This is a genomic window from Gottfriedia endophytica, assembly GCF_017814275.1.
In the GTDB taxonomy this organism is placed as follows: Bacteria; Bacillota; Bacilli; order Bacillales; family Bacillaceae_G; genus Gottfriedia; species Gottfriedia endophytica.
The window spans coordinates 1-57671 of sequence record NZ_JAGIYQ010000014.1; the positions used below are offsets into that span (position 1 = coordinate 1).

Here is a 57671-nt window from a genome sequence, read left to right on the forward strand (position 1 = left end):
GTAACAATTACATTTGTACGATTTCCAAACCCATCATATCGGTATTCTTTCTTTGTACCATCAAGTTGGGTTTCCGATTCTAGTTGGTTTAACGAATCATAAGTATAAGTTATGTTTTGTTTGTTTGGATAATCAATTTCTGTTCGATTTCCATTTTTATCATACTGATATGTTTCGTCAAGTAAACTTGTACCATCATTTGATAGAACTTTTAATGAATTAATGAAATTTTGGTTGTTATACGTATACGTTGTACTTGTGTTATTTCCAGATAAATAGGTTTGTATATTACCAAGTTCATCGTAATGAAATAAGTAATTTTTGTTGTTATTTGTGACAATTGTATTTTGATCTAACCCATTATACGTATAGCTTGTTGAATCTGTTTGATTACCATGGGTGAAATTTGTTTCTGATAGTTTATCAGAATCAGCGGGGTAATTCCAATTTATAGTCGATTTACCCTCTTTTTGTGTTCTTAATCGATTTTTTTTATCAGGATATTCTTTCGTTTTAGTTGTACCTGCTTTAATATTTTGAACAGAAGTGATATTTCCATTTTTATCATATTCATATTCAAAATAAACTTCATTATTATAAGAAATTGTTTTTGTTCGTCCAGTCCCATCATATGTGTATGAGACCACTGTACCTGATGGTAGTGTCGTTTCTTGCAACTTACCATTTGCATCATATTTATTACTTGTTACGTCTTTTAATGGACCAGTAGTTTTAATCTGGTTACCATTATCATCATATTCATAATCATATGATTGAGTTTTTTTATCATTAGTAATAATTGATTTATTTTTCATTAGACCAGATAGGTCATATTGGTAATTAATTGTTGTACCATTGTCTAATATAACTTTATTTAGTAGATTACCATTATCATATTCATATGATTTAGTAATCCCCTTAGCATCAGTTTCCGATTTTTTATTTCCAAAGTTATCATTAATAAACGTTTGTTTTGAACCAGCAAGATCTTGAACATCTTTTGTATAACCATTCGCATCATAAGATGTGCTTGTTATGATATTTCCCTCTAATAAACGAATACCATCAAACCATGCTGTACCAGTATAGTTCCCACCAAAAACTGTAGAAATATCGATTTTACTTATTGGCTTAGTAGCTTTAAAGTACTTATAACCTCGATTCCAATCATTTGTACCACTTAAAAATGTTACATACTCAGGTTGAGTTGTACCATCAGTATAATAAACTACAGCCTTTAATCCATATTTAGTCGAGTCTTCTATTCCGTTTGCCTTTATACTATCAGACTTGGACATACCAGTTAATGTAAAATCAAATGCGTTATCAGACGAATTTTGACCAATATTAATAGTTTGTTTATATTCACTCGTTGCTTGAGTTGAACTTGTACGGTTAATTTTTAAAGAACTATTCCCATCAAATGAATCAGTATCGTTTTGACCATTTGTTCCTGTCCAAGAAGAAAGTCCATTTTCAAATCCCCCGTTTTCTATAGGGTTATATTGGGACTTCACTTCAGATTTTTCTAATTGTACATTATCAAACCAAGCGTCACCACTTGCTGTTGAAGTATAATGATCTACTTCTAAGAACACTCCAATTCTAGTAGTACCAGCCGGTGTTTTAAAAGTAAATTGTCTATTAGTCCACCCTTGATTTCTTTTTAATTGAACTGAACGACCATCACTTGAACCAATTTTTGTTCCACTAGCGTTATAAAAATAAAAATTATAAAATGCCTGAGCTTCATTTAAATTGGTCTTTATATTACTACTAATAGTATAATTGGTATCTCCCATCACATTATCAACATTTTGATAAGCATAGACATAACCCAGCTGATTTGGATTTGTAGATGTTGATATAGTTGATAACTTAATTGATTTATCTCCTGCTAAATTTCCTGCACCAGTTGAATCAATATTCATTGCCCCTGAATCATTTGATTTTACAACTGACCAACCATTTGTCCCATTTTCAAAACTACTATTTACAAGTAAATTTGATGCTGCACTTAAATCCGTACTTGATTCAATAGTATTTCCATACTGATCAAATTTGGAAAATCCTGCAGTTGCATTACTTTTATCGATATCTGAAACCGGGTCTTGATTGTCATAAGTTGTCTTAGATGTTTTACCTTCCGTATCTTTATAAGAAGTTACATCATTATTACTATTATATTCATAAGACTCAGTTCCATAATGAGAAGTTGAGTTTTTAAGGTTCCCATTAGCATAATAATCGTTATACTCAGTTGGAGTTGGTGAAGGACCATCTAAATCATTAGGATCATAGGATGTTTTTAAATTATTCCCCTGATATTCGGTAATGCTTGTTATATTTAATCCACCAACGTCTTGAATAACTTTAGATGGATTTGCATCTTGGTTATACCAATATTGATCTTTTTTACTGTCTGGATAAGTAACCGTAAGATTTTGATTAGCAGTATCATAATCCAGCTTATAAGCCTGTCCTAATGCATCTTTTACACTATTTACTTTGCCATTATTATAGATAATTTCATTTGAAATTTGATGATTGTCTGTTTCATTTGGTGAATGAATTTTTGTTAATAGTCCATCGTCATTATAATCGTACTTAGTTATCTCACCTTTTGTTCCTGTAACTTTTACTAATTTATCATTATCATACTCATATTGAATTTGACGGTCGGATGGCTGGATAATAGATTGAATTAATCCATCACCATTATAATTGATATCTACATTTCGTCCAGACGAATCAGTTATTGAAAGTAAAATCCCCTTGGTTTTATCATAGTTAAATGTTGTAGCGTTATTATGACCATCTTCTATTTTAAGAACTTTGCCATTTGTCATACCACTTGACTTGTCGAACGTAATAATATTTTGGCTTTTATCTTCTATAGTGAAATTTGTACCATTATCTTTTAAGGTTAAATATACCCCTGTTGGTGCCTCGTATTCCATTCCATTTTTAGTAAATGTCAATAAAGTTCCGTCTTCATCTACATATTGGGCGTTATTTCCATTTAATTTCACAGACATATCTAAGTTACTATGCCAGCCAAAACCAAAAACTCCTGTATCTTTAGATTGACTGTTATACGTTCTTGTTATTGATATTCCTGGTCCATTTCCATTTATTGAAACATCATTTTCTGAAGCAACAAAGTTACCGGTCGCAACGTTAACACTTCCTCCAGGCACATCTAAAAACGACCAATAATCTTCTTTTCCTAAAAATGGAACTGGTTGTTCCAATGTTGTTTTAAATGGCAGCGAAGAATAAACATCTGTTTCTCCTTGCTTATCATATGCACTTATTCGGAAATAGTAATTTGGATTAGCTGCGTATTTTGTTCCGTTATTTGCGTAAAATTTTGATGGATCCAAAGGGAGTTCTGTTCCACCGTAATTAGTACTTGTTTTATCTTGTGGATGATAAAGAGTATTTCTTCCTGAAGCTATAGCTTCTGGTTTTGGCCAAATACCTTTATCTTGGGTTGTCCAGTTATCTACATCACCAACATCATATGACTCATAGTCTACTCCGTTAAAAATATTAACTTTATAACCCGTTGCTCCAGTTATCTTATCCCATTGCAGATTAACATAACCAGAATTACTTTCTTCCATATTTGTATATGCACGTCCATTTGGTTCTGATGGAGCTGGTAATGTAGAAATAGTTGGAACGAAATAATCTGAATAAACCGTTTCTCCATTATTATTAATAGCACTTACTCTTATATAATAATTCTTTTTACTAGCATATGTAGTTCCTGCATTTGCGTATGTAGAAGAAGGGTCTACTGGTAATTCTGCTCCTTTATTATCAGCTAAATGTAAGTTATATTTACCCGCTTTAATCTCTTGATCCGTAGGCCAATATTTCTTCCCTTTTGTAGTCCAAGAAGTCGCAGGCCCTACATCTAAAGATTCGTATTCATGTCCATTAAATAACCAAATTTTATAACTCGTTGCTCCTGTTACTGCTTTCCAATTAAAGTTAATATAACCTGTCCCGTTTCCATAAGTATAACTTGTACCTGTAGGTGCAGCTGGCTTATTCAAATTTGGAATAGTTGGTGTAAATGGCCCAGAAGTTGTACTGTCACCTAATGGATAAGTTGCCGAAATTCTAAACCAGAAGTTTTTATTATTTGGATAATTATTACCATTATTTTTATACAAGGATGATGGGTCAATAGGAAGTTCTGTCCCACCATCAGTACTCACATGATGTAAAGCATACTTTCCGCTTGCTATATCATTAGCAGATGGCCATATGTTTTTACCTTTAGTAGAAAAGCTAGTTGCTGATCCAACTGGAAAAGCTTCATAACTACTTCCATTATATATCCATACTTTATATGAAGTTGCTCCTGGAATAGCATTCCATTTTAAATCCACATAACCTGTACCTGTTCCATCACCATAGGAATATGCTTGGCCTGTAGGTGTAGGTGGAGTAGGAATTGTGTAATTGATTGCTAGATATGGATTATTATCTGAATTAGAAGTAGATACAATTTTCTTCCAATACGTTTGCCCATTTCCGTTCTCATGTAATTTAAAACCATAATTAGGTAACGTTCCTGATTGCCATCCCTGAACAGTACTTTTCACATCAAAACTTGCCCACTGATTTTTTGTTACAGTAGCATTTGCAATGTTAGTCGAGTTTGGTTTTGTGTTCCATGTTACCGAAGAGTTTGTCCAAGGTCCTGTAATGCGGTCTAACCAAATTCCTGTTGAACTTGAATCGTATGTATGTGTTACATAAGCATTAAAAGTTGCACTTGTAACTGTTAAACCTTCAATATTAGGTAATGGCTGATTTAATAATGCATAACAAGTACCAGTTGTACTATCATAGTTTCCTATCTTTAATATGTATTGTCCTAGTCCAGCATCCCATTTTGATGAAGTACTAGAATAGTTCGTTGTAGGATATGCACTCATAACAAAGGTATCGCTTGAATCAGTTACCGATGTAGTAGGATCAATATAGATTGGAAATACACGATCTGGACTCGAAAGCCATTTTGGATCTGCGTTTAATGTTAAATTATAACCATCATCTGTTTTTTCAATATCATATGTAACATCATTCGAAGTTACCGCATCACCAGAATGCTCATCAATATTTGAATCTGACATAAATGGTTTTGGTAATTCAAATATTTTTTTTCCATCTGAATCAAGTAATTGAATATTACCTTCTTTATCAGTTGTAGCTTCTAACTCTGTTTTAATTTTAAATTTAAAAATATGATAACCATTGTATTGATGAAGAACTAAGTCTTCTTTTGTATTTTGATTAAATGTGTAGTTTTGTAAATCTATTTGAGGAAAAACGTCTTTGTGGACAATTTTATTTGTATTCTCAATATAATTAGCTTCTACATCACTTGCGTCAATTGCTGGTTTATCTTCTCCTGATGCTTGCAAGATTGATAATGAAATAGAATGACCTTTATATGAGAAATTAGCATATTCGCCATTTGACATAGTTTTGAGGAAATTCGTATCAATCGCAGTGTTTTCGGTAGTCACAATATTTGAATTGCTATCATCCTGTGTTAGATCAGGAGATATTTCTTCAAACTGTTTATCACCAGGTTTTTTAATATTAACTGGTTCAAAATATATTTTCTTCGTATATTTACCATTACCATTGTAAAATACTTTTGTGTTTTCAGTACGCTGGTCTACTAATTCACCAGCCTTAAGTGGCTCAGGTTGAACTGGGTTTACCTTCAAATCTTTTGCATCAGCATCATTTGTTTTAATTTCCTCTGCTGCAAAGCCGTTTAAAGGTAGTGAACTGAAAAGAAAAACTAATAATAAAAGCCTAAGAAAAAAATACTTAAATAATTTCTTCTTCATTTTTGTGTCATCCCCTTGGTGTTTGAAAAATCTTACCTTAATAGATAATGTATAAGTCTTATTCTCCCCTTATTCTCAAAGAATCTCCTTTCATAAAAATTAGAACATTCTTATCAATTTTAAAATTTATATTAATTTTTTTCAATAAAATATTTAAAATTTTATTATTTTTAAATAAAGTTTTTTATTAACATAACATTAATACTTGTTATTATTATTGTCCTTACAAGTTAGAACCTTAAAATTCATAATAATAAGTTTGCGGGTTTAATATAAGATAAGATTGATCGAGAATTAGACAATAGATTAACGAAAAATAGCCCTACCAATTGGAGGGGCTATCAGCTTTACCATTCAACTTTATTTCCAGTTAATTGTCTAGTACATATCGTGTTGCTATTGAGTTGGTAAATTTTCCATTTACACCTAGGACTCCTCTTTTAAAAATGAAGCAAACTAAGAAATTTCGTTTTTTGATATTATAATAACCAGTCAATATACATAAAATTATTCACAGCACATTATAAACTCCAACTAACCTAGTTTAAATTTAATTCAAACCGTCGTTTCGAATTCTATTTAAATTTAATTGTAGGGAATATTGATATTAAATTTAATAAAAAATATATAATTAATGGTTTAGTTATAATAAGAAGTATTATTAATTGTAATATTCCCCCCCACCTTTTATTAGTCTTTTCTTTTTGAATAAATGAAATAAACAACCAATAAAAGAAAATCAATGTTATGAAAAATAGTAAGATGAAAAAATATTCTATTGCTCTATAAAAATTTACTACTATGTTTTCATTTTGATTACCAAATAAATTTCCAATATTTATTAATAGATAATTAATTACTAATAGCGTAATTAATTTAAATAATATTTTTACTCTTAACTCTTTAAAATGGGTAGATAAAAACTTACTAATCACTCTGTTACTTTCCTTAAACATTAATATCTTACTGTTTATATTTTTCAATATATTTAATATGCTAATTTTAAAATTTAATAACTTACCTTTTAAAGAGAAATTTATAGTAGGTTCTTCTAATTCATTTATAAATTTTGAAAACTTCTCGTTTGACCTGAATATTATTTCAAACTGACTACCTCCATAAAAAATTGCATCGAGAATTTTTTCTTTCAAAATGTTTTCTTTAAAGTCATTTTCCATTATTTCTTTTAAAATTTGATTAGCCTTTTTTATATTCTTCTCTTCTTTAGATTGAATTACTAACAGTCCTATAAAGGTTCCTATAATATATGGAAGAAGTGTAAAGTTAATTAATTTTTCAAATAGAACTTCAAAATTATTTTTGTCAATATGCGTCTCCCTAAGTAAATCTAATAGCCTTGTTTCATTAAACGTGTACAAAAAATTATAAATATATTCAGATAGATCGGATTTCACAAAAATTAACACTAATATTAATCCGTTAAAAAAATAATTTATAACCGTAAATGAATTTTTATTTTTTTGAAATTTATAAATAGGAACACAAAATATAACTAACACTTGAAGGAGTATTGTAGAAAACAAACTTGTAAAAAATATATTTTTAAATTTAGATATATATAACAAAATAATTATATAATCTGATACAATATTCCCCCAATTTTTCATTACTACATCATAATTGAATGTGTAACTTCCATCTATAAATGAATGTAAAAAGGTTAAAATATATATAAAAACAAATGATAAACCAAAAGTAAATATTAACAATGCATAGATAGTTGTTAAAAAAAGTATAAGAGAGATACTTAAATCTGTATTGATTAAATATAAAATTAACCATACATATAAACAAATCATAAAAATCATTGATATAAAATTTAGTTGATTTGTAATAGTTTCTTTTTGAAAATAAAAATATATTAATAAGGTATATATAGCTATAATAAATATACTAATACCTAATAAAAGTAATTTTTTTAAATTTTTACGGTTTAATCTCAATTTATTTTTATAGGAATTTATATAAAGCTCATTTTTATTTTGCTTTTTAAAGTCCCTATAAATTAAATATCCATGTCTACTTAAAAAAACTAAAAACAAGACTAATAGAATAATTAATACACTACTAGCAATTATATTTTTAAAAGAATAAATAAAACTTAGAATAACAATAAACAGACACAAATAACTAAAAGTAAACATTTTATCTAATTTTTCTATCAATAAATATTCTCCTTCCAAACTCATTACGTTTTTTTCTAGAAATGCCTTATACGCATATCTCCCATTTCTACATCGTCAAATCTAAAAATTATTTAACAATATTAAATAATTTTTTAACCATATATTATTAAAAAAATTAGATATCACAAACTTTCTCAAGATAGTCCTCATAAATATATAATCTGAACCGTGGTTCTTTTTTAGAGAATAAAAATAAAACTACACTCCTACTGTTAGGCAAGTCTAACAATAAGAGTGCAGTCCCATGATCTAATCACTTAGAAAAATTTTAAATTCATCCCATAAATATGGATATAGTTGGAGAAGTATCCCCTTGTTTGTATTTTACTAATATATAATCACCAAAAGTAGGCATTCTTGCAAAACCATAGTTTCTTAATGATTGATAAATAATCCATTCTGACCTTGGCAATACTCCACTAGTACCTGTAGGAATTTTATTTAAATTCTTTGGAAAGGCAGTCCTTGCGAATTACATTGGCTTAAAACTTTTTATCTCCTATTCCTGTTTCATTTTCGTTAGTTCTTTGAATAAAAATCTACATTTTCATAAGAGTTTGTAATAGGATTGAATACCTCTCCTTTATTGTTGATTTTTCTATATCCAAATGCATCTGCTATCACAAAATAATTATTTGGAGCAGGATTGCGAGATAAGAAAACCATGACTTCCGAGTTTTTATCTTTATCTTTATTAGCTTGTTGTTCAGGTATAGAAACAACCTTTTCAGATTCACGCTCTTGTTTAGAATATTGTTTTGGTTTATGAACAACACCATTGCTTTCAACTTTCTCAGGTTCTTGAGTTGTGTTATTAAGATAAGTATCCAGAGTCACTTCGCCTCCATAAGAAACTATATCTATCCCATTCTTCATTTCTGAATCTGCCAGAGTTCCCTTTAATACTTTAGTTATTTTCATGTGTGACTCGGTTTCAATAAAACCATTGTCTACAAAAGATTTATTTTCTTTCTCAAATTTCCCTACTAAAACAACTTGCGCTTTTTGGTACATTGTGTAAACGGAGGCCGCATCTTTGGTATAGTCCGCATGGGAAACAATTGTAAATGCTGTTTTCATACCTTTTGTTGTTCCGCTTTTCGTTTCATTTTTAATATCTTTTTTCAAACTTTTAGCCTTAACAGAAATAACAGTTTCTTTAGAAACAGTATTATTGAAATTCCAAACAAAGACAAATGTCAATAGAATGGCGAAAATAGCACCGCCATATTTCCAAGTATTTTTTTTCATTTTGTCATCCTCCTTTTCATGGATGTTTAAGATTAAAGGCATCGTTATCAACTTTTTGAACAGTATTAACTGCCCTTCCAGCCCACGCTGAACACATGATGCTGTTTGGGTTTGTATCATTATGGTCTAAACCAAAAACATGTCCCATTTCGTGGGCTACAACCCCTTGAATATAAGATGAATCATTACCTATTTCGTAATCATTTATCATAATCCTCCCCCAATCCCAATCGTTATCATTAGCGATTTGTGGTGTTGTCGACCCAAAAATACGCAACTCAGTTTTTGCGTTATTTCCATCTGCTTTAGAATAAGTGTGGAAGTCAATTGCAGCATTACTTTGATTGGTAGTTCTAGTCGCCGGATAAAGGGAATTACCGTAGCCAGTATAGCACCAATTGTGAGAGGCATTACTAATTGGAGTACCATAGTTGCTTTGGGCAGCACTATCAGTGTAATAATATATATTCCGAATATCCCAAGTTAAATTGTAACGAAATGTTGGCGTTGGTGTCGCGGCGGCACTAGCGATCTGAAGATTGACACATAATACTAAAATTGAAATAAAAAAAAGACCAAAAAATTTTTTCATAGATAATTTTCTCCTTCGATTTTTTTAGCATTCCATGAATGCCGCTAAGAACTGTATCCATCCCAAGAAATCCTTGTTCTAGTAGTTGAAAGTTATTCTTTACCAGATAGAGCATTTGGAATTTAATCTTCGTTTTCTGATTCCCAAAATTCTTCCCTAAAACTATTTCCCACTATGTTTTTAAAAAATAAATTTAGGAAAACTACTTAAAGTACAAAATCCGTCTTTAAAATTCCAAAAATTGTCTTAGCGTGTGTTTTACTTCAAAATGTTGTTGGTAGCCCATATAACGCACCAGCCATTGAATCTCTTCCATTCCTCCCTCCTTCCACTTAATTTATCTGAAAAAATAGATTATTAAGATAAATTAACTTTACCATTTTATGTATATAATACAAAGACTTATATTATGAGTTATTTTGAAATTTCGTGGGATTGGAAGGCGTTGCCGTATCATTTGATTCTTCGATAAAACCTTTCAGTTCCGATAGGAACTGTCAATCTTTTACTAGAAAGATATGATGTAAAATGGTAAAAATTTATTGTAAATATTCTAAGATCACTTTAAAAGGTAAAATCCATTTTGATCAAACTTTATTTTAAAACTACTCCTTTAACTTTTTTGAGCAAATAATAATTAATTTCACTTCTGAATATCTAAACATGGTTAAGAAATCCAAAAGAACCAGCTCATGAATTGAACTGGCTCTTTTATACAAGGCTCTATTTATATAGATTAAAATACCAATTCTTACAAAAACAGATTGTTAAATGTTTTTAAAAAAAGTCCCAAATGACATTTTTCACTATTCCATTTTAATTAAAATGAGTTTACTTTTATGATTTGTATTATTTTCTTCCCTCATTTTCTACTGCTTGATATAAATTAAACTTTTTATCACAAAATGGGTTAACCATGTTCGGCCTTTTTGAGACCTTCATAGAAATGAATGCCTCATATAAGTTTCCTTCATCTATATAATCTTGTCCATTTTTCAAAGCATGAACCGTTGATAATTCCAAAATAGTTTTAATATATGAAGGTACTCCATTCGTTACATAATAAAGTTTTTCAGCTAATTTCGGATCTGCTAAATTTGATTGTTTAGAAAATGGCAATTGCTTATCCAAAATATATAAAAATGTTCTAAAATCCTTTTTATCTTCTCTTGTATCATAATTAAAAGAAGTAAGTTCTTCTCTTACTGAAAATCGTCTTCCTAATTGTTCATTATGTAAAAATATCTTTTCAGATTCTGGCATACCGCAAAGTATTATAGGAACTTTTGCTTTTTCTGTCAGTACTTTTACCCAATCAGAAGCACGATTTAATACATGTTTTGTGTCGCGATCAATTAAATGTTGAAATTCGTCAATTATAACCAACTGCACTCCACATCTTTCAATAAATTGAAAAACTCTTGAATCCAAGCTAGTTTGACTTCCCTTCTCATAATTAGGATCACCTAAAGATAATAAAAATTCTGAAGCTACTGATTTAGGAGTTGCCCCTACTGGCACCGAAACAAATAAAACCGGTACATTTGTAACTCCATCTAATACAAAACGTGGAAAATTCTGTGTATATTCTTTAAGTAGAGTTGATTTACCTACTCCTGTACCACCATATAAAAAAAGTGTTCCTGGTTCCACTGAGCCAACAGACAATAAATGACACTCACTTATTAGATTATAAATCCTCTTATATCTAGGATGTTCTATTATGATTTTTTTTAGATGCTCTTTTCTTAGTTTAAGTTCATCGAAAGCAACTGATATTCCATTAAGATTTTTAAATTTTTGTTGCATAACATTCCTTCACCTATTTAATATATTTAACTTCCCAATCTTCGAATTCATCTATCTCAATTTCATGTTCAATTATTTCAGTCTCAACTTCTTCAATCTTATTTTTTTCTAACTTAACTACTCTTTCATCTACTGATTCTAGAATAGTAATGTCATCATTATTAGGTGGTATGTTTACATCAGCTTCTAAATTTGCATCTAAGATGAAATTGACAAAATCCTTTACTGGCTCTTCTTTATTCTTAATATTATCTGACTTTAATTTTTTAACTTTCTTCATTTCTAATTTTTCTATTCTTTTAATATTACGTTTTGCTCTTCCCCTTAATTTTGGATCAACCTTTTTAGATTCATTTAGCTTCTTACTTGAATCTAAACATAAAAGTTCATATGGAACTGGGTAAGTAGTGTCTATTTTTTTTCTTACAAAACCTGTTGGTTCTGCCTTAATATAAGTATTTTTGTTGGAATCATATATATATATTTCTCTCATATCACTAAGATCATATCTTACTCGGACTTCTAAACTAGCCTTATCCTTTTCCAGCTGTGATTTCAATAACATTAATTCGTATGATTGAAAATATTCATTCTTTATTGCAATTCCTTTGTTAGTAATCTTTCTAATTGATGTTCCACCCATTAAAAGGATTTTTAGTTCTAATATATTTCTTGGTAGCTTAACTAATTGATGATTTGTGTTTTTCAAAGCAGTATTCCACTTCTCGCTTGGTGTAAAACCCAATCTTGAATTATATTGATTAGCAATTAAATCAACCATAGCAATATGTGTCATATATATAAAACCTTGTAATGTTATACATGCTTTACCTTGAGAATCATATAAACCCTTTTCAACAAAATTAGAAAAAGTAGTTCCCCTCAGAGTATGTATAAACTTAGTATTTAAACTTTTAAATTGCCTTTCTACAGAACCTTTTTGATGTCCAGCCCCTACAGTACAGAATTGCACGTCTTGAATTCCTAATTGAAGACAAGCGTCTTCTATATCTCGAGATTCATTTACACTTGCGTTATCAAGAATGATTGAAGAAGGTATTCCGTATGCGTCCCAAGTATTCTCAACTTCAGGATAAAGTTCCTTTAAATACGTTTTAGGCATAATAGAATGCAGCAAACATTGTTTTAATGCATTTGAATCTACTCCACCAAAAGTCACATAAAAACCCAAAGGATATCCTGAATACTTGTCCAACGCATAAACTAGATTAGGTCTCTTTGGCTTTAAATCGGTAGGGTCAATCAACATCACATCTACTATTGTCCAGTCAATTTCTACCCTTTGTAGAGGCCTACTTACATTTACTTCTTCTTTCGATCCATCTCTAATTAACTTTGCTTGTACAGGACCAAATTTAATAATATTTCTTTTGTATTCATCAAATATTGCTTGTTTTCTTCTATTTATAGTAGACTTTGAAACTGGTTTTAATTTATTATTACTTCGAAATTCATTTATTTCATCAATTCTTATTAGGTGTTCGGAATATACATCATCAACTGTAAATTTCTCTCCTTCTCCAAATAATTCATTGATAATCTCATCTATAATTTTAATCACTTCATCACTTGTTCTTTTATTTTGCGGTCCTCTTCTATTAGAGATTAAACTTCTTATATCATTTGATTTTTCCCAACGTTTTTTCCAATCGTAGAATTGAGTCAAACCCACTTCTCCATTTAATTTTTTAAGATATCCTTTAATTTCGCTTGCTAGAATCTCACCTTCTATAACTGGTTTTAAAATTTCATATCTTCTTTTTGCTGTATTGACCTGTTTTTCACTAAAATCTTCTAGTACCTTAACATTCAATTGATTATTATTTTTAATGTTAAGGAATAAATTTCCTTCTTCCCAACATTTAAGTAGATCTTTTCTATTCCAAACCTCTATATTTTTATATACTAAATTTTGAATCTCATAATCGTCAGAATTTAATGGTTTACGTATTAGATATTCAGTATTATTTAGTAGTATTTTAGAACCACTAACAAAAGATACCCCACTCATTTAAGCCCCTCCAACAAAAAGTATATTTCTAAGTAAGTTTTAAGATACTTTCACTGCTTAATTTATTTCTATACAAATCTGTTTTTATACGCTTTTCATATATTAATTGATATACAGCCTCGAAGATACTTTGGTGTTCGGCATTAATTCTAGATATAAGCTCTTCTATAGATAGTGTTTTATATTCCTCTAACGAATCAATAATCTTTTTATGCAAAAGGATATCTTTAAAATTTCCCCTAACCTCTATCAGTAAATCTAAATTATCAATAAAAAAACCGTCTCTAATTTCCTTTTCAGTTATAACTTTATAAAGCATATTATTTTCTTCACAGTACTTCTTACCAACTTGAAATTTTATGATGTTTTCTTCATCAGTTAATTTATTGCTGTATTTAATTTCGTATATTATATTAATTCCTTCTTTGGTCTTTATAAGAAAATCCGGATAATATTTTCGCTGTTTTCCTCTATATAAAAAGTTGATTACTATAGGTTGTTCTTCAATATATACAAAGTCATCTATGTAATCAAACAGCTTTATAAAATCTCTTTCAATTGTACTTTCCCAATGAATCATTCTTTTCATTTTTATACTTTTTGTCTTGCCTCTTATACTGATTTTCTTACTAGCTTTAATTTTTCTTTTCATATAAACACACCCATGTTTAAATTTCTTAAATTATCCAATACTTAAATATATGAAAAAATCATTATTATTCTATACAAACCCGTTTCTAAAAGAAAGTTTACCAAGTTTTCTTTATAGAACTGCAGCTATTAACTTAATGGAAAATTTAGATTGGATATTTGAAAACTATGAATCGGTTTACCATACAAAATTAAACAGAAATGAGGTTAATTGGTTAGACATAGAGGAATTAAACAAAGTTGCAGAGTTTTTGAATATTAGCGTTAATAACATTCATACGATGTCTTTCAAAATGCTACTATCTCAATTGAATCTATCTTTCAAGAATCCTTCTACAAACCACTGGTTTCAATATATTAACTCAAGGTTTTGTCCTAGTTGTATCAAAGAAAATCCTCATCAAAAAATAGACTGGATGAGTAGTTACTCAATAGTTTGTTTAAATCATTATTGTTTTTTACTTGATCAATGTCAACAATGTAAAAAGAAAATAACGTCTAAACAAATAGTATTAAATAAATGTACGTGTGGAATGAAGTTAAGTAATAATAAAACTCCTAAGGTAAGTGCAAATAGAAAATTTATTCACTTTCAAACAATACTAGAAGCGGTTATATACCAGAATCAAATAATAATACAAAATAATTTAATTAGAGATTGTAGACTCTTTATGGATGCATTATTATTCTTCTGTACTTGGAGTAGTCAATTGATACTACCAGGATTACTTTCTGTTTTTGAATACAACATGGTCTTCACTAACAACGTAATTTCTGGAACGAGATTAAAAAATTCTTTATCTATAGATCAAACAGTTTGTTTAATCAATATTGCTTACGATATTCTTATGAATTGGCCAAATGGATATTTTAACTTTATAGATAAAATAAGTGAAAATAAGTCAACGAAATTTAGCTCATTTATCCAAAACATTATCCCTAGTTTAAAAACCACTGCTCTTAAAGAAATATCTGATTCATTAACTATCTATTATAAAGAAAAGCTCAATCTTCCTAGAGACGATATGTATTTAAGATCGGATGAGGTATACCCTCTTTTTAGTCAATTACATAAAACATTGGTACACTCAGAATTCATTAACAATAGAGTGTACAATCATAACGGAATTATTATTAAATTGAGTTCTCTAAAGGAATTAGAATACAAAAATGATTTAGCTAATAAATGTATGTCAAAAGAAGAGCTTCGTTCCAGATGGGGAACTAGCCCAAAAGCTACCTTTGATATATTAAGTAAAGGGTGTATAAAAGATGCTGTTCATTCTAAGATGGGATCTGTCAATCATTGGATTATTCCAACTAGCAGTGTAACTGAAATAGAAAAAAAGTTATTTGAAAGACCGATTAACCATATTGAATCACATGACCGTATTTCTCTTAATGAAGCTTTTCAATGGGTTGGTGTTAATCACGCAAATGAGATACTACATGGTTTAATGAATAAAAGTATTGATATTTTATCATTAAGTCAAAAATTAGGTAATATAATAATTTCTAAAAAGAGTTGTTATTTTTATATTGAAGATTTGATAAATAGAAGGGCAGGATTGGAAAATTGCATTTCAATAAGAGATCTGACATTTATATTAGGTGTGAAAAAGTCGGATATTTATTTTTGGATCCAAACTGGACGATTTGGTGAAAGTTTAATAAATTTAGATACTAGTAATAATATCCCACTTGAAAATTTTAATATTTTTTATAATAAATATGTAACTACTTTCCAATTTTCCTTAAAGTATAACCTCAAGATTCAAACTATTTTAAAAAAGGTTAAGTTTGGTAGTATTACTACTATATCTGGCCCTCTACATAATGATGGAAAAAGATTACTATTTAAAAAAACATCTAATTATTTGGAAGGAGTCTAAAAGTTATTTTTCTTTTAATACATTTTTAGGATTGTACAAATTAGAATAGTTATATATGAATGCACTCATAATGTCATCAATTACATACACAGAAGGTGGAGGCCTTTTTATCAACACTTTTTGTATTGGAAAATTAACAATTGGATTTATTTTATTTTCTAAAACAATTTTTTTAATTTTAGTTGCACTAATATTAAACTTACGTGCTAGTTCTAGAGAAGTTATGTATTTCCGAGAATATTCTTTTATACTTTCTTCTGTAATCATTTTCCTATTATTAATCATCAACGATTCGATATAATTATTTTCAACAAGAAATTTAATATAATAAGATGGAATATTAAGTTTTTCTGAAACAGCGTATATTGAAAAATAGCTAGTTTTACTGGATTCTTGTTTGTGAACATTTAATATATCACTTTTATAAAATCCATATTTATTAAACCCTACTGCATTCTTTTTTATTAATATAGGCGTTAATTTATTCTGCAAGACATATGTTATTATGTTTATTAATCCTGGTTTATTATCTAAACCAACTTTACATGCACCACTGAATTTTGTAAGATCTTTTCCTGAACTTTTTTTCTTTTTAGAAGTATTTTCAAATGTATCTAGCAACATTTCTATTTTTCTTAAATCAAAATAAGACTTTTCTCCTTCTCTTATTTTGTTTAAAATTCCAGCTTTAACCAAACTTAATAACAATTTTTTACTAATTCCTAATAGTTTTGCAGCTGAATAAGCTGGAATCATATTTGATTTAGCTTCTATTAATTTTATTAGTCTCTGGAAATTTATTTGTACTACATCCTTTCTTCCGTTAGATGTTATTCTTGTCTCTATATTTTTTTCCTCCACTAATAGATTTACTGTTTTCATTGTTACTCCTAAATACTTGGACGCGGAGTATTTGCTTAACCATTTTAAATTTTTGTTTATTAATTTTGGATTTGTTTTACGTAATAAAACTCCTTCATTCATTTCATATAAAAGAAACTCCTCAAAGGAAGTTAAAATAAAATTTAGCTCATCTTCATACTTGAATTTTTTATAAATATCCATATATACAGAACTAAAGGCTGAAGGTCCTCCAAAGTTTAATTTTTTTGATTTTCTGTAAGTTTTTAAAAAATCATAGAACCCATATGGCCATGTTTCAAATATCTTAAATGCTTTATTAATAGTATTATATGAAAGCTTCGAATGAAATTTAGTACTATCAATTTTTAAAGAGAAATATAAAATTAAAAATATAAAAACTTTTAAATTAAACTTAGATAAAATATTTCCTGATGAAAGGTTCTCTTTTTTTTCATAGATTAAACAATAAAGGAATTTACCTACCTGGTTTTCTTTCTTGTTTACAAATATAGGTTTTGCAGTTGTATAAATGAAACCACATTTACATTTTTCAGTTGAATTTGTTAACATAATTGGTTGATAACAATTTGGACATGAATCAATTAAATGGCAATTATGTTTGTAACATATTTTGTACAAACTTAATTCCCATATTTTCCTTACATATTGATCTTCTTTTAAACAAACTGGACAAACACCAATAATATTATATGAACTAAACCTACTAAATCTTTTTCTTAAATAGTTTTGAAAGTAACTATCTCCATTATATATATCACCTAGCTCATACCAGTAGGTCATTTTTAATATCGATTCCTTTGTTAATCCAGTTAATTCAATTAATTTTTTTAAAATATTTTGTTTATAAAAATGATAATATATATTTAAATTACTTATTAATCCAAATCCAAGATCATTATATATCCAACTTACAGAATCATAATTATTTTCAATAGAAAGTCTTTGTAAATAACCTGCAAGACTCTCGTCAGTTTTGGGTTGGGGTACTATTAAATATCTTTTAGACATGAAGACCTCCTTTCACTTATATCAAAAAAGGATTAATTCAAAAGAAATTATTTTTTAAATCAATCCTTTTTTTATTTATTTCGGTTATTTATGAAAAATTTTTTCGGTTAATTATGGAATTATTTCGGTTATTTATGAAAAATCACATCAACCAGGTATCTTCCCTATCAACTCTTTAGCGTCCTCCACAAACAGGAAACCTAGTTCATGGTGTTGACCTTCATAAACTGCACTTTGTGTAATACGAATTTGTGCATTAAGATCAATTACTTCTAACTTACAATAAGCTCTGTTAATTTGTAGGGCTTCATAAAACTCTGTAATGCTTTTTATGATTTGGCCGTTTACTTTTGTGATTGTTTCACCAACGTGAACATCCATTTTCTCGGCTGGTGAATCCGGTAAAATGCCTAATACAACAAGTCCACGCTCTTGTGAGGTGAAAATAGCCGGTGAATTTGCATCACGATTTTTTTGTAAATAGGTTATAAGTTCTCTACCGACAATAGCTAATGCCAATGTTGCATATGCAATGATATCGTTATAAAAACTTAGTACGCCACCAGCTATAATAAAAATTGATAATAAACAGACTTGTCTACCTATCATTTTTATTGTTTGGTTTGCAATACTTCCTCTAATTAACTGGTAAAATCCAATGCTAAAGGGAACTAAAACGATTGAATAACTAGTTTGTCCAATATGTAAAACTGGCCACCAATGAAAATCGCTTGTAATTGGACCCGTCGGAATCAGTAAAAATAAAGGCACTAGCCATAAACGTTTAACGGAATGAGCTCCTATTTTTTTGCCCCGTTTACTCTCAACTAATAATGGATTTGATTTTTTAGAAGCATTTAATTGAATTAAAATACCTTCAATTAAGAGCAATAATCCCACTAAAATTGTAATGGATTGGAAGTTAATTACCTTTGCATGTTCGATAAAATTTTGAAATTGACTCGGCATCTTAGAAGACGGAATAAGTGTTATTAGAAAGAGTGAAATACCTACTAAGTATGCACTAGACATCCACTGCACCTGCAAGGTCAACATTACTAAAATGGTGATTAGTTCAATTACATAAAGCAATTGCACCGGAACCATTACGCCAATCCCAAGTGTCACAATCGAAAACAGCACACCTACTAATAGTCCATTCCATATGCTTGTGATTATTTCATATTTAGCATTGTAAATTCGAAACGAGAAATTCTTCCGCTCTTTTTTAACTCTAATATATCCTATTATCAATGAAACTAGTAAAAATACATATAGCATTGGATGTAAAAAAAACAATCCGAATGCATTCAGACATTCTGATAAAATATCATTCCACACAATCGATCACCTCCTATTTAACTCAACTATTTACTCTTTATGTTAACGAAGAATTTTTAATTTTTCAAAGGTGAATTTAACTAATTCTTAAAAAGATTTTATGATGCTTTTTGAATTCAAACAAACGTTTGATTGAAATGAAAAAAGTCTTTAATCACATGGGATTAACTTTCAAACAAACGTTTGATTGAGAAGAATAGTTAATTGGAACGTAGGGATCCTCGCTTTACGTAGGGCGGGTGGTGAGCCTCCTCGGCACCTGCGGGGATCTCAGCTGTCCGCTGCTCCAACAGGAGTCTCGCACCTTCCGTTCCAATCAACTTCTTTCTCAACTGTTTGCTTTATGTAAAATTACAATCTAATAAAAATGAGCTAGATTTAAAAAAAGAAAGCACACCTATTCAGTATGCTTTCGACAAATACGATCAATTTCCTTTTTTATTCTGTTTATTTTGCTACAAGATCTAGTGCTTCTTGTAATTGCGTATCAGTTTTTTCGTCTCGGATTTTCTCAATGATTTTACTTTCAAGCTTTTCGTCTGTTAGGCGGTCTAATTTTCCATTTACAGTTACGTTTGCTGATTTTTGGAAGTCCATCACAGCTGTTTCTGTTTGTTTGTTGAAATAGCCATCCTCACGACCTGGATCAAAGCCTAATCCTTTTAACATGATTTGCGCTTGTTTGATATCTGGATTGTTATCATCAAATTGATATGTTTTTGTCGTATCAACTGGTGTGACATAGTAGTAATCAGGTTCTTTGACAGCAACATCTGGTTTAATTCCTTTTTTATGAATCCAATGTCCATCTGGTGTTAGCCATTTGAATTGAGTTAATTTAATGTTACTTCCATCTTTAAAATCAAGAGTTGATTGAACAGTTCCTTTTCCGAATGATTTTTCACCAATTAACTTGTAGCCTTGTGCTTCACTTAAGCCAGCTGCTAAAATTTCGGCTGCGGATGCGCTACCTTTGTCAATTAATACATCGATCGGGTAAGGTTTCTTAGCTGTTAATTTTGTATAGAATTTTTCTCGTTCTCCATTGCGATCTTCAACTTGAAGGTAAGGGTGATCTTTTGTTACTAACTCACCTAAAACGCCTTGGACAGCCTGTAAGTATCCACCTGGGTTTCCACGAACATCAATTGTTAAACCTTGGATATGTTGATCTTCAAGCTTAGCAAGTTCTTTTTTGAACTCATTTGCTGTATTTTCGCTGAAAGACGTAATATGAATGTATCCAATTTTTTTGTTATTAACTGTTTTAACAGAGCTAAATACTGTATACATTGGAATTTCATCACGTTTAATGTTAAATTTAATTGGATTTTGTACGCCAGGACGTTTAATTTCTAATGTAACAGTCGTTCCTTTTTTACCACGAATTTTTAAAACTGCATCATATTGTGATAAGCCTTGAACGCTTTTACCATCTACTGATAAAATTTCATCCTTTGGACGTAAACCTGCTTTTTCCGCAGGAGAATTTTTAATTGGTGAAACGATGACTAAATGATCTCCATCCTTCGAAACCTCTGCACCTATTCCTTCAAATGAAGAACCTAAAGAATCTTTAAACTCTTTCGCGGTGCTAACATCCATATAGGAAGAAAACGGATCATTAAGTGTAGAGACCATGCCTTGAATTGCACCTTCAGTTAACTTGTTCGGATCCATTTTTTTCACATATTTATTTGCAATAATCTCATATGCTTCACGAATTTTCCGAATATTCCCATCCTCTGATGCTAGTACTGCTTTATCACTTGAAACAAGCGCAAGTCCTTTGTTCCCTAATTCACCAATACCGAAAGCTCCTACCCCAATACCTGTTACAAACGTTGCTGTTGCAATTAATGCCGTTATTTTACGGTTCATATTGAACCTCCCATCAATTCATTATTTAGTGCCACAATCTATGTTTTTATTTTATCCATTATTAGTGAAAAAGCACCACACAGCAGTGCGATGCTTTTCTCTGTTCTATTATATGATAAGCTTGTATTACTTATGTTTGCAAGTAGAACACTAAATTAAAAGTTTATATACTTTTGTGGATCGACTGCATTTGATTTTTGATAGTTCCATTCACCTTTATGTAGCTCAAAATGTAAATGCTGACCAGTAGAATGACCTGTGTTACCCATATAACCAATTTGCTGTCCTTTTGATACATATGAACCTGCACTAACAATATATTCTCTTAAATGAGCATAAACTGTAGTCCATACTTGTCCATTTATGTTATGTGAAATAAACACAACATTACCATAAGTTGATGATTGATATGCTCTTATGACAACTCCATCTGCTGCAGCTACAACAGGAACTGACCCTGAGTTTGCAATATCAACACCTGGATGAAACTCTCCACCTTCAAACGAGCGTTGACCAAATCCTGATGAAATATAACCTGCCGCTGGTCTAGTGAACATGCCACTTGAAACTGGCGGAACATTGTTGTCCGATGATCCACTATTTGAAGATGAATTAGAATTAGAGCTAGAATTTTGTCTTTGTGCTTCTTGTCGTTTTCGCTCTTCTTCAGCGCGTCTTTTTGCTTCTGCTTCGCGTTTTTTCGCTTCTACTAAAGCCATCTGCATCGCTTTTTGCTGAGCTCCTAGTAATTGATCTTTTTCCTGTAGATCCATTACTTCACTTTCAGCTTCTTTTTGCTGTGACTTTAACGAAGCCATTAATTTATTTTTTGCAGCTGTTTGTTGGTTCAGCTGTGAATGTAAATTTTCTAAACTAGCTAAATTATTTTCTAATTTCGTTTGCTTTGATACTACTTCATCTTTTTTACTACTTACTGATTCTAAGTCATTATTTTGTTGGTCAATAATATCTGAATCAGCATGCATAATAATTTGAACAGTATTCATACGTTGAATTAAGTCGCCAAAACTATTAGAACCTAGTATAACATCAATATACGAAACCATTCCACCCGAGTCTTGCAATGCACGCATTCGGTTTTTCAGTAGCTCCTGACGAATACCAATTCGTTTTTGTAGATCGGTTATTTCTTTTTTCAGTGTTTTGATCTGACTTTTTGTTTCAGTTACAGCACTCTGAGTACTATCAATCTTCACTTTTGTCAGTTTTGTCTTTGCATCAAGCTGTTCTAATTCGACTACAACATTAGCCTGATCTGCCTTCAGTGTTTCTACTTTTTGCTTTGTAGCCTCTGTTTTCGCATTGACATCATTTCGTTTCTTTTTAATATCGTTGATTTCAGATTGATAGTTTTTCTGAGCAAAAGAAACGGATGGGATTGTCTGGATGAAAAAAGCTCCACATACAAGTAAAGTTAAACCCTTTCTTGTTCTTTTTTGATTCATCAGTAGTCCCCCCTGTTTTATATTCATTTTTATCCCGTTTTAACGTGTAGTAATACCCTACCTCAAGATAGAGATAGGACAAGAATTATGTATAGAATGATTGATTCAACTAACCATCAGTGGAGGATGAATCCCCCACTAATAGAAGTTTCACTTTATTAATTGTTTATTTCTTTAAAAACTTACGAATTGACATGACACTACCCCACATACCGATCAGTGCACCAATTACGAATAAAATAGCTGATAATTGATAAACAAATGGTGAGAATGGTAGTAATGTAAACATCGTGCCTGCTAATTTTGCCGTCATCATGTTATAAATAACGTTGTACCCAGCAATTAAAACAACTACCGGAATCAGTGCACCCAATACTCCTAAAGTCAATCCTTCTAATAAGAATGGCCAACGAATAAAGTTATTGGTTGCCCCTACTAATCTCATAATTTCTATTTCACGACGTCTAGCAAAAATCGTAATTTTAATTGTATTTGAGATTAAGAACATTGCAGTAAACAATAATCCTAAAATTAATACTATCCCAACATTACGACCAACTGAAACGGCATTAAATAATTTTTGAACTTGTTCTTTTCCATATATCACTTTGTCAGCGTATTGTAATTTTTCAACTTTTTTCGCAACCGACGAAATTGATTGAGGAGAATCAGTTTTCACAATAAATGTGTCATTTAACGGATTTTGTTGTTCAAATAACTTAAACGCTTTTCCATCGTTCCCCATACTTTTAATTAAGTTATTCAGTTCTTGCTGTTTAGAAGAAAATTTGACTGACGTAACATGATTCATATCTGTTAGGTTTTTCTTCAATTCTTGCTGCTGTTTTGGATTTGCTGTTAAGTCAATTAAAACACGTATTTCTACGTCTTTTTCAAGTGATGTTCCAATATGACTTACGTTCATGATAACAGCTAAAAATACACCTACTAGCATTAAGGTAACAGCTACCGCACTGACAGATGCAAATGTCATCCATCCATTACGACGTAAGCTAAGGAACCCTTCACGTACGTGACGTCTCATAGTTCTAGCTTTCATAGCCGTACACCCCTCTCGCTTGGTCACGTACAACTTTTCCGCCTTCAATTGCAATAACACGACGTTTTAAATTATTTACAATGTCCTTATTATGTGTAGCCATTACAATCGTTGTTCCGCGATCATTAATTTCTTTAAAAATCTCCATAATCTCCCAAGTTGTATCAGGATCTAAGTTACCAGTTGGCTCATCCGCAATTACAACTTTTGGGTTGTTAACAATTGAACGAGCAATAGAAACACGTTGTTGCTCTCCACCTGACAGTTCAGTTGGTAAAAAACGAGCTTTATGCTTTAATTTAACGAGGTCAAGTACTTCCATCACTCGTTTTTTAATAGTCTTTGGATTTTCTTCAATTACCTCTAATGCGAAGGCAATATTTTCATATACTGTTAAAGTTGGAAGCAATTTATAATCTTGGAAAACTACTCCAATTCCTCTTCTTAATAAAGGTACTTTACTATTTTTTATTTTTGCTAGATCCATACCATTAATTAAAATCGCACCTTTTGATGGTTTTTCTTCACGATACATCATTTTAATGAACGTGGATTTCCCAGCACCAGACGGACCAACCACATAAACAAATTCACCTTGACGAATTTTAATGCTAATCCCGTTTACCGCTAGAACACCATTAGGATAAGTCTTATACACATCTTTTAGCTCTATCATGACAATCTCCTTAAGTAATGTTCGATAGTTTTTTGTCGAATAAAAAACCAACTATTTATATACCATCGTATAAAAATAACATATGTAAACATTATTCGACGTTTTTCATAAGCCCTTCTATTATAACACTACTTTTTTATCTAGTAAGATAAATTTATGTTACATTTTGTTATCAAATGTCAAATAAATTCTTTCTTTTTGGTTGTTTTTGTAAATTCTTTTGTAAATTCTTTTGTAAATTCTTTTGTAAATTCTTTTGTAAATTCTTTTGTTATTTGAGAATGTGTTAAGTTGATTTCCAGTCCAGGTTGCTCGTTTTCCGTGGGGCGGGCGGTGAGCCTCCTCGGCACGCATGCGCGGTCTCACCTGTCCCGCTGCTCCCACAGGAGTCTCGCACCTTCCGTTCCAATCAACTTTTTTATCAACAGTTTGCTTTTAAAAAATCTTTTTAATAACAAGAAAAGTCTTCTTTTAATAGAAAAGCTCTATTAAATCACCTTGTCACCTCAAGAAAGTTCGCTCCCTATCCATTGATTCACTACCATATCTCCTCGCTTTTACGGAAAAAACGACTGCCGGAGACCCCTCCGTCTATGAGAACAAAAAAAAATAACCGTCTGTCAACAGCGTGACAAACAGTTATTTAACCGATTATTTTTTTGTTGCTAACCAACTAGCTACAGCTTTTGCATCGGCGCCTTGAACGATTCCAGGTTGCATAACTCCGCCTCTACCTTGAGCAATAATGTTTGTAATATCCTTCTCAGAATATTTAGCACCAATATGCTGTAAATTCGGTCCTATATTTCCTTGAAGTTGATCTCCATGACAACTAGAACAGCTTTGTTTAAAAACTTCTTCTCCTGAAGCTGATGCTGTATTGTTTTTAGATGTGCCATTATTGCTCGATCCACATGCAGATAAGCCAAGAAGCATTCCACCAGCTAATGCCGTGATTATAAACTTTTTCATCTTGAACTCCCCTTTTAGAAGTATCTATTTTCTACTTTCAGTTTACTACTGTTCAGGAAAATTTTCCCTGTTTTTTTATGTCAAAACTGTGAATCCTTCACCATGTACCTCAGTTGCATCCACAACGATTACAAAAGAACTACTGTCAATGGACAGCACAATATCACGTAAGAATGAAAATTCCGACTGATCCATTACACACATCAGTACTCCCTTTTCATGATTGGTATATCCACCATATCCAGATAGCTTCGTTACACCTCTGTCCAATTCATGGATGATCGCATTTTTAACTAATTCTTCTTCTGATGTAATAATAAGAGCCATCTTAGAACGTCCAAATCCAATTTGAACTAAATCAATTGTTTTACTTGTTACAAAAAGTGCTATTAAAGCATACATTCCACTTTCTAAATTAAGGAAAATTGCTGCTGATATCACGATACATCCATCAATCACAGCCACACACAATCCAAGTGATAGATTTGTGTATTTATGAACGATTTGCGCTGCTAAATCAGTTCCTCCAGTTGAAGCCTTGCCACGAAAGACAATTCCTAAACCTAAACCAATAAATAATCCGCCAAATATAGCAGCTAATAGTGGATTATGTGTTGCAGGTTCGATATGTTGTGTTAACAAAATAACAAATGGTAAAAAGATTGTCCCAACAAGTGTTTTTACACCGAACTGTTTCCCTAAAAAGATCACGCCAGCTATAAATAAAGGAATATTAAATGCCCATTGAACATACGCTGGCGTTAAATTAAATAAAACCTTTAAAATGGTAGAAATACCACTTACCCCACCGGAAGCAATTTTATTTGGTAATAAAAACACGTTAAATGCAGTTGCAATAATAGCTGAACCAATTAATATGTATACATATTCCAAGATCGTGCGACCTAATCCACTACGCAAATTAAACCCCTTTTTTGACTTAACCACAGTTGTCCCCCAAATTTCTTTTTCTTTCTATTTTTATTAGTCATGTTTTTTAGATAATTCTCCACAAAAAAGTGCCTGTCATCCCCAAATGGAGAGAACAGGTACTTTAAGGCTTATCTTTATATTTTTGAACGTAAATAAGAATCAATGAATGGATCAAGATCGCCATCCATTACAGCTTGAACATTACCAACCTCTGTAGTTGTACGATGGTCTTTAACCATTGAATACGGATGGAATACATATGAGCGAATTTGGCTACCCCAACCAATTTCTTTTTGCTCTCCACGTATTTCATTTAACTGAGCTTGTTGTTCATCTAATTTCTTTTGATATAATTTTGCTTTTAACATTTTCATTGCTGACTCACGGTTTTTAATCTGTGAACGTTCTGACTGACATGTTACAACTGTGTTCGTTGGAACGTGTGTAATACGGACCGCTGAGTCAGTCGTATTGATATGCTGTCCACCTGCACCACTTGCACGGTACGTATCAATTTTCAAATCTTCTGTACGAATATCAATTTCAATATCTTCATTAAATTCCGGCATAACCTCACAAGAAACAAATGAAGTATGACGGCGACCTGAAGAGTCAAATGGAGAAATACGTACTAAACGGTGAACGCCTTTTTCAGCCTTCAAATAACCGTATGCATTGTGCCCTTTTATCAATAGCGTTACACTTTTGATTCCGGCTTCATCACCAGGTAAGTAATCAAGTGTTTCAACTTTGAAACCTTTTTTATCAGCCCAACGAGTGTACATACGAAGTAACATTGAGCCCCAATCCTGTGATTCTGTTCCACCTGCACCTGGGTGAAGCTCTAAAATCGCATTATTTTTATCGTATGGCTCACTTAGTAATAACTGTAGCTCATATTGGTTTAAATCAACTGTTAATGTCTTTACTTCAGATACTAATTCAACCATTAATTCATCATCATTTTCTTCTTTTACAAGTTCATATGTTAATTCAAGATTCTCATATGTCTCTGACAACTCATTGAATTGATGAACCATTTCTTTTAATGCGTTTACTTCATTAATAACATTTTGTGCCGCTTTTTGATCATCCCAAAAACCTGGCTCAGACATGAATGCTTCTAATTCATCTAACTTTTCTTGCTTTGAAGCGACGTCAAAGAGACCCCCTAAATGCTTCAAGACGTTTTACCATCTTGTCTAATTCTTGTTTTACTTCTACTAATTCCATATCTCTACACCTCTGCTGACTTAATTACATACAAAAGGGGACTTAGGAAAAAGGAAAAATGTTTTCTAACCTTTTCCCTTCTTCCTAATCCCTATCTATTTCTATAGTCCTTTTCCGTGACAGTTTTTATACTTTTTCCCAGAACCACAAGGACATTCTTCATTACGGCCAATTTCTTCGCCTTTTGTAACTGGTTTACGTTTTACTTCACCTTCACCATCACTGCTTACATGAATGGCTTCACCTTGAACTGCTTCAAGTTCTACGTCTACCTCAATTTCAGCTTTCATAATAATACGAGCAACTTCTTCTTCAATCGAAGCGATCATTGCTTCAAACATTGCGAAGCCTTCCATTTGGTATTCACGTAATGGATCAATTTGTGCATACGCACGTAAATGGATACCTTCACGTAGTTGATCCATTTGATCAATGTGATCCATCCACTTGCTATCAACTGTACGAAGTAATACAACTTTTTCAAACTCGCGCATTTGTTCAGCTGGTAATGCATCTTGTTTAGATTCGTATTTTTCAAAGACAACCTTAGAAATTAACTCAACCATTTCTTCTGGTTCAAGTACTTTTAATTGTTCCGGTTTAACGTCATCTTCATCTAGAAGGTTTGCTTCTAAGAAGTCAACGATTCCTTTAACATCCCATTCTTCTTGTAACAATTCTTTTGGTGTATGTGCTTCAACGACACGATTAATTGTCCCTTCAATCATGCTCTTCGCGATTTGTTGTAAATCGTTAGAATCGATTACTTCAGAACGTTGTGCATAAATTACTTCACGTTGTTGACGTAATACATCATCATATTGAAGTAATTGCTTACGCGCATCGTAGTTGTTTCCTTCAACACGTTTTTGTGCAGATTCAACAGCACGTGATACCATTCTACTTTCAATTGGTTGTGAATCATCTAAGCCAAGACGATCCATCATCACAGCTAAATTATCTGAACCAAATCGACGCATTAATTCATCTTCCATCGATAAATAGAATGTTGTTTCCCCTGGATCACCTTGACGACCAGAACGTCCGCGAAGCTGGTTATCAATACGACGGCTTTCATGACGCTCTGTACCAATAACAGCAAGACCACCTAGTTCTTTTACACCTTCGCCAAGTTTAATATCTGTACCACGACCAGCCATGTTTGTTGCAATTGTTACTGCACCTTGTTGACCAGCATTTATGATAATATCTGCCTCACGCTCATGGTTTTTCGCATTTAATACCTCATGACGAATCCCTTTTCGTTTTAACAGATTTGAAATTAATTCTGACGTTTCAATCGCAACTGTACCAACTAGAACAGGCTGACCTTCTTTATGGCGTCTAGCAATTTCTTCTGCTACTGCGTTAAATTTCCCAGTCATTGATTTATAGATTAAATCTGAATTATCAATACGTTGAATTGGACGATTCGTTGGGATGACAAGAACATTCATATTATAAATGTTACGGAATTCTTCCTCTTCCGTTTTCGCAGTACCTGTCATACCAGATAACTTGTCATACATACGGAAGTAGTTTTGGAACGTAATTGTCGCCAATGTCATACTTTCGTTTTGAATTTTCACGCCTTCTTTTGCTTCGATTGCTTGGTGTAATCCTTCGCTATAACGACGACCTTGCATTAAACGACCTGTAAATTGGTCAACGATGACAATCTCATCATCTTGCACTACATAATCTACATCCTTCGTCATTGTAACATGTGCGCGTAACCCTTGGTTAATGTGATGATTTAAGCTAACATTTCGTAAATCAAATAGATTATCGACACCAAACGCTTTTTCAGCACGAGTAATTCCACGTTCTGTTAATAATACTGATTTTGTTTTTACATCGTACGTATAATCCTCTTCTACTTTCAACATGCCAACAAACGCATTTGCAGCGATATAAGCTTGTGCAGATTGTTTAGCCTGTCCAGAAATAATTAATGGTGTACGTGCTTCATCTACTAAAATTGAGTCAACCTCGTCAATAATGGCAAAGTTCAGTCCACGTTGAACTCGTTCTTCTGCGTGAACAACCATGTTGTCACGTAAATAGTCAAAACCAAGCTCATTATTTGTACTATATGTGATATCACACGCGTATGCTTCACGCTTTTCATCAGAATCCATGCTATTTAAGTTTAATCCAACCGTTAAACCAAGAAACTCGAATAACTCACCCATTTCACGAGCATCACGGCTAGCTAAGTATTCATTGACAGTTACAACATGAACACCTTTTCCACTTACTGCATTTAAATAAACTGGAAGAGTAGACGTTAATGTTTTACCTTCCCCTGTCTTCATCTCAGAAATATTACCTTCATGAAGAGCAATACCACCTAAAAGCTGAACCTGATATGGTGTCATGCCTAACACACGCTTAGCACCTTCACGTACGACCGCGAATGCTTCAACTAGAATATCGTCTAATGTTTCACCTTTTTCGACGCGCGCACGAAACTCAGCAGTCTTTTGTTTTAATTCTTCATCAGAAAGACGAGCTATTGAATCCTTTATAGATTCAATTTGATCAACTTGCTTTTGCATTCTATTTAATTGTCGTTGATTCAGGTCAAATACCTTTTTTAACAATCCAAGCATATTGTACGCTCCTCTATTTGTATTAGTTTTATTTTAATTTTTAATGACAGTTCTTATTTATTGGCTTTGATTAAAATAAATTGTTGCTATTTAAGAATACGATAAGTTGATTTCCACTACAGGATGCTCGCTTTCCGTGGGGCGTGCGATGAGCCTCCTCGTCGCTATCGCTCCTGCGGGGTCTCATCTGTCCCGCTGCTCCCACAGGAGTCTCGCACCTTCCGTTCCAATCAACTTTTTCTCAACGTTTTTAAAAACAACAATCTATAGAAAAGAACTTAAAAAACAACTTTAAAATATAGCAGTGCCTATTTATTAAATATAAGTAGATACTCAAATTTAATTTTATCATTAAATGAAAGAAAGTGACAACCATATGTCATTTGAAGAGGGTTAGAATTATGTAAAAATTATTACTTTTTTCAGAAAATACCAATTTTCGTCTGAAAATAGGGTCTATTATACTATATTTTTGATATTTTCAAGCTCTACAGACGAGCTAACACCATGCGAGTTTTTCCGTAAGATTGCCACAGCTACTCTTACCTATCTAAAAACACCCCTAAAACAGAAAAGAGCCTAAAAATAAGAAAAGGCTCCTCCATGTGAATAGAAGAGCCTTTAGTTTATTGTATATTATTTTGCCTCAATTAGACCGTAACGGCCGTCTTTTCGAGAATAAACGATATTTGTTTTATTTGTTTCACCATTTAAGAAAACAAAGAAGTTATGACCAAGCATATTCATTTGAAGAACAGCTTCTTCTGCATCCATTGGCTTTAAATCAAATTGTTTTGTACGAACCAACTCAATGTCGTGTTCATTGTCTTCAACAGCAACACTAGAATCAGTACCTGTCGCTGCAAACATATATTTTAAAGATCCTTTTTCTCTTTGCTTATGATTAACTTTTGTTTTGTGTTTTCTAATTTGACGCTCTAACTTATCAACTACAAGATCAATTGCAGCATATAAATCACTATGTGCTTCCTCTGCACGAAGTAGCATATACGTAGCAGGAATGGTTACTTCAATGCGTTGCTTGTCAGCATAAACTTTACAATTTACTCTTACATCTAGTTCTTGATCAAAGTAGCGCTCTAATCGAGCTAACTTTTTCTCAACATAATCACGAATAGCTGGAGTCACTTTAACATTTTCGCCTCTGACATTTAACAACATAGGTATTCCTCCTTCATCGAGCTGGATAACTTATCTATATCTTTTTAAGCTATCCTTACATATATTCTACACGATTCTGAATTATACCTCTATTAATATTTTGTCCAATTTATGAAAAGTTACAATTTTCTACACAACGAACAAAGACTTACCCATATGAGTAAGCCTTTGTAGTCCGAATCTATATAAGCAAAGAATTTACTTATTAACGGAAATTAAATTTTTGTAACGTTAGCAGCTTGAGGTCCACGGTTACCTTCAACGATTTCGAAGTTAACTGCTTGACCTTCTTCTAAAGATTTATAACCATCAGAATTGATCGCTGAGAAATGTACGAATACATCGTCTCCATTTTCGCGCTCGATAAATCCAAAACCTTTTTCTGCATTAAACCATTTTACTTTACCTTGCATTCAAATCCATTCCCTTCAATATGAAACTTGTGAAATTTATTCTCCACAATTTGACTATACCAAAACTAAATAGGACAAGTCAAAATCAGCTTATCGTCTTTTTCTGCATACATTCGACAAAAGTGGGAAAATGAGGGGAGAGTTAGGTGGATTAAGGAAAAATAGGAGTAAAATTGGGAAATGGGTAGAGAATTATAATTGTAGAGATAAAAAAGAAAAGCATTCCATTTGGTGGTGGAATGCTTGAGAGATTGTTTTATTCTTTTTTGTCGAAGAAGGCTGAGACATTGTTTAGAGATTTGTATGGGTTGATGTACTGTGTATGTACTTTTTTCTTTCCCATTAAACCATTTATGTCTATTTTAATTAGTTCACGCAATTTATGCAGGGCAGGTTCAATCCCATGATTCAATTCCATAATCTCTTTACCAATTAATTTTTCTTCTTCTGTAACCGGAACTTGTAGATGCGTTATTAATTCCTCACGTTCATCTAACAAACTTTGAATTGTTTCAATATATTTATCTCGTTCATCTTGTTGTGGAAGGATTTTAAAATGCTCAGCTAATTGTTTTGTAACGTGATGTAGTTTAACAAATACATCCATTAGATAAGATCACTTTGTTGATATGTTTTTTGTCGATTTAATTGAATAACTTCCTTCCAAGTATCACGAAATTCAACGACAAATCCTTCTACTTCATCTAATATATTTATATCATTTTTAATATTCGCTTGAATTAATTGACGGTGCAAATAATCATACAAAGGCATTAATTGTTTAGAAACCTCTTGTTCCATGTTTAAAGTTATCATTAATTCCTGGATGATTTTTTGAGCTTTTACAAGATTCGTATTTTTGTCTTGGAGACGCGACTCTTTAATAGCCAGTTTTGCTAAATGAATAAATTTTAAACAACCATTATACAACATTAATGTTAATTCACCAGGAGATGCTGTGTTGACTGCATTTTGCTGGTAATTTTGTAATGGATTCATCATCGCCATTTACATGACCACCTTAATTATCATTATTTATTACTTAAAGTATTGAGAAAGCGATGTACTTTGTGAATTTGCCTTTTGAATCGCTTGGTCCATTGCATTATATTGAGTATAATAACGATTTTCGACTTGGGTTAAATGATCCTGAAAATTACTAATACGAGTATTTAAATCTGTCATACTCTTCCCAAGTAAATACATCGATGAAACGTATGAAGCCTTACCAGCTTTTTGTGCAATACTATCTATAGTACTTTTCAAAGAAGTTTTTAATCGCGTTGCCAATCCTTGTTGATCTGAAGGAGTACTATCTGTTGTACCAATACCTGTAAATAAATTACTAACCGAAGCAGGATCATTTGTAATAGCCTGCTTTAATTTGTCTTCACTAATAATTAACTTACCGTTATCTAAATAATTAGAACTTGTTGTAATTCCAATCTGGCTTAACTGCTTTACAGCCCCCGGTAAACCATTGACTGGAGCATATAATTGAGTACGTATTGTATTCAATACACCCGTTAAAACACTATCACTTCGTAACAAACCACTTTGAGCTTTATTTTGCCAATTTGTTATATCAGTATCCTTCATTGCTGCCTTTTGAGCATCTGTTAAAGGAGGAAAATCACGATACTTTGGCTCTGTAACTTTATCATTGATCTTTTTAATTAAATCGTTGTATTTATCAACAAATGCTTTAACAGAATCAAATATTTTTTGAGTATCAGTTGTAGTTGAAACTGTTATTGGAGCTGGTGATCCAGGTGTATATGTTTGCTTTAATGTATAGGTCACATCCCCTATACTAAATGTATTTGTTGATCGAGAAGTTGGTAAACCATTGATTGTAAATTTTGCATCTTGTCCTTGATTAGCTAAAGGTGTATTTAATTCCCCATTTACACCTACAGAAAAATTTAGTGTATTCATAAAATCTACAGTAGTTGGGTCAGGAGCTATCGCTGCGGTTGAATCTGTATCATGAGCTACAATTGATCCACCTGCTCCTGTATTATTGTTCGTTAAAACCATTTTCCCAGTTTTATCATCAAAAAATGCACTTACACCTAAAGCAGAGTTATTCATCTTATTAACAACATCTTGCATAGTATCCTTTGTAGGATCAATATCAATTTTCACTAATGTCGGTGTCGTTCCTGCTGGTGATCCTGGAGGAATTACGTCGAATTGTAACGAAAATGGATTAGCATAATTCGCTGGATCTAATTCACTTATCAAACTAGTCGATTGCATTAAAGAAGTGTCTTTTTTAGAAATCACTCCAGAATTCCATCTTGTGCTCGTTGCTAGCTGTGTAATGCTATCAATTGAATTAATTGTATTACTTGTACCACCTTTTGAGACAGCAGAAACAATACTTTCATTTGAGCTTGTTACTGTTTTCGCATTAAAGGTAGATTGTAACCCGACCCCAGTAACAATTGAGCTTCGGAAATCATCCAATGCCAAATTAATATCTCTATACTGATCTGTCTGCCATTGAAGGGTTTGCTTTTGTTGTTGTAATTTATCTAATGGAATTCTTTCAGCATCCATTAGTTTTTTGACAGTAGCGTCTATATCGATAGCACCACTAAAACCTGTTGTACGATTCACTACCATTTTTTCTCACCCCTAAATTTTTTTATCAACCAATAATCCTATATGTGTCATCATATCTGCGTAAATATCTAACATTTTCTTTGCAGGAATCTCACGAATGACTTCATTCGTTGAACTATTCACTACTACGGCATAATAACTATGTGTCTTTTCATGTAATTTAAACTGAACATTTGTATAAGATGGTTCTAAGAATTGATTCATCTTATCTATGACTTTCTCTAGCTTTTCTTTTGGAACTTGTTTATCATCTTTATCACTTTTTGGCTCTTTTTGCGGAAACTCTTTTACTTCTTGGCTTTGTTGTTGTGCAGGGATGTTAGGAACTTGACCAGCCATTTTAGATGATGAAATATTATTCAACATCTTGACTCCTCCCTTTTATAAAAAATACACTACTTCATATATCGGTAGTAACATAAAAGTTTGTAGTCATCTATAGATTTTAAAAATCTTATAGATTATTAAAATTAAACTTAAAAACTTATCTAATGAAACAATAAACGACCTTTACCTAATATTAGGTAAAGGTCGAAATTTAATAATAATTATTTTAGTAGTAATGAATATCTTGCCTATATTTAGTTATAAAAAACACTTTAATTTATTCATTATCAATTTTATTAATTGTTTTTAGGAATGTCTCACAATATAAAAAATCAAATTCGCTATCAATATCAACAGAACGTTCTTTTGGCATCACGTAGCCTTTTGTTTCTTCCCCTAAGAAAGATTTATTCAGAACTAGCCAATTTACATTCGCAACATATACGGCCCCGTTTAAAGAATAGGTTGTAGGAATGTCCTGTCTTCTTGAATAATTATTATTTTCTTCAAGTAATGGATGTAATTTGCTTTGACCATCCAATCGATACATCCAATGTGGGGGTTTATCAACTTCAACAACAGAAACTAAAGCATCTACTTCATTCTTGATACAATCGTAAATACAATTGTCGATATCATCCACGGAACGAAATGGTGAGGTAGGCTGTAATAAAACCACATAATCATATTCTTTTATACTATTTAACGCGTGAAGTACAACATCAATTCCAGGGGTTGTGTCCTTAGCTAGTTCAATTGGCCTAACAAAAGGTACTTCACACCCATAATTTAATGCACATTGAATTATTTCCTCATCATCAGAAGATAGTACCAATCTATCTATATATTCTGATTTTAAGGCTTCTTCTATAGTCCAGGCTATTAAAGGCTTCCCCCCTAGAAGTCTAACATTTTTTCTTTTTACGCCTTTTGATCCGCCTCTAGCAGGAATAATTGCAAGGATCTTTTTATTGTGTAACATAATAACCTTCCTTTTTCTCTACTTGCTGATCTTGTTGAAAAATTTCTTTATATATTTGATTGCCTTTTTCATAATCTTGCATTTGTCCAATATCTAACCAAAATTCACGAATTGGAAAAACTGTTGTCTCTTTAGATAAATTTATTGTATCTTGAAAAAGGTCTGTCATATTATAAAAAGTATTACAAGGAATTATTTGCAACATATCAGGACTTATACAATATATCCCAGCATTAACAAAATTTCGATGAATAGGTTTTTCTTCTATCCCTATCAATCTTTGATTCAATGTTTTAATTACTCCATAGGGGACTTGGAATTCATAATCACGCACACACATTGTTGCACTTGATTGGTTTTCTTGATGAAATTGTATTAGTTGATTAAAATTCATGTTAGTTAAAATATCACCATTCATTACTATGATTGGATCTGTAATGCTCTGTGGTAGCTTACTAAGAGCTCCTCCTGTACCTAAAGGAAACTCCTCCTCAATATAATTGATTATGATGTCAAACTCGTCCCCATCTTTAAAGTAGTTTTTAATGACATCTTTTTTATAGTTAACTGATAAATAAAAGTTATAAAACCCTTGGCTCTTAAATCGTTCAATAATCGTTTCTAGAATAGGCTTATCTCCTACTTTTAACATAGGCTTAGGTATATCATTTGTTAATGGCATTAATCTTGAGCCTAATCCTCCAGCCATAATAACCACAGCATTTTGTTGTCGAATATTTGAGTGCATGTCCTCTATAAGAGTAAAATCTATCACTCTACGATTAGGGTCTAATAATGGAAGAACGCGAATTCCTTTTAGTTTAATTTCCTTTATACTTGTAGAACTATATATTTCATTTTTAAACAAGTATACTGGATTCTCATTCATTATTTTTCCCACTGGTTCATGTAGAGTACTTCCTTTTAGGATTGCACGTCTTATATCTCCATCCGTAACAGAACCAACTAGTTGAGAATATTCATTAATTACAAATGCAATTTGAAGAGCACCTTCATCTATGATTTTTAAGGCTTCTAAAATAGTACTGTTCTTTAATAGTAGTAATTTGTTAACATCATATATCATAGGTACTTACCACCTAATAAGCATTATTTATTCTTAATTCCCTGTATTAAAAATAGTTCTACTTACCATCTCTAACCTGTAAATTAAGAGTTTTTCTATCAATCTAAGTTTATAACTTTAGAGTGTCTTTTCCCTTTCAAAGCGCCTTTTTTAACTAGCTATATAAAGCGAAAAAATATCATTCAACTCATTCTTCCATAACATAAATTGAGGTACTACATGTTTCAAAAGTTTATCTTCAACCAATTTCCAACTATCACTCTCGAAATACCCGATCATTTCCAAAAGAGACGTTTTTAATTCTTCATTTAAAGTCTTAATATTGTTTTGTGGTAAATTTTTTTCAAACTTATTAACTTGCTGTTCTATTGCACTATAAGCATCAAGTATATCCTGCATAACCCCAATAGCTTCATGGTATTTTCCAGTAGATATCTTTGAAATAACATAATCAAATCCATCATTCATTGTGTGGGTAATATCTAAAATACCAGACATAACCTGAAATGAACTAATTAATTTGTAATCTGTTTTTATATTATTTATTATTTTTGCATTTATCGTGAAATTCTCATTAAAGTTAAACACATAGTTTTTACTTCCGCAGTTAAATGATTTACCTTCATTATCTAAGAAATCATTTGTTCTTTTTTCTTTTAGTAATCCATTTTCCTTGTCTAGTTCCACAACATGATCGAAAAGCTTACGCAAGGATGCATCCATTGCGTGACCATATTTTTTAAAGAGATTACCATCAATGTCATCTTTAGTAATACGTTTATAGTATGTATAATTATAATTTGATAGCAATGCTACTAATCTATCTTTATCATCAACTGAAGCAATCTCATCCTCTTCACAATGAAATATATAATAACGAGTATCAGATTTTACTCTATGTTCGCTAACTAACAAACTTCGAATTAATTTATTAGCATCCCCAAAATATCTCGGAGATGTTTCATCTAAGATTGTCCAAGGATTGTTATATGCGAATGGGATAGAATAATTCTTATTATTCCAATTTATATTAGCAACGTAATCATTCGCAAAAATTTCCCTACCTACAATATTTTTCATCTCAGCAAGTGAAAACCCCGAATTATCTATTACTACAGAAAAGGTATTAGGTGCATATTTCCCACAAAGCATAGCTATATAACCACCGTATGAGCTTCCGTATGCAATAATTTTTCTGGTATTTATATTAGGGTATTTTTTAAGAACATCCCCAAGTACTGTAAGACAATCTATAGCAGGTAAAAATCCAAAAGACTGATATTCCTCTCGCGCTGTTACCATTAACGCTTGACAGCGGGGGTCTAATGAATTTAACCCTTTACTTTCTAAAATTTGAACTACTTTCAGATAAAAATCATTTTTGGAAGATATTTCATTCCAATATTCCCTCGAAACTCCATAAACTTTTTCCATATTAATAACGAAATGCTCATCTAGATTAATTTCTAATCCCCTAAATATCCCAAAATAATTTAATGACACAACAATACAATTGTACTTATCAGCAAGATACGGGTTTAATTTTTCTAAATAATATTCTGAGTTAGCAATTCCACCAAAACCGGGTATTGATAAGATCAATCCAGTTTCTGAATTTATCCCTTCGTTAGGTAAAGTAACATAATAGTCTAGTTCATTTCTTAAGTAACCTAGTTCGATATCTTCGTGTGGTTGGATATTGAAACTATAAGTTCTCATTGTTTTTGCCCCCGCTTGTCTAGGTGTATATTTTTACTTATAGATTAGGCTTACATCTTTTTAACCCTTATCAAATTGACACCTAGTTTATTTAGTACAACGTAAATTTTTTATTCATAAAAAGAAATTCCTTACTATCATCTACCAGTTATCTTTTCAATAGGTTTCTTTATTTGCTATTACAACCCATTCTTTCACTTCTTGTTGCAAATTGTCCGCTGTCCTACTAACCATCTCTAACTCTTTAATTGAGAAACCTTTTAACAGTTTAGGTATGTCTTCTTTTTTTGTAAATCTTGAGTAACCTTTACCTTTTAAAGGGCCTTCGTCAACAATCCATGCATTATAGCCTACTAATTCCCCTGTATTAAATCCCCAACTGCCTTCAGCAAAAGTTTTTGTATATAATAACCCACCATTCTTTAGTTTTTTATGAATCTGTTCATATATTTTTATAGAATCATTAAATTCGTTACAGCATATAGCTTCGTTATCAATAATTAAATCAAACATATTATCTTCATATGGAAGACTAGAAAAATCCCCAATTTTCAATTCTACTTTTGCATATGGAAATTCATTATTAATTCTTTCACTTGCTATCTTTATCGCTTCCGCTGATCCGTCAATCCCATAACAAGAAAATCCCTCTTTAGCCACAAACCATAAATTTGCTCCAGTACCACAGCCAATTTCTAAAATTTTTATTTCCTGCCTATTTTCTACTTTATAAAAGTTCCTTGCAACACATCTAATTACATCTTCAGAAGGATACTTTCCCCATTCTTGATTCTTAAATATTTTCTCCCAAACTTCGTCCCATGCCATTGTTAATTCTCCCTATAAAATAAAATCTTATTTGTATCTAAATTATTTTTTTTATACTCTTCTTTTAATTTTCTATATTGATTTTTTCTATAGATTTGGCTACCTATATGATACTCTAGTAATTTATCTGAAAATCCTTTTTTAAAATGTAATAATGAATCATCTTCGCTCGTTGTAAATCCCCCACCAAGTAACAACTTCTTAAAGTTTCTTTTCTTAGAGAAATCTATAGCTTTTTTCATCATTAAAAAAGAAATTCCAAACTTTTTACCCATGTCATTAGTACAACCTAAGTGATAATTAACTTCTTCTCCGTCCCAAATGTAAATATTAACACCTACTAGTTCCCCGTTATAATGACTAGTACAAATAAATGAATGGGACCAGTTAACTAAACTTTCAAAGTATTTTTTATTAAAAAAATAAAACTCGCTTGTATTTTTTTCTTTCATAGCAGATGTATATAAAAGGAAAATTTCATTTAATACTTTTGAATCTACTTCTTCGACTATTTTTGTATCATGATTTATTTTTTTAGTTCGATTAATAACTCTTTTTACTCTATATTTATAATTCTCTTCTATATTAGTTGGAGTTAAATCTACTTCAACTACATATCTATTAAAAAAGTGATCTGTTTCTAAAAAATTATAATTTTGTAGTGTTGGATGAAGTCGAAAAAAACCTGCAATGAATCTATTATTATTTGCCCACTTTACAAATTCATTATTAGCCCTTTTAATAAATTCTTTGGATTCAGTATTACTTATTGAACCTCCATATCCATATTGTGATTGAATATCAGTTATATTCCGATAATTACTTATATGTATAGGTAAATAGAAGATATCCTGTTCTTCTTTATATACAAAAAATTCTGGTTGAATGGATTGGTCTCTATATGAGTCAATCATTACATACTCTGGATGAAGTGTTGGTGCTTTTACTTTATCCGGAAAAGATTCGTAAATTCTAATTGCTTCTTCATAAGTAACTATCATATATCTTTTATAACCTCATCGTATTCATAAGCTCTATTTGATCGTTTTCCAAGAATTTTAAAAATCTCCATTGGACTAATCCCTGTACCAGGACGTTTAAATGTCACATTATCCCATGACAATAAATCACCTTTATTAATCTCAGTAGCAGCAACTAAACTTTTTCTAGCGATTTGGATATTTTTATATTCTGATGAAGTTGGAACCTTTCTACCATTCCCTATACTTTTTTCAATTATTCTTATACCCTTTATTAATTCGTTTAATTCTTTTGGATTTAAAGATGCTTTATGATCTGGCCCCGGTAAATCTTTATCCAGTGTAATATGTTTCTCAATAATCGTTGCTCCCATTGCTACAGCTGCTTGAGAAATTACGATACCTTCTGTATGATCCGAATACCCAACTTCTAAACCAAATGTGTTTCTAATTGTCTCAATACTATTTAAATTAACATCCTCATAAGGTGTTGGATACTCAGTATTACAATGTAATAAAGCTACCTTTTCTTTTAATAACTCTAAAGAAGTAGGTTGGAAATATGTATCAAAACACTCTTGAATAGTAGCAGGGATTCTCTTTTCTATATATCCGAATGCTAGTATCGCTAAAGCTGTCTCAATTTCACTTAACGTACTCATTCCTGTAGAAAGAATGATATTACAGTTGGCTATAGCGGTATTAAGTAATAATAGGGGATTAGTAATCTCTCCGGATGGGATTTTAATCGTCTTTAGGTTAAATTCATTTACTAATAAGTCCAAACTTTCTAAATCAAATGGTGAAGACATAAATTCGATTCCACAGTTCTTACAATGATGAATTAATTCTTCAAATTGGCTTTTATTAAATTCAAGTTTTTTTACCATTTCGAACTGAGATTCATTATCATCCGTATTTTCTAGTTGGTATTCAGCTTTTGGTGCATACATACTTATTTCATTTTCAGTAATAAATGTTTGAAATTTAACAGCATCTGCCCCTGCGTCCCTTGCAACTTCAATAAGTTTTTTAGCTAATTCAAGAGAGCCATTATGATTTACTCCCGCTTCTGCAATAACGTATGTTCTTGTCATAGTAAACCCCTTATTTTATAAATCTTTTATATTATTAAACTTTTTCTTTACGATATTTTTTAAGTCAATTCTACCTAACTCTTGTTTAATTAAATTAGAAGCCTTACCGTTTCCATACAAAGAAATAGTTGATTCTAATTTCTGTTGAAAAGTATCAGTTAATACATACTGTATCGCATTTTTAATTTCTACTGCTTCAGATGAACAGCTTACTACTGATTTAGCCATCAGCCTTCCTTCTTGGCGATTCCCAATATTTATAGTTGGTTTTTTTAGCATTGGAACCTCAATTAAACCACTAGAAGAATTACCAACAACTATATCAACTGCTTTTATTGCACTTAGATATTTTACCTGCCCTAGAGAATCAACAAGTTTACTTCTCTCCTTATTTCTTTGTACAAACTCCCGAATGATTTCATTGATTCTATTCCCCTCAGAATCCGAATTACATTTTGTAAATAATAATTTCGCTTTTGGAAAATGCTCTAATGCTTTTAATAACTCGATTACTTGTTCTACACTATTCTCTTCAAGCGTTACAGGATGAAAAGTTATTAAAAATGATAGATTATCAAATCGAAAATCCAACTCGTTTTCTAATTCTTCTTTAGTTAATAGATTAAGTTTAAAAATATTATCTAACCCTGGAGCCCCATAATTAAATACCGAATCAGGCATCTCTCCAAGTTGAACTACCCTATTTTTATATTCTTCATTAGCTACAAAATGAATATGAGACATCTTAGTAATAGCATGTCTAATATTATCATCCATCGCACCTTCTGTTATTTCTCCTCCATGCAAATGAGCTATAGGAATATTCATTAACATAGCACTTTGTACAGCTGCTAATATTTCATATCGATCTCCTAGGACAACTAATACATCAGGTTTTAAGCGATTCAAACTATCTGCAAATCCAATAACTCCCAGTCCTACCGATTTTACTACCCCAACTTTATTATCACTCGATACTTGGGTCTCTACTTTTTCATTAATATAAAAACCATCTTTTTCTATTTCTTTATAAGTAAGTCCAAATTCTGGGGACAAATGCATTCCAGTAACGATTAACTGTAATTCTAATTCAGGATCTTCATCAATTTCTTTCATTAGCCAATATAACAAACCGTATTCGGCACGACTCCCCGTTACAACACATATTTTCCTTCTTTTCATCATTTCTCCCCTAACAGTACACTGCTTGGTATATTAATTATTCTTTTTTCTAGGAGCTCTGCCCCCTCTAAACTCATTCGAGGGCAATCCTTATACATCTCTAATGTATGTAACGATTTCCATACTGGACGAGACATGATTCCTTGATTATTTAGTTCTGTAAGTATTTCATCTCTTTGATAAATGTTATTTATATCTAACAAAATAGTATTTAACCAATAATTACTTTCTGAAAATTCTTGTTCCTTATAAACAGATAAACCTTGTACATTACTTAATCTATCAATATATTGATTGGCAAGTTTTCTTTTTGAAGTAAGAAAGTAATCAATGTTCTCTAGTTGTGCCACTCCAATCGCAGCATTTATATTGGGTAACCGATAATTATATCCAATGCAATCATGTATAAAATCCCATTTATGAGGTATCTTTGCCGTAGTAGTTATATGTTTAGCCATTTTCGCAATTTCTAAGTCATTTGTTAAAATGGCACCACCGCCACCTGTTGTGACAATTTTATTTCCATTAAAACTTAATGCAGCAATCTTTCCAAAATTACCTGTATGAATACCCTTATAATAAGAACCCAATGATTCAGCTGCATCTTCAACTAATTCTAGATGGTATTTTTCAGCTATTTTTACTAATAATTCTATATTAACTGGATGTCCAAATGTGTGCATAGGTACTAACGCCTTAATTCTTCTTCCCGTTAATTTATTAAAACACTCATTTTTTCTTATTATCGTTATTTCTTCAAGGTAAGCATCTAACTTTATAGGATCTATACCTAAAGATTCCTCTTCACTATCAACAAAATGAGGAATAGCCCCACAATATGTAACAGCATTTGCTGTCGCAACAAAGGTTAAAGTTGGAATAAGTACTTCATCATTCTCGATTACCCCAACTAACTTTAGGCACATATGCAGTGCCGCTGTACCATTTACAACGACAATTGCTTTTTTCATTCCAGTAAATTCTGCCAATTTCTCTTCAAACAAATCTACATAGGAACCAACCGAAGATACCCACCCTGATTCAATGCAATCTGTTACATATTTTAATTCATTACCTTTAAGATTCGGCTCGTGCAAAGCATTAAAGCCTATCGGTAAAATATCCTTTAAAATTGAAACAAGTTGAGGAATATTAACTTTACTCATATGTTATAAACATCTGCCTTATATTGTTTTAAGTTTTCTTTATTAGTAAACCATTCAATAGTCTCTGATAATCCTTTCTTAAACCCTTCTATGCCGCCATATTTAGGTTCCCATCCTAATAGTGATTTAGCTTTAGAATTATCCGCCCATAATCTTTCTACTTCACTTTTCTCAGGGCGTAAACGTTGTTCGTCAGTTTCAATTTCATATTGAACATTCATAAGAGATGCTATCGTTGAAACAGTTTCACCTATAGAAACTTCAAAATTACTTCCAATATTAATTACTTCACCGACTGATTTTTCAGACTTCATTACAGATACAAAACCATCTACAGTATCTTTTACATAATTAAAATCTCTAGTTGGATGGAGTGATCCTAGTTTAAGTTTATCTATACCGTTAGCAAATTGTGTAATAATTGTAGGAATTACAGCTCTAGCAGATTGTCTTGGGCCATAAGTATTAAAAGGTCGAATTATAGATACAGGGACTCCAAAAGAAGAATAAAAGCTCATCGCAATTTGATCAGCTCCAATCTTGCTAGCCGAGTACGGGGATTGTCCATTGAGAGGATGATCTTCCGTAATCGGAACAAATTGTGCCGTTCCATATACCTCACTAGTTGATGTATGAACTACTTTTTGTAATTCTAATTCTCTTGCAGCTTGAACTACATTTAATGTTCCTTTTACGTTCGTATCAATATAAGTGGCAGGAGAATGGTATGAATATGGGATGGCTATTAAGGAAGCTAAGTGAAGAACCACATCACAACCTTCCATTGATTTCTTGACCCCATATGGATCTCTTATATCTCCAGAAAATACGTCGATATCTCTTTTTATATTCTCTGGAGTATGATCTAACCATCCCCAAGAGTTAAATGAATTATAGTTCACAAAAGCCTTGACCTTATGTCCTTGACAAACTAATTTTTCAGTTAAATGAGAACCAATAAAACCATCTGCTCCAGTTACTAATATTTTCTGTATTGTCATATTCATTCAATCCTTATTTTTAAGTTTTTAATTAATGTTTTTTAAACTTTTTTCAATAATAGCCAAGATTTCTCCCATTACGAAGACAGAAACTGTAAGAAATTCTACTTGTAATTCTTTATTTCTCTTTAAGTTATTAGCCGATAAAACTTGTTCAATATCAAAAAGATTCCATACTGTGGTCATTATCATTGGCTGTAAATTGTGTCTTAATAACCAATTATTTTTAATTTGGTCAAAAAATCGATCTGTTTCGTTGAGTTTATTTAAAACTTTCAATAAGTCACTTTGGTTAAAATGATCGTAAATTTTTAATTTTTTTAATTTATTAAGTTGACTTTCAAAATCCTTTTTAATTCTACTTAAATATTCTATTTGACTGTCTAAAGACTGTTTCATCTGTTCAATCGTTATAGGATATGAAGCAGTCGAATCTATAACTTCTTTTACAGGTGAAATATAATGAATACAATATTCTTCTATTACATCTTTTAAGTCTTTTTGTATAGTATTGGCTATTTTAGCTCCACCTTCAGTCGAGTTAATTACAAATAATTTTTTATCTAAAATTTCCTTTTCAAACCATTTACGGAAATTGATCCATATATCAGTTGAAGTTACTTCTTTACCATAATAGCCATCTACTTTTAATTCATTTATTTTAGAAAAAACATCATTAGTAAAGTTTTTATCATCATATATGGTACCACCAGCATGTGATTCTTCCTTTGAAACCCCAAATGCCAAGTCTTGTCCAACCAGTATAATCGGTGAAGCACCAATATGTTCAGCGAATCCAAAAGCTACATGAGCACACGAAAGACCAATACTAATTGTATTGTCATCACGTAAATTTAGTGTTTCTTGTAACCAAAGATACTCACCAACATTTTTTCTCATAGGGATGATAAGATCACCTTTAAATTCATCAAAAATTTTAGGATAAAGAAGAAGTGGGCCTACCAAAGTTGTTTCTTTAGGGTAATTTTTGTTTTCATAAAAATAAGTATAAGTATCTTTTTCCCTCTCTATTGAACAAATAAAATCTGGCACAATTCCTTCTTCCAGTAATCTACTAGAAATAGTATCCACAGCAATAATGATAGCTTTATCTTTTACTGTTTTTAAATAACTGATATTTTTATTTAAGGATGGTCCTGCGGCTACAACTATAGCTGGTAGATCTTTAAAAGCTCCTTTTAAAGAAGCTACGTTTTTTGAACGTGCTAGTTGTTTAATATTCCTCATATTGTGCTTGAATCCTGTTAAACTATCCTCGATTGAATTCCCATATACCATTGCTTTATATTTAACTGTCTCAGTTATTTTTTTTACAATGAATAAATTTGTTTCTTCCTCGAAATTTTTATAGGAATCTGTTAAATATAATCTAATATTTTTTATATAAAAAATCAGATTAGTTGATAGAAGATTATCTAAAAAAAACGGCAAATTGATCAAATCATCAGCAAAAACTATAATATTTGGAAACTGAAAAATAGATAGATCTCTTTGGTGTAATGCGTAATTAAATAGTGATATATTCGGTTCTATTATTATAAGATATGACTCTTTGCTCATAGTTTGATACACGCTATTTATTTCTTCAAAAGAATTAATTCCTATTGCAAAAATCAGCTCTCGTTTTAAATTGTTTGGTTTCTGTGATTCGTCTAGAGTTTCTCTAATCTTGAATATTTCGTTATTTTTAAATAGGAATTCGTTACCGCTATTGTCCCTATTAATGAATAGTGTCTGAGAATCATTTTCATTATTTTTACCAATCCAATGGTTAGGGTTTTTTGAGAGTAAATTTATATTTTGATCTATGAAGCTCATCTGATTTCTCCTTAAATTTTATTAATCTACAATTCTTAGAAGAGAAAAAATAAAGTTTTTAAACTAGCATTAAACAATTATCCAATTATTAACATATACTATTTTTTTAATAGTTATTAATTTCATTATTTTATAACAATATTAATTTTAATAATAATAAATCTCCCAAAAAATTGGGAGATTTATTTATTTAAATACTATTAAGGTAAAAACAATTATTATCTTAATAATTGAAGTACACCTTGTGGCTGTTGGTTAGCTTGAGCTAACATCGCTTGAGCAGCTTGAGAAAGGATAGAGTTCTTAGTTTGGTTCATCATTTCTTTAGCCATATCTACGTCACGAACACGTGATTCTGCAGCAGTTAAGTTTTCAGATGAAGTTCCTAAGTTATTGATAGTATGTTCTAAACGATTTTGGAAAGATCCAAGTTTAGAGCGCTCAGCAGATACTTTTTGAATCGCAGTATCAATAACTTTCATTGCTGTATTAGCTTGTCCTTGATTTGTAACTTGTAAACCAGCAACTCCAAGAGCTGAAGCAGTCATTTCATTAATATCTAAGTTTAAGTTTTGGTTAGCATTTGCACCAATATGGAATGTAGCACTACCGTCAGCACGCATGTTTTTAGCTGCAGTTACTTCTTGGAAGCTTGATAATGCATTTGTTGCAGAGTTTCTAATATTACCTGTAGCATCTTTAACTGTTATAGTAATTCCATTAATAGCAGCTGCAGTACCACCTGTACTTGCAGTTTCAATCATTGAACCATTGCTCATAGTTAAGTCTGATGATGCAAAGCTTCCAGCTAAAGATGCAATATCTGTAGTTGAAGTTACAGTAACTGTATTAGTAGTTGTAGTACCATTTTTCACATAAGATATAGTAATTTTATCTCCAACAGCGATTCCTAATGAATTAGAATTAGTATCTCCTAAACCAGTTAATAGCGTATTTGAAGCCGCTGCAGCACCAACACCATTAGTTAAAGCATCACTCTTATTAATATTTTGAACAGCTGCACCTACGCCAGCTCCCATAGATCCATCTAAAAGGTTTTTAGTATTGAATTGAGTCGTATTAGCAATACGGTCAACTTCTTTACTTAATTGAGTCATTTCATCTTGAACGTTTTGACGGTCTTGACCAGTATTAGTATCATTCGCAGATTGAACTGATAATTCACGCATTCTTTGTAGAATATCGTGAGTTTCGTTTAATGCACCCTCAGCAGTTTGGATAAGAGAGATACCATCTTGTGCATTACGAGAAGCTTGGTCTAATCCACGGATTTGTCCGCGCATTTTTTCAGAGATTGCTAGACCTGCTGCATCGTCACCTGCACGGTTGATACGAAGACCTGAAGATAATTTTTCCATTGATTTAGCTTGTGCGCCTGAAGCATTGTTTAATTGACGAGAAGTGTTTAACGCTGCAATATTGTGATTGATAATCATTTTAATTTCCTCCTTGAATATGTTTGTCCACTTCCTTGTGAACACTCATTTATTTAGAAACCTTTGAGAAAATCTCGAGCTTTTCACGTAGGCTTCCTTACATATGTTATATCGACACGTTTAGTCCATGGTTTAGCTATTCAAGCAGAGAATTTTCGACATTTTTATTTATCATTCATTTTTCATATAAAATTCCTCTTAATCTGATAAGAACAAGATTAAAACGAGTAATTCGAACTATATCTACCGAATATATTAATGACATTTTGCCTATCCGCAAAAATTCATCTTTTTAATTTCATTTAACCAATGTTAAAATGAAAGAAGTCTGTGTTTTTATCAATTATTCATATCAAATTTATAATAGTAAATAAGATTCAGGAGATGGTTGTATGAATTTTCAAGAAGTAAAGGAATTAATTAAAACTCGACGAAGTATCCGAAACTATGTAGATCGTCCAGTAACTAATGAGGACATTCATGAAATTTTAGATTGTGCACGTTACGCTCCTAGCGATACAAACTCTCAAACATGGGAATTTGTTATAATAAGAAATAAAGAAATGATAGCAAAAATTGAAGAGTATACTTGGGATGCACTGCGAAATATTGCAGAAAACGCAAAGCAGGATGGAAAAGAAAAAGAAGGAAAGCTACTACTTCGTTCATTCGGTCCTTATGCAACAGCATTTTCAGGTGCACCTGCACTCATTATTTGTCTTGCTACACCATACGAATCAAAGTTTCGTGAAAAAATATTTGATCCAATAGGATTTGTAGATGACTCCGTTTGGCATGAAGAGGGTATTAAAAGCAGTACTCTTGCCGCTCAAAATATCATGTTGGCTGCTCACGCAAAAGGACTTGCAACTTGTCCAATGACAGGACCTGTACTGTTAGCTCAAAAAGAAATAGCAGAGCTTCTAGATATTACAAAAGAAAAAACAATTAACCTTGTTTTAGCTCTTGGCTACCCTGAGCGTGATGCAAAAGCTCCACAAAGAAAAGAGATTGATGAGATCGCTCGTTTCATTGACTGATTACCAAATATGTCAAATTGACTTCTTAGAAAACCATTAATAAGTTTAATATTTCATCAAAAAGAGTGAATTCCATTAGTTAATCTACTAATAGAATTCACTCTTTCTCAATTTATTTATGTTTTTATATCAACTTAAAAATATTATTGTTTCTCCTCTTAACCTATCTTTTTATTCTTTTAACAAGTTCTTCTAAATCTCCAGAACCAAAAGCTGCTTGTTTGTTTTCTTCTTTAATTGATAAATAGATTTCTTTTCGGTGTATATCAACATTTTTCGGAGCAGAAATAGCAAGCTTGACTTGTTCACCTTCAATGGCTGCAATTGATATTTCAATATTATCCCCAATCATGATTGCTTCTTTTAATTTTCTAGATAGTATTAGCATGTTTAACCCTCCACTGAGAAAGCTGGTGAGCTGTTGATATCGTGCTTTGTTTTATATGTAGGATGATTCAATACAACCTGCTTTCCTATCTTCTTTACTGAATTAATAATTAATGGTGCTTGCAGGTTTGCAGTTGATTGATAAAAATTCTCTTTAATAGTTATTATGCAATAAACGATTGCATCCTTTGCTTCTTGTAACTGTAATTCATCGATCGCATTTTGCGGTAATTCAATTTCATAAGTTGGAAATAGCAAAAATACTTCCCCAATAACGAATGCTAAATTTGGTGTTTTTGTAGATTGTAAAATCGAAAACGGTATTCCTTCCTGAAATGGTAGAATTGTAAATTCATTTTCATCTTCAAATGCAGGAATACCTTTCGGAAAGGTTAACAGGTCTTCTTGTTGAATAACTACTTCGCCGTGATACTTTGTTTGGATTTTCATACTATCCACCCTTATCCTTTTTGATCAATTGTAATTCCAGTATAATCTATTTTTAAAGAGTTCCAAGTATCTATATAACCAGATACTTTCCCCGGAGTATAGTTTATAATCGGCTTTTGTTGCGTCACTTCAATTTCAGGTTTATGTGTATTCCAATTAATCTTTAAATCACCAGGATCATAGGATATTTTAAAACTTCCTGGTCTTGGTAAAAAGGCAATATTTACATCATAGACTGGATCTGTACCATTTTCACGGGCAATATCTGCAATTGCATTTTTATTGTTTTGTACTTTCATCATTTCATCACCCTGTTGTGACATGCGTGCCAGCCCATCTAACCAAGCTTGATACCCCTCTTGTGCAGCATCTTCGGATCGACGACGAGAGCTTTTCAAATCCAAATCTGCACGAGCCTCATAGGAATCCATCTCTAATTTTGATGGAGTGTGTTCAATATCCATTTCAGCAGGAGGCTGCTTAATATTCAATTCCGCTTGTGGTTGTTGAATATCTTGGATTGGTTTCTCAATATTTAAACCATGTTTAATAAACGTAGACTGCAATCGTATTTGTGGAAATTGCATAACCTTCTTCCTTTCAATAAATAGTAGAAAAGCTATCAAAAAATTGATAGCTTAACGTAGGAAGTCTAATAAAGTCGGTTGAATAATTCGTGCACCAACACCTAATGCAGCATTTTGAACACTTTCTTGTGTTTTTAATTTTGTAATAACTTCTTCAACATTTGCATCTTCATTATTAGACATGATTCGATTTGCTACAACCTCTTGATTACCCAAACGATCACTAATCATATCAACTCGATTTTGTGTTGCACCAATTTTCGTACGTGCTGTTAAAACATTTTGGATTATTGTATCTACTTGTCCAAGTGAAGTGTTGATTGCTGATGTGTTATCAGTTACAAGAGCATTATGCAAATCTGCTAATTGTTTAAATGTATTTGGATCAAAAATTGTTGATGGATCAACATTTGTTGATACATTTACACCTTTTGAAACCTCTACGTTGTAATTACTATTGTTTGTATAGAAGTTTGCTTTAACTATTGTAGATGTATCAATCTGTCCTGGGTTAAGAGGATCTATAGAGGTCGTATAATTTACAGGTTTTGTAGTGGTATCTACTCCATTAAAAATATACTTATCCCCTACCATCGTATTTCCAATTGTACCAATATGATCAATTAGTTGTCTTACTTCTTCTGCAAGCGCCTTTCTAGATTCAGCACTGTTTGTATCAGATGCACCTTGCACTGTTAACTCACGTATACGTTGCAATGAATTTGTTACTAGATTTAAAGCATCATCGGATGATTCAACCCAATTAGTTGCTTCATCTAGATTTCGTTTATATTGTTCCACTTGTGTTACATCCGATCGATAATAAATCCCCTTCATTGCAATAACAGGATCGTCAGAAGGCTTATTGATTTTTTTCCCTGAAGCTAGTTGACTATTATATTGATCCAATTTAGAGTAACTGTTACTTAAATTTGTTAACATATTATTACTAATCATAGATTGTGTTACGCGCATTTACACTCTACCTCCCAACTGTTCCCATACTATTAATAATTTTATCTAGCATTTCGTCAATGACTGTAATCATTCGAGCTGAAGCATTATATGCATGCTGATATTTCACCATATCTGTCATTTCTTCATCTAAAGAAACACCACTTACAGACAGACGGTTTTGATTGACTGAATCAACTAGCGTTTGGCTATTACTAGATAAACGTTCTGCTTCTTGAGATTTTACACCCATGCCTCCAATTACACCTTGATAAAAGGAATCGATGGTAGTATTAGAAATATTTCCTATTGTAAATTTATTTGTTTTTAAAACATTTGCAAGTAATGTAGCATTACTCCCATCTCCTGCAACAGGTGCATTTGCTGCAGTAATGTCATTTATTGTTATATTCGAGTTTATAGAAATATTTGCTGCAGTTATTGTCGTTAGGTCTGTTACCGCTGCTGAACCTGTTGGCTGATTTGCAATTTGATTTGTGCCATCGGTAAAAAAGTATCCCCCTTGCGTTGGTGGGGTTTGAGTATTATATGTTCCATTTGCACTAAAAACCTGATTGAACTGATTTGCAAACGCATTTGCCATATCGTTTAAATTTTGTAGCATAGTTGGATACGATCCACTAATAACTGCTTTCCCACTAGAAGTATCAACAGATCCATATGAGTCTATTAAACTTCTTAATTTTCCGACAGACTTAAATGCAGAAGCATTTACAGTATTATTTCCAATTTTTATTGATGACACCAAGTTTCCATTAGCAGCATCATAGTTAGCTGTTAAATAATTCGGTTTAGAATTAATATCATTTCCATCAATCACTCGGCCAGATTGGATAACACTACCATTTTCATCAAGAAGGTCAATTGATACTTTTCCTTCTGCGCTAGGTAATGAATTCCCTCCACTTGATGAATAGGTTACTTTGATACTAACTAAACCAGATAATTTATCTAATAAACGATCACGTTCATCATATAAATCATTTGGTAGCATACCATGTGGTTCTACATCTGCAATTTGTTTATTTACATTTTGAATTTGATCTAATAGCGAGTTAACATTTTGTGTTTCTACATCAATTTGATTTTGCAAGTCACCTTGAATTCCAGAAAGTGAAGATGATAAGTAATTAAATGTCTCGGCTACTGCTTTCCCACGTTCCAATACTACTGATCTAGTACCCGAGTTTTGCGGGTTTGTTGATAAATCTTGTAACGATTGCCAGAATCGATCCATTGTTTTCGATAATCCTTGATCTGAAGGTTCATTCATAATATCTTCCATTTTTGTCAAAGCATCTGAACGGCTATTGTAATAGCCTAATTTACTGTTATCTCCACGAAATTGTATATCTAAAAATGACTCACGAATACGTTGAATTGAACCTGCTTGTACTCCAGTTCCAATTTGGCCTGGCATATAAGGTTTATCAAATCCAACTGGTGGAAACGGAGATGTTTGCGTTAAATTTACACGCTGACGAGTATAACCATCTGTATTTGCATTTGCTACGTTATGTCCTAATACACTAAGAGCTACTTGTTGAACATTCATACCTCTTTTGGATGTTTCTAACCCCATAAAAGTTGAACTCATTAATCTGTCCTCACTTCTTCTCCCGATTTTTGAAATGATTGCTATCTTTATGCTTGTGTATCAAAATATCCTTGATTCTTTGGCTTTACTTGTTGCTTCGCTGATGGCCCATAATTGATGGGTGCTTGACGCGGTTGAACCATTGATAAAGTCAGTGAAACGAATTGTAATGACTGATAAATTAGTTCTTGGTTTAAATAATTTATCTCTCTCAATTCGTTCATCACATTACTTAATTGTTCTTGTTGTTTTTGTAACTGCTCTGCTTCACTTTCAGAAACAACTTTTAAACAATCAGAAAGAGTAGGCACGTCCCCGTCCCATTCGTGCCCACTTAACAAAGCGTATACACATTCGATTCGTTTCGTTTCAAGCGTCTCGATTGCTAACAAATTCTTAGCTTCTTTATTGATAACTTCGTTTAAGCCATCAATATCATTCACTGTAATAAAGTGAGATTTCTCTTTTGAAAGAGCTAACAGCTGCTTATATTCTTCATGTTGCTGTTCAAGGATTGAACTTAAAAGAATTGAACTCATGGACTACACCTTCCTCTTTCTAGTTGTTTACTTCTTGCTGAAATAGTTCATCATTTTCTCTGCAATAGTGGATGGATTAATCTCATAGGAGCCTTCTTGAACTTGTTGCTTTAATTGTTGAACACGTTCTTCACGATCAGAAAGTATTTTCGAAGCTGATTGAAGGTCTTTTGCTTGAGAAGAAATTTCAACTTGATCCTCTTTTTGTTGTTTAGATTGTTGATTTCCTACTATTTTTAGTTGGTTTTGATAGACTTGAATTTTATTAAAACCAGTTGGATTGATTTTCATTTTCTCACCTCTTTATTCATTTCTTTATTAACCTCTTTATTTACCGTTTACTCACAGTTTTATCTCTTTATTTTTTTCCGTCGAATAGATAAGTTGCTTTATCTCTTTTACGAAGCTCTTTTATACGTTCTCTTTCGGCTTCTTCCTTACGTAAATCTCTCTTTATACTTACCGAACAATCTTCACAAATGTTTCCTTTTTTAATTAGCGATCCACATCGTTCACATGGATAGCCTAAATTTGGATAATCTGCTACACGTAGTTTACCATTTCGAATCCATTTCATAATTTTTTCTTCGACTACATTCGTTGCATCCACTATTTCAGTTATAGTAGCCGTACGATTTTCACGTTTACGGATGAACGTATAGACTACATCAAATTCTTTTAATTCTATTTTATAACAAGATTCGCATACATCTCTTAAGTTAGTCTTAACAAAAAGTTGGTTACATTCAGGACAATTCATTAATTCACCCATTAATTTCACCTCGATCACTATCGTTGTAATTCTTATATCGGCAAAAATGAGTCTTAAATTAAGTCCTTTTACACATGACATTTGACTAATTTTTATACTCTTACTAATGTAAGCGAATAGACCTCACTTGCTCCGTTTTCAAGTAGGATTTTTGCAGCATCTCGGACTGTTTTACCAGTTGTATAGAAATCATCTATTAATAGAATCGGCTCATTTTGAATTTTTTCTTCTTTTTTATAAAAAAAAAGTTGTTCACGTGCTAAACGTTCCTTACGAGTCAATTTACTTTGCTTTTCGGAGTGTTTTCTTCCTAAACAATGATTTAGCGGTAATTTTGCCATTTGGCATAGGATTTCAACTTGATTAAAGCCTCGTTCCTGTAATCTTTCTTCACTAATCGGGATGGGCACAATTTGAGGAATTGTAGAAAATAGTTTTATGTAACTCTCTATTAATTCTTGTATAACTACTTCAGCAACAGCAACGTCACCACGGAATTTAAAAGCATTCATCCAAGATTTTATCCCTTCATTATAACAATATATTGATCGATTATATTGAATAGTTGATATTCTAATTAAACTTTCACACTCTACACATACCCCATCTTCCTCCATCATTCGGCCACAGTATTGGCAAATTGGGCCAGTTATTTTCACAAAATATCTATTACATTCTTCACAAATGAATTGCTTCGATTGAAAAAGAAGTGACCGGAAAGTAAACCGGGGATGAAAAGATTGATTGCAAATCACACAAATCATTTCGAATCTAACCATCCTTTCTCAAATCCTAATTTATTCATTAGCAAAATTTGATTACGTGCTTTGACCATTTCTTCACTTTTCCCATGATGAAAATAAATGACATCTCCTTTGGCAAATTGAGGATGACGTCCTGCGCGGCCAGCTATTTGGACAAGCGCACTTTCGGTAAAAATTTCTTCATCTGCACCAAGTACTGCAATTTGACTATTAACGATTGTCACACCTCGTTCTAAAATGGTTGTCGTTACGAGAACGAGTATTTCTCCCTTTCGAAACGATGCAACTTTTTCATGACGCTCAGGATCTTCACTATGAACAGAAGCTGTTAAAGGCGTTAGTTTCCTAACATACTCTTCAATTAAACTACTTTCTTTAATCGTAGGGACGAAAAGGAAAATAGGGCATTTTGACGGAAGATGAGAAGTGATCCAATTGGTGAGAGCTGGAGGAAGTGCTTCATGTTTTTTCATATAGTTTCGCCAGTTTCCAATCCACTGAAATCTTGGGACTGGTAAAGGCTGTCGGTGAAAACGAGCTGGGACCATTGCATTCGGAATTTTTCCTTTTAAGGCGAGTTGTTGTTGTTTAACGGAGGGTGTAGCAGTCAGTTGGATGGTTGAACCTTTTACTGTTCGAGCTTCATTTGCCACCCAATGTAAGTGTTTTTCAATATTATATGGAAACGCGTCGACTTCATCGATAACGAGTAAATGAAAGGCACGTCTGAATGACATTAATTGGTGAACTGTAGTAATGACAATGCGATGTCCATCCCACTTTTCTTCACTTCCCCCATAAAGCGCAACAATAGAGATGGTTGGAAATGCTTGACGAAAACGGTGGACGAGTTCAATGACGACATCTACTCGTGGTGTTGCAATACAAACATTCTTACCTTGCTGAAGTGCAGTTTCAATCCCTTGAAAGAGCATTTCAGTTTTTCCTGCACCACATACAGCCCATAATAATAGATTCGTTTCGTTTTTTATTGCACTCACAACCTGATTAGAAGCCTCTTTTTGTTGTGGGGAAAGCTCACCTGACCAAGCTAATGCAGAAATAGGCTCTTTTAAAATGACGTCTTCTTCATTTACAACTAACTTTGTACAGGTTGTCATTTTTCCCATATTGATACATTTTCGGCAATACGTACATTCCGAATGACACCAAGCACATGGATGAGAGTAGAAATACCGCTGATCTTCATTTCCACAACGAAAGCATTTGTATCCTTTCTCTGTCTTCATCACTGCTTGCTGAATCTTACTTGTAGAAGGAACTTCTGGCTGATTTTTAAGTAAGGGAACTTTTCTACCTATATAGCTTTTGGGTTTTGATATTTCATTTAGTTGTTCCATTTCTATACCTCCTTCCCATCATTTCTATCATGAATAAAGCAGAAAAAAAAGATGTCCTTAAAAATGGACATCTTTCTTATACAACGTACCAGCCCAGTCCTAGCGCGCCTTCACCTAAATGTGTGCCAATAACTGGTCCGAAATATGAAATTTGGACATCAACATGTGGATAAGTCTCATGAAGCTGTGCTGCTAGCTGTTTTGCATCTTCTTCACGACTAGAATGAATCACAACTGCCTGCATTTTTCCGCCTTTTGATGCAACTTGATCAAACAATTCAAAAATACGTTTCATTGCTTTTTTCTCTGTACGAATTTTTTCAAAAGGCACGATTTGTTTATCAACAAACGTTAAGATTGGTTTTACTTGTAAAAGACTACCGATAAATGCTTGAGCACTTGATAAACGACCTCCACGTTGAAGATGTGCTAGATCATCAACCATAAAGTAAGCATTAAGTGTCGTTTTCATCTCATCTAGTCTAGCTAGTATCTCTTGTGGCGAGGCATTTTTCTGAGCCATTTTAGCTGCTTCTATGACATAAAATCCTTGCGCCATGCAGCTGATTTCAGAATCATATGCATATACTTCAATATTTTCAACCATTGAACCTGCTGTAATGGCACTTTGATATGTACCACTTATTCCACTAGAAAGAAAGATTGCAATAACCGCATCGTATTCTTTAGAAAGCTGTTCAAACTTTTCTACCATTTTCCCAATTGCTGGCTGTGAGGTTTTCGGCAACTCTTTTTGTACTCTTACTTTTATAAAAAATTCTTCTGCTGTAATGTCCACTTCTTCTTGATAAGAAGCATCTCCGAATATTACGTTTAGAGGAATCATATGAATGTCTAATTGTTCTCTAATTTCTAGAGGTATGTATGACGTACTATCTGTTACGATCGCTGTTCTCAT

At 32.1% G+C, this 57671-nt stretch carries 47 protein-coding genes; 2 read left to right on the forward strand and 45 right to left on the reverse strand.

Translation table 11 applies throughout. The features are described 5' to 3' along the window. The 7 genes from J5Y03_RS16225 to J5Y03_RS16255 form a co-directional block, all read right to left on the reverse strand. Positions 1 to 5885 (reverse strand): DNRLRE domain-containing protein (locus J5Y03_RS16225; protein WP_209407049.1); only part of this gene is annotated, 5885 nt, incomplete at its 3' end. 575 nt (positions 5886 to 6460) lie between these two features. Continuing rightward, positions 6461 to 8071, reverse strand: coding sequence for a hypothetical protein (locus tag J5Y03_RS16230; RefSeq protein ID WP_209407050.1), 1611 nt, complete (start codon positions 8069 to 8071; stop codon positions 6461 to 6463). Between the two features lie 540 nt (positions 8072 to 8611). Beyond that, complete coding sequence (locus J5Y03_RS16235; RefSeq protein WP_209407051.1) at positions 8612 to 9343, reverse strand: hypothetical protein; 732 nt, start codon at positions 9341 to 9343, stop codon at positions 8612 to 8614. Positions 9344 to 9359: 16 nt separating this feature from the next. Continuing rightward, positions 9360 to 9935, reverse strand: a complete 576-nt coding sequence (locus J5Y03_RS16240; protein ID WP_209407052.1) for a matrixin family metalloprotease — start codon at positions 9933 to 9935, stop codon at positions 9360 to 9362. Positions 9936 to 10784: 849 nt separating this feature from the next. After that, positions 10785 to 11744, reverse strand: coding sequence for an ATP-binding protein (locus J5Y03_RS16245; RefSeq protein WP_209407053.1), 960 nt, complete (start codon positions 11742 to 11744; stop codon positions 10785 to 10787). 13 nt (positions 11745 to 11757) lie between these two features. Next, on the reverse strand, positions 11758 to 13776 hold the full coding sequence (locus tag J5Y03_RS16250) for a Mu transposase C-terminal domain-containing protein (protein WP_209407054.1): 2019 nt from the start codon (positions 13774 to 13776) through the stop codon (positions 11758 to 11760). A 28-nt stretch (positions 13777 to 13804) separates the two neighbouring features. Beyond that, entirely contained in the window at positions 13805 to 14428 is a 624-nt protein-coding gene (locus J5Y03_RS16255; protein WP_209407055.1) for a TnsA endonuclease N-terminal domain-containing protein, read from the reverse strand. A gap of 49 nt (positions 14429 to 14477) precedes the next feature. Between J5Y03_RS16255 and J5Y03_RS16260 the strand changes: the two genes are divergently transcribed. Further along, complete coding sequence (locus J5Y03_RS16260; RefSeq protein ID WP_209407056.1) at positions 14478 to 16319, forward strand: TniQ family protein; 1842 nt, start codon at positions 14478 to 14480, stop codon at positions 16317 to 16319. Positions 16320 to 16322: 3 nt separating this feature from the next. Here J5Y03_RS16260 and J5Y03_RS16265 read toward each other — a convergent pair whose 3' ends face one another. The 27 genes from J5Y03_RS16265 to J5Y03_RS16395 all read right to left on the reverse strand — a co-directional run bounded on the left by J5Y03_RS16265 (position 16323) and on the right by J5Y03_RS16395 (position 48280). Then, complete coding sequence (locus tag J5Y03_RS16265; RefSeq protein WP_209407057.1) at positions 16323 to 18212, reverse strand: TniQ family protein; 1890 nt, start codon at positions 18210 to 18212, stop codon at positions 16323 to 16325. A gap of 147 nt (positions 18213 to 18359) precedes the next feature. Continuing rightward, a complete protein-coding gene (locus tag J5Y03_RS20130; RefSeq protein WP_209407058.1) occupies positions 18360 to 19553 on the reverse strand; it encodes a PDZ domain-containing protein in 1194 nt (397 codons plus the stop codon). Positions 19554 to 20000: 447 nt separating this feature from the next. Then, the gene (locus J5Y03_RS16275) at positions 20001 to 21434 is read right to left on the reverse strand and encodes a S41 family peptidase (RefSeq protein ID WP_209407059.1); all 1434 of its coding nucleotides are present in this window, start codon (positions 21432 to 21434) and stop codon (positions 20001 to 20003) included. A gap of 155 nt (positions 21435 to 21589) precedes the next feature. Continuing rightward, complete coding sequence (locus J5Y03_RS16280; protein WP_209407060.1) at positions 21590 to 22900, reverse strand: murein hydrolase activator EnvC family protein; 1311 nt, start codon at positions 22898 to 22900, stop codon at positions 21590 to 21592. Positions 22901 to 23066: 166 nt separating this feature from the next. Continuing rightward, positions 23067 to 23960 (reverse strand): permease-like cell division protein FtsX, encoded by an 894-nt coding sequence (ftsX, locus tag J5Y03_RS16285; protein WP_209407061.1) that lies wholly within the window; start codon positions 23958 to 23960, stop codon positions 23067 to 23069. Continuing rightward, complete coding sequence (ftsE, locus tag J5Y03_RS16290; RefSeq protein ID WP_209407062.1) at positions 23950 to 24636, reverse strand: cell division ATP-binding protein FtsE; 687 nt, start codon at positions 24634 to 24636, stop codon at positions 23950 to 23952. The genes ftsX and ftsE overlap by 11 nt, the downstream gene beginning before the upstream one ends. Positions 24637 to 25287: 651 nt before the next feature. Next, the gene (locus tag J5Y03_RS16295; RefSeq protein WP_209407063.1) at positions 25288 to 25608 is read right to left on the reverse strand and encodes a c-type cytochrome; all 321 of its coding nucleotides are present in this window, start codon (positions 25606 to 25608) and stop codon (positions 25288 to 25290) included. Positions 25609 to 25683: 75 nt separating this feature from the next. Continuing rightward, positions 25684 to 26556, reverse strand: a complete 873-nt coding sequence (locus J5Y03_RS16300; RefSeq protein ID WP_209407064.1) for a YitT family protein — start codon at positions 26554 to 26556, stop codon at positions 25684 to 25686. A gap of 119 nt (positions 26557 to 26675) precedes the next feature. After that, positions 26676 to 27774 (reverse strand): peptide chain release factor 2 gene (prfB, locus tag J5Y03_RS16305; RefSeq protein ID WP_209407065.1). Its coding sequence is split into 2 segments (ribosomal slippage): positions 26676 to 27701 and positions 27703 to 27774, totalling 1098 coding nucleotides; the frame shifts between segments, so codons are not numbered across the junction. Between the two features lie 101 nt (positions 27775 to 27875). After that, the gene (secA, locus tag J5Y03_RS16310) at positions 27876 to 30389 is read right to left on the reverse strand and encodes a preprotein translocase subunit SecA (RefSeq protein WP_209407066.1); all 2514 of its coding nucleotides are present in this window, start codon (positions 30387 to 30389) and stop codon (positions 27876 to 27878) included. A gap of 636 nt (positions 30390 to 31025) precedes the next feature. Beyond that, the gene (gene hpf / locus J5Y03_RS16315; protein WP_209407067.1) at positions 31026 to 31571 is read right to left on the reverse strand and encodes a ribosome hibernation-promoting factor, HPF/YfiA family; all 546 of its coding nucleotides are present in this window, start codon (positions 31569 to 31571) and stop codon (positions 31026 to 31028) included. A gap of 215 nt (positions 31572 to 31786) precedes the next feature. Beyond that, positions 31787 to 31984, reverse strand: coding sequence for a cold-shock protein CspD (gene cspD / locus J5Y03_RS16320; RefSeq protein WP_209407068.1), 198 nt, complete (start codon positions 31982 to 31984; stop codon positions 31787 to 31789). A gap of 256 nt (positions 31985 to 32240) precedes the next feature. Beyond that, complete coding sequence (locus J5Y03_RS16325) at positions 32241 to 32591, reverse strand: hypothetical protein (protein ID WP_209407069.1); 351 nt, start codon at positions 32589 to 32591, stop codon at positions 32241 to 32243. After that, positions 32591 to 32992, reverse strand: a complete 402-nt coding sequence (gene fliS / locus J5Y03_RS16330) for a flagellar export chaperone FliS (protein WP_209407070.1) — start codon at positions 32990 to 32992, stop codon at positions 32591 to 32593. Before fliS ends, J5Y03_RS16325 begins: the two co-directional genes overlap by 1 nt. A 30-nt stretch (positions 32993 to 33022) precedes the next feature. Beyond that, the gene (locus J5Y03_RS16335; protein ID WP_209407071.1) at positions 33023 to 34615 is read right to left on the reverse strand and encodes a flagellar hook-associated protein 2; all 1593 of its coding nucleotides are present in this window, start codon (positions 34613 to 34615) and stop codon (positions 33023 to 33025) included. Between the two features lie 12 nt (positions 34616 to 34627). Then, entirely contained in the window at positions 34628 to 34981 is a 354-nt protein-coding gene (flaG, locus tag J5Y03_RS16340) for a flagellar protein FlaG (protein ID WP_209407072.1), read from the reverse strand. A 238-nt stretch (positions 34982 to 35219) separates the two neighbouring features. Beyond that, positions 35220 to 35924 (reverse strand): acylneuraminate cytidylyltransferase family protein, encoded by a 705-nt coding sequence (locus tag J5Y03_RS16345; protein ID WP_209407073.1) that lies wholly within the window; start codon positions 35922 to 35924, stop codon positions 35220 to 35222. Continuing rightward, positions 35911 to 37011: a nucleotidyltransferase family protein gene (locus tag J5Y03_RS16350; protein ID WP_209407074.1), complete on the reverse strand. Its 1101-nt coding sequence runs from the start codon at positions 37009 to 37011 to the stop codon at positions 35911 to 35913. The genes J5Y03_RS16345 and J5Y03_RS16350 overlap by 14 nt, the downstream gene beginning before the upstream one ends. A 150-nt stretch (positions 37012 to 37161) precedes the next feature. After that, positions 37162 to 38730: a DUF2920 family protein gene (locus J5Y03_RS16355; protein WP_209407075.1), complete on the reverse strand. Its 1569-nt coding sequence runs from the start codon at positions 38728 to 38730 to the stop codon at positions 37162 to 37164. 156 nt (positions 38731 to 38886) lie between these two features. Beyond that, positions 38887 to 39558, reverse strand: coding sequence for a class I SAM-dependent methyltransferase (locus J5Y03_RS16360; protein ID WP_209407076.1), 672 nt, complete (start codon positions 39556 to 39558; stop codon positions 38887 to 38889). A 2-nt stretch (positions 39559 to 39560) separates the two neighbouring features. Beyond that, positions 39561 to 40559: a hypothetical protein gene (locus J5Y03_RS16365; RefSeq protein ID WP_209407077.1), complete on the reverse strand. Its 999-nt coding sequence runs from the start codon at positions 40557 to 40559 to the stop codon at positions 39561 to 39563. Further along, positions 40556 to 41635 (reverse strand): N-acetylneuraminate synthase, encoded by a 1080-nt coding sequence (gene neuB / locus J5Y03_RS16370; RefSeq protein WP_209407078.1) that lies wholly within the window; start codon positions 41633 to 41635, stop codon positions 40556 to 40558. Before neuB ends, J5Y03_RS16365 begins: the two co-directional genes overlap by 4 nt. 15 nt (positions 41636 to 41650) lie before the next feature. Beyond that, positions 41651 to 42817 carry a UDP-N-acetylglucosamine 2-epimerase gene (gene neuC / locus J5Y03_RS16375; RefSeq protein WP_209407079.1) on the reverse strand — a complete coding sequence of 389 codons (1167 nt, stop codon included), beginning with the start codon at positions 42815 to 42817 and terminating at the stop codon, positions 41651 to 41653. Continuing rightward, positions 42817 to 43983: a LegC family aminotransferase gene (locus J5Y03_RS16380; protein WP_209407080.1), complete on the reverse strand. Its 1167-nt coding sequence runs from the start codon at positions 43981 to 43983 to the stop codon at positions 42817 to 42819. The genes neuC and J5Y03_RS16380 overlap by 1 nt, the downstream gene beginning before the upstream one ends. After that, entirely contained in the window at positions 43980 to 44990 is a 1011-nt protein-coding gene (locus tag J5Y03_RS16385; RefSeq protein WP_209407081.1) for an NAD-dependent 4,6-dehydratase LegB, read from the reverse strand. Before J5Y03_RS16385 ends, J5Y03_RS16380 begins: the two co-directional genes overlap by 4 nt. A 21-nt stretch (positions 44991 to 45011) precedes the next feature. Continuing rightward, entirely contained in the window at positions 45012 to 46823 is a 1812-nt protein-coding gene (locus tag J5Y03_RS16390; RefSeq protein ID WP_209407082.1) for a motility associated factor glycosyltransferase family protein, read from the reverse strand. A 218-nt stretch (positions 46824 to 47041) separates the two neighbouring features. Continuing rightward, positions 47042 to 48280: a flagellin N-terminal helical domain-containing protein gene (locus J5Y03_RS16395; protein WP_209407083.1), complete on the reverse strand. Its 1239-nt coding sequence runs from the start codon at positions 48278 to 48280 to the stop codon at positions 47042 to 47044. A gap of 392 nt (positions 48281 to 48672) precedes the next feature. Between J5Y03_RS16395 and J5Y03_RS16400 the strand changes: the two genes are divergently transcribed. Then, positions 48673 to 49320 (forward strand): nitroreductase family protein, encoded by a 648-nt coding sequence (locus J5Y03_RS16400; protein WP_209407084.1) that lies wholly within the window; start codon positions 48673 to 48675, stop codon positions 49318 to 49320. Positions 49321 to 49483: 163 nt separating this feature from the next. Here the strand turns inward: J5Y03_RS16400 and csrA are convergent, their stop codons facing one another. From csrA to J5Y03_RS16455, 11 genes are all read right to left on the reverse strand, one after another. Next, the gene (gene csrA, locus J5Y03_RS16405) at positions 49484 to 49708 is read right to left on the reverse strand and encodes a carbon storage regulator CsrA (RefSeq protein ID WP_209407085.1); all 225 of its coding nucleotides are present in this window, start codon (positions 49706 to 49708) and stop codon (positions 49484 to 49486) included. A 2-nt stretch (positions 49709 to 49710) separates the two neighbouring features. After that, entirely contained in the window at positions 49711 to 50157 is a 447-nt protein-coding gene (gene fliW, locus J5Y03_RS16410) for a flagellar assembly protein FliW (RefSeq protein WP_209407086.1), read from the reverse strand. Between the two features lie 11 nt (positions 50158 to 50168). Beyond that, a complete protein-coding gene (locus J5Y03_RS16415) occupies positions 50169 to 50744 on the reverse strand; it encodes a DUF6470 family protein (RefSeq protein WP_209407087.1) in 576 nt (191 codons plus the stop codon). Between the two features lie 51 nt (positions 50745 to 50795). Then, positions 50796 to 51719, reverse strand: coding sequence for a flagellar hook-associated protein FlgL (gene flgL, locus J5Y03_RS16420; RefSeq protein ID WP_209407088.1), 924 nt, complete (start codon positions 51717 to 51719; stop codon positions 50796 to 50798). A 7-nt stretch (positions 51720 to 51726) separates the two neighbouring features. Beyond that, complete coding sequence (gene flgK / locus J5Y03_RS16425) at positions 51727 to 53316, reverse strand: flagellar hook-associated protein FlgK (RefSeq protein ID WP_209407089.1); 1590 nt, start codon at positions 53314 to 53316, stop codon at positions 51727 to 51729. 47 nt (positions 53317 to 53363) lie between these two features. Continuing rightward, positions 53364 to 53855: a flagellar protein FlgN gene (locus J5Y03_RS16430; protein WP_209407090.1), complete on the reverse strand. Its 492-nt coding sequence runs from the start codon at positions 53853 to 53855 to the stop codon at positions 53364 to 53366. 27 nt (positions 53856 to 53882) lie between these two features. Then, positions 53883 to 54146: a flagellar biosynthesis anti-sigma factor FlgM gene (flgM, locus tag J5Y03_RS16435; RefSeq protein ID WP_209407091.1), complete on the reverse strand. Its 264-nt coding sequence runs from the start codon at positions 54144 to 54146 to the stop codon at positions 53883 to 53885. A 67-nt stretch (positions 54147 to 54213) separates the two neighbouring features. Then, on the reverse strand, positions 54214 to 54627 hold the full coding sequence (locus tag J5Y03_RS16440) for a TIGR03826 family flagellar region protein (RefSeq protein ID WP_209407092.1): 414 nt from the start codon (positions 54625 to 54627) through the stop codon (positions 54214 to 54216). Positions 54628 to 54719: 92 nt separating this feature from the next. Next, a complete protein-coding gene (locus tag J5Y03_RS16445) occupies positions 54720 to 55406 on the reverse strand; it encodes a ComF family protein (RefSeq protein ID WP_209407137.1) in 687 nt (228 codons plus the stop codon). Then, a complete protein-coding gene (locus J5Y03_RS16450) occupies positions 55388 to 56752 on the reverse strand; it encodes a DEAD/DEAH box helicase (RefSeq protein ID WP_209407093.1) in 1365 nt (454 codons plus the stop codon). The genes J5Y03_RS16445 and J5Y03_RS16450 overlap by 19 nt, the downstream gene beginning before the upstream one ends. Positions 56753 to 56828: 76 nt before the next feature. Continuing rightward, positions 56829 to 57671, reverse strand: a complete 843-nt coding sequence (locus tag J5Y03_RS16455; RefSeq protein WP_209407094.1) for a DegV family protein — start codon at positions 57669 to 57671, stop codon at positions 56829 to 56831.

What these genes read in the sequence shown, in the direction of transcription:
- J5Y03_RS16295 (WP_209407063.1), bottom strand. Translation starts at nt 25,608, where the DNA reads ATGAAAAAGTTTATAATCACGGCATTAGCTGGTGGAATGCTTCTTGGC.
- J5Y03_RS16450 (WP_209407093.1), bottom strand. Translation starts at nt 56,752, where the DNA reads ATGGAACAACTAAATGAAATATCAAAACCCAAAAGCTATATAGGTAGA.
- secA (WP_209407066.1), bottom strand. Translation starts at nt 30,389, where the DNA reads ATGCTTGGATTGTTAAAAAAGGTATTTGACCTGAATCAACGACAATTA.
- flgK (WP_209407089.1), bottom strand. Translation starts at nt 53,316, where the DNA reads ATGAGTTCAACTTTTATGGGGTTAGAAACATCCAAAAGAGGTATGAAT.
- J5Y03_RS16400 (WP_209407084.1), top strand. Translation starts at nt 48,673, where the DNA reads ATGAATTTTCAAGAAGTAAAGGAATTAATTAAAACTCGACGAAGTATC.
- J5Y03_RS16390 (WP_209407082.1), bottom strand. Translation starts at nt 46,823, where the DNA reads ATGAGCTTCATAGATCAAAATATAAATTTACTCTCAAAAAACCCTAAC.
- J5Y03_RS16280 (WP_209407060.1), bottom strand. Translation starts at nt 22,900, where the DNA reads ATGAATCAAAAAAGAACAAGAAAGGGTTTAACTTTACTTGTATGTGGA.
- neuC (WP_209407079.1), bottom strand. Translation starts at nt 42,817, where the DNA reads ATGAAAAGAAGGAAAATATGTGTTGTAACGGGGAGTCGTGCCGAATAC.
- J5Y03_RS16345 (WP_209407073.1), bottom strand. Translation starts at nt 35,924, where the DNA reads ATGTTACACAATAAAAAGATCCTTGCAATTATTCCTGCTAGAGGCGGA.
- J5Y03_RS16245 (WP_209407053.1), bottom strand. Translation starts at nt 11,744, where the DNA reads ATGCAACAAAAATTTAAAAATCTTAATGGAATATCAGTTGCTTTCGAT.
- ftsX (WP_209407061.1), bottom strand. Translation starts at nt 23,960, where the DNA reads ATGAAAGCTAGAACTATGAGACGTCACGTACGTGAAGGGTTCCTTAGC.
- neuB (WP_209407078.1), bottom strand. Translation starts at nt 41,635, where the DNA reads ATGACAAGAACATACGTTATTGCAGAAGCGGGAGTAAATCATAATGGC.
- J5Y03_RS16430 (WP_209407090.1), bottom strand. Translation starts at nt 53,855, where the DNA reads ATGAGTTCAATTCTTTTAAGTTCAATCCTTGAACAGCAACATGAAGAA.
- J5Y03_RS16325 (WP_209407069.1), bottom strand. Translation starts at nt 32,591, where the DNA reads ATGGATGTATTTGTTAAACTACATCACGTTACAAAACAATTAGCTGAG.
- J5Y03_RS16395 (WP_209407083.1), bottom strand. Translation starts at nt 48,280, where the DNA reads ATGATTATCAATCACAATATTGCAGCGTTAAACACTTCTCGTCAATTA.
- J5Y03_RS16445 (WP_209407137.1), bottom strand. Translation starts at nt 55,406, where the DNA reads ATGGTTAGATTCGAAATGATTTGTGTGATTTGCAATCAATCTTTTCAT.
- J5Y03_RS16415 (WP_209407087.1), bottom strand. Translation starts at nt 50,744, where the DNA reads ATGCAATTTCCACAAATACGATTGCAGTCTACGTTTATTAAACATGGT.
- J5Y03_RS16365 (WP_209407077.1), bottom strand. Translation starts at nt 40,559, where the DNA reads ATGATAGTTACTTATGAAGAAGCAATTAGAATTTACGAATCTTTTCCG.
- J5Y03_RS16350 (WP_209407074.1), bottom strand. Translation starts at nt 37,011, where the DNA reads ATGATATATGATGTTAACAAATTACTACTATTAAAGAACAGTACTATT.
- fliS (WP_209407070.1), bottom strand. Translation starts at nt 32,992, where the DNA reads ATGGCGATGATGAATCCATTACAAAATTACCAGCAAAATGCAGTCAAC.
- J5Y03_RS16380 (WP_209407080.1), bottom strand. Translation starts at nt 43,983, where the DNA reads ATGAGTAAAGTTAATATTCCTCAACTTGTTTCAATTTTAAAGGATATT.
- fliW (WP_209407086.1), bottom strand. Translation starts at nt 50,157, where the DNA reads ATGAAAATCCAAACAAAGTATCACGGCGAAGTAGTTATTCAACAAGAA.
- J5Y03_RS16240 (WP_209407052.1), bottom strand. Translation starts at nt 9,935, where the DNA reads ATGAAAAAATTTTTTGGTCTTTTTTTTATTTCAATTTTAGTATTATGT.
- flaG (WP_209407072.1), bottom strand. Translation starts at nt 34,981, where the DNA reads ATGTTGAATAATATTTCATCATCTAAAATGGCTGGTCAAGTTCCTAAC.
- J5Y03_RS16255 (WP_209407055.1), bottom strand. Translation starts at nt 14,428, where the DNA reads ATGAAAAGAAAAATTAAAGCTAGTAAGAAAATCAGTATAAGAGGCAAG.
- J5Y03_RS16455 (WP_209407094.1), bottom strand. Translation starts at nt 57,671, where the DNA reads ATGAGAACAGCGATCGTAACAGATAGTACGTCATACATACCTCTAGAA.
- csrA (WP_209407085.1), bottom strand. Translation starts at nt 49,708, where the DNA reads ATGCTAATACTATCTAGAAAATTAAAAGAAGCAATCATGATTGGGGAT.
- flgL (WP_209407088.1), bottom strand. Translation starts at nt 51,719, where the DNA reads ATGCGCGTAACACAATCTATGATTAGTAATAATATGTTAACAAATTTA.
- hpf (WP_209407067.1), bottom strand. Translation starts at nt 31,571, where the DNA reads ATGTTGTTAAATGTCAGAGGCGAAAATGTTAAAGTGACTCCAGCTATT.
- flgM (WP_209407091.1), bottom strand. Translation starts at nt 54,146, where the DNA reads ATGAAAATCAATCCAACTGGTTTTAATAAAATTCAAGTCTATCAAAAC.
- J5Y03_RS16335 (WP_209407071.1), bottom strand. Translation starts at nt 34,615, where the DNA reads ATGGTAGTGAATCGTACAACAGGTTTTAGTGGTGCTATCGATATAGAC.
- J5Y03_RS16385 (WP_209407081.1), bottom strand. Translation starts at nt 44,990, where the DNA reads ATGAATATGACAATACAGAAAATATTAGTAACTGGAGCAGATGGTTTT.
- J5Y03_RS16355 (WP_209407075.1), bottom strand. Translation starts at nt 38,730, where the DNA reads ATGAGAACTTATAGTTTCAATATCCAACCACACGAAGATATCGAACTA.
- J5Y03_RS16250 (WP_209407054.1), bottom strand. Translation starts at nt 13,776, where the DNA reads ATGAGTGGGGTATCTTTTGTTAGTGGTTCTAAAATACTACTAAATAAT.
- J5Y03_RS16265 (WP_209407057.1), bottom strand. Translation starts at nt 18,212, where the DNA reads ATGTCTAAAAGATATTTAATAGTACCCCAACCCAAAACTGACGAGAGT.
- J5Y03_RS16360 (WP_209407076.1), bottom strand. Translation starts at nt 39,558, where the DNA reads ATGGCATGGGACGAAGTTTGGGAGAAAATATTTAAGAATCAAGAATGG.
- J5Y03_RS16260 (WP_209407056.1), top strand. Translation starts at nt 14,478, where the DNA reads ATGAAAAAATCATTATTATTCTATACAAACCCGTTTCTAAAAGAAAGT.
- J5Y03_RS16235 (WP_209407051.1), bottom strand. Translation starts at nt 9,343, where the DNA reads ATGAAAAAAAATACTTGGAAATATGGCGGTGCTATTTTCGCCATTCTA.
- cspD (WP_209407068.1), bottom strand. Translation starts at nt 31,984, where the DNA reads ATGCAAGGTAAAGTAAAATGGTTTAATGCAGAAAAAGGTTTTGGATTT.
- J5Y03_RS16440 (WP_209407092.1), bottom strand. Translation starts at nt 54,627, where the DNA reads ATGGGTGAATTAATGAATTGTCCTGAATGTAACCAACTTTTTGTTAAG.
- J5Y03_RS16275 (WP_209407059.1), bottom strand. Translation starts at nt 21,434, where the DNA reads ATGAACCGTAAAATAACGGCATTAATTGCAACAGCAACGTTTGTAACA.
- ftsE (WP_209407062.1), bottom strand. Translation starts at nt 24,636, where the DNA reads ATGATAGAGCTAAAAGATGTGTATAAGACTTATCCTAATGGTGTTCTA.